The organism is Chitinophaga rhizophila (genome assembly GCF_019492185.1).
In the GTDB taxonomy this organism is placed as follows: Bacteria; Bacteroidota; Bacteroidia; order Chitinophagales; family Chitinophagaceae; genus Chitinophaga; species Chitinophaga rhizophila.
This window is the reverse complement of the sequence record NZ_JAICCF010000001.1, coordinates 2,191,153-2,246,633: the sequence shown is the minus strand read 5'-3', so window position 1 is coordinate 2,246,633 and position 55,481 is coordinate 2,191,153. Positions and strand designations below refer to the sequence as shown.

Below are 55,481 nucleotides of genomic sequence, written 5' to 3'. Positions count from 1 at the left end.
TGCAACGCCAAGCCTTTCTCTCATTCAGCAGGATACAGTAGCAGGTACTGTTGCTATAAATGATAAGCTGGTTAAAATCGCTTTCCCACTGAAAAAAGGTGGAGCACAATTGCGCCTGAGCGGTATTGCTGGTACAACAGAATGGAATGGAACCGGATTGGATACTGCCGGAAAATGGGTGAAATGGAATGCTGTATTTAATACTGCATATGCAAAGCAGGATACATCAAAACCTAAAGCAGTACCGCAACCAGGTAGGCTGTATTATCCGTTTAATGGCTATGGCTGGGAGACAATGCCTAAACAGCAGGACGTTCTGATTAAAAATGCCACCGTGTGGACAAATGAGCAGGAAGGCAAACTGGAAAATACAGATGTTCTTATCAGGAACGGTAAGATTGCTCAGATTGGTAAAAACCTCTCAGCAGGAAGTGCCCAGGTAATTGATGGCACAGGAAAACACCTAACAGCAGGTATCATTGACGAGCACTCACATATTGCTATCTCCAAAGGAGTAAATGAAGGAACACAGTCAGTTACTTCAGAAGTACGTATTGCAGACGTAGTAAATCCTGATGACGTGAACATATACAGGCAGCTGAGTGGTGGAGTAACAGCGTCTCATCTGCTACACGGTTCGGCTAATACAATAGGAGGACAAAGCCAGCTGATAAAACTACGTTGGGGCGCTGATGCAGAGGCCTTGAAGTTCGCCGGTTCAGATCCGTTCATCAAATTTGCATTGGGCGAAAACGTAAAGCAGGCTAACTGGGGTGAGCGTCAGCGTGAACGATTCCCACAAACGCGTATGGGGGTTGAACAGGTATTAAAAGATGCATTTACGCGTGCACGCGACTATGAGAAAGAAGGAGCAGGCAAACGCCGCGATCTTGAGCTGGATGCTTTAGTAGAAATCCTAAATAGTAAGCGTTTCATTACCTGCCACTCTTACGTACAGAGTGAGATCAATATGCTTATGCACGTAGCAGATACCTTCCGTTTCAAGGTAAATACCTTCACTCATATTCTGGAAGGCTATAAAGTAGCGGATAAGATGAAAGATCATGGCGCAGGCGCTGGTACTTTTGCAGACTGGTGGGCATATAAAATGGAAGTACAGGATGCTATACCCTACAATGCTACAATTATGCAACGCGTAGGTGTGAATGTGGCAATTAACTCAGATGATGCTGAAATGGCCCGCAGGCTAAACCAGGAAGCGGCAAAAAGCATAAAATATGGAGATATGACGGAAGAAGAAGCCCTCAAACTGGTGACGCTCAATCCGGCTAAATTGCTGCATGTAGCAGATCGTACCGGCAGTATAAAAACAGGTAAAGATGCCGACTTGGTACTATGGAGTGATAATCCATTAAGTATCTATGCAAAGGCTGAGAAAACACTTGTTGACGGTATTGTATACTTTGACAGAGCCAGAGATCTGGAGCTTCGTCAGCGTATCAGTAATGAGCGTAACCGCCTGGTGCTGAAAATGCTGGGTGAGAAGAAAAAAGGAACACCAACACAGAAAGCAGCAGCTTCCAGGGAGGAAATGTACCATTGTGAAGATCTGCAGGCTGGTCACCAGCAGCGCCTGACCGACGGAACGAATGAATTATAATCGTTGCACGCATCAATCAAACAACATGAAACGTAGTTTATTAACATACATCACAGCATTTTCCTGCTCAGCCGTAATGGCACAGGAAACTATATATCCTGCCCCGCCGCAGTCTAAGCCTGTATACCTGACCAACGCCACTATTCATGTGGGTAATGGACAGGTGATTGAGAAAGGTTCACTCTCGTTTGTCAATGGAAAGATCACCGCTGTAGGCAGTAATCTTCCTGCGCCGGCAGCAGACGTTAATGTGATTGACCTCCAGGGTAAACATGTTTATCCCGGAGTAATTGCTCCGCTGACCACCCTGGGTCTGACAGAGGTGGAAGCGGTCCGTTCTACTAACGACTTCAGTGAAGTGGGAGAAATTAATCCTTCCGTACGTTCACTGGTAGCTTATAATACGGATTCAAAAGTGATTAACACCCTGCGCTCAAATGGTATTCTTCTGGCACAGGTTACACCAGAAGGTGGGATGATCCCTGGTTCGTCTTCCGTAGTGCAGTTGGATGCCTGGAATTGGGAAGATGCCGCTTACAAAACAGATGGCGCTATCCACTTTTATATGCCAAGTTTATTGCCATCACCTGCTTCACCTGGCCGTTTCCCGGCAACAAAAGACAAAAGTGAAGAATTTGCAGAAAAGACCAATAAAGTGCGTGCATTTCTGCGTGAGGCAAAGGCATATTTTCAGGACAACAAACACAGTGCTGTAAATCTGAAGTTTGAAGCAGTACGGAACATCTTTGAAAAACAGCAGAAGTTGTTCATTCACTGTAATCTTGTGAAGGAAATGCTGGTGGCAGTTGACTTTGCAAAAGAGTTTGATATAGAAGTGGTAATAGCTGGCGGCGCTGACGCCTGGATGATTGCCGATGTACTGAAGCAGGCGAATATTGCAGTTGTATTGGCACAGCCTCATAGCCTGCCAGTTATGCAGGATGATGACATAGACCAGCCCTATAAGACAGCAGCTCAGCTGCAACAGGCAGGAGTACTCTTTTGTCTGAGTAATGAGGGCTTCTGGCAGCAGCGTAATCTGCCATTTGAAGCAGGAACAGCCAGTACTTACGGGCTTTCCAAAGAGGAGGCACTAGCGGCGGTAACATTGAATGCCGCTAAAATATTAGGTATCGATAAAACAACCGGGTCACTGGAAACTGGTAAAGATGCGAATATTACTATCAGTACCGGCGATCTGCTGGATATGCGTAGCAGTGTCGTAACACAGGCTTTTATTCAGGGAAGAGAAGTAAACCTGGATAATAAACACAAACAGTTATATGAGCGTTATAAATATAAGTACGGACTGAAATAGCCAAAACTTATATTCAATCAGAGGCCCGGTGTTGTACTAACAACCCCGGGCCTTTCTCATTTTTATCATGGCATGAATTTTTATTGTTTCATACAAACACATTAATAGATGGCAACAATCCTCAAAAGAGAAGAGGCTATTAAAAAGGTATCTGACCTAATTAACGATGTGCGGGTATGCATGTTTACAACGATAGACGAGCATGGCCACGTTATATCAAGGCCCATGGCCACAGTAGATGTAGATAAAGACGGGAACGTATGGTTTTTTTCCAATGAATATTCCGGTAAAGTGACCCAGATTTCGGAGAATAATGAGCTGAATCTTATCTATTCTCATCCAGGTCACAACACCTATCTTAATATTTTCGGTATTGGTTCGATCGTGCTCGACCGTGAAAAAATGAAACAGTTGTGGACGCCAGCTGTAGATGTCTGGTTCCCCGAAGGCATCGACGATCCCCGGATTTGTTTGTTAAAGGTAGATACCAAGCAAGCCTGGTTTTGGGATAATTCTTCCAGCAAAATGGTTATTTTCTTTAATATGCTGACGTCTATTATTAGGGGTACTCGCTATAAGGAAGGCGAGCATGGAGAATTGGATATAGAATAATGGCTATAATAATAACAAAAGAGGGCTGACGTATTGTATTTTACGACAGCCCTCTTTGTATTAGGTGCATTACTTGACGATAGCCAGGTAATAATTATTTTTACCTCTTTGTACCAGCAGATATTTGTCATTTAGCAACAGGCTTTTATCGAGAATAGCATCTATTCCACTGACTTTCACCTTATTAATACTGATACCATTATTCTGAATCATTTTACGGGCTTCTCCTTTACTAGGAAGGATATTCGTTTCTGCCAGGAAAGACAGTATATCTTTCCCCGCTTCCAGGTCAGCGGCCGCTACTTCTACCTGAGGAACCCCGTCCATGATCTCGAGCAGCTGGGACTCGGTCAATGACTGGAGTACATCAGCGGTATCGTTGCGGAACAGGAGGTCAGATGCTTTTAGCGCAAAGTCCAGTTCTTTCTGTCCGTGTACGAAACGGGTCAGCTCTTCGGCGAGCCTTTTCTGTAACTGCCGTTTTCCTGGGTCCTGCTCATGTGCAGCAATCAGTTCGTTGATCTCTTCCTGCCCCAGGAATGTGAATATTCTTATATAGTTCTTAGCGTCTTCGTCCGTAGTTTTCACCCAGAACTGGTAGAACAGGTAAGGGGAAGTTTTTTGAGGGTCCAGCCACACATTGCCTCGCTCCGATTTACCGAATTTGCTACCATCAGCCTTCTTAAGCAGTGGGCAGGTGAATGCAAATGCTTCACCACCTACCTTACGGCGTATTAGTTCTGTACCGGTTACGATGTTCCCCCACTGGTCAGAACCACCCATTTGAAGCTTGCAGTTCTTTTCTGTGTAAAGATGGAAGAAGTCATATCCCTGGATCAGCTGATAGGTAAATTCTGTAAAAGACATACCGCTATCGCCTTCCAGTCTTCTCTTTACAGAATCCTTCGACATCATATAGTTAACCGTGATGTGTTTACCGGTATCGCGAATGAAGTCAAGGAATGATATGTTTTTGAACCAGTCAAAGTTATTGACCATTTCAGCGGCATTGGGCTTAGCAGGGTCGAAGTCCAGGAACTTTTCCAGCTGTGCTTTGATACCCTGTTGGTTATGTGCAAGGGTTTCCAGGTCCAGCATCTTACGTTCTTCCGCTTTGAAAGAAGGATCGCCTACCATACCGGTAGCGCCGCCTACAAGGGCCAGTGGTTTGTGACCGGCTTTCTGTAAGTGTACCAGCAGCAGGATTGGTACCAGGCTGCCTATATGTAGAGAGTCTGCAGTAGGGTCAAATCCTACATATGCAGCAGTCATTTCTTTCAGTAATTGCTCCTCCGTGCCCGGCATTATATCCTGCACCATACCTCTCCAACGTAATTCCTCTATCAGGTTCATGATTAATTGGGATAATTTTTGCAAACGTAAGAAAAGAATTTTAAACGATATGGGAGAACGAGTGCATTGTATGGGAAATTCGTACATTCAACTGCGAATAAAACCGCTGTTCTCCGTAAAGTATACCATATGAAAAAAAGATTGTTTCTTATTGCTTCATTGCTGATAGCTGTGAAGCTGTTATTTGCCCAGAACTGTAGCAGCTACTACTATTTCCAGAATAATGCGGAAGTAGAGATGAGTGTGCTGGATGCTAAGGGCAAAGCGATGGTTAAGAATACTTATAAAGTATTGTCTGTCAAGAAAGAAGGTGCATCTACTGTATCAGACTTTTCTATTACCACTAAAAATGATAAAGGGGCTACCGTCTCTTCCGGCAAAGGGCAATGCAAGTGTAAAGGAGGGGAGCTGCTGATGGATATGAAGAAGTTCGTGCCGGATATGTTTCCTATAAAGGATATGAAGGTCGAATCTGATGGTAATTCCCTGCTCAGTTACCCGGCAAATATGAAAGAGGGTCAGAAACTGGCTGACGGCGCTCTACAAATGTCAGGTAGCGCTGAAGGCATGGAGATGAACCTGGAGTGCTTAGTAACTGACCGTAAAGTGGCCGGCCGTGAGAAAGTGACAACAGCCGGCGGCACCTGGGATTGTCTGAAAATTACCTGTAAGGTAAATCTCACGGTGAAAATGATGTCTATGAATGTACCGGTGCAGATGGATATGACGGAGTGGTTTGCGCCCGACTTTGGTGTTGTCAAAATCAATACAGATAAAGACGGTAAGTCTGCCGGTGTTATGGAAGTTACAAAAGTCAAGAAGTAACTGATATATAAAAGAGAAGGGCTGTCTCATAGGTGAGGCAGCCCTTCTCTTTTATACTAACATTATTATAATTGCTGTATACATACCTTAAGGCTCTCGCGCCAATGAGGTATCTGCATACCAAATGTATCTTTGATCTTCTGTTTATTCAGCACGCTGTAAGCAGGCCTTTTAGCAGGCGTAGGATACATATCGGAAGTGATAGGAGCCACTGTGCAGGATGCATTGGTTAGTTCACGGACTGCTAATGCAAAGTCATACCAGCTCGTAACTCCCTCATTGCTATAGTGATAAACGCCGCCATAGTTACCTGATACGTCCCAAATCTTGGTAAGGATGTCCAGAATTGCCTTTGCCAGGTCTACCGCATAGGTAGGAGTGCCTGCCTGGTCAAATACAACATTCAGGCTTTCCTTCTCCTGCATCAGTTCGCGCATACGCTTTACGAAGTTGACACCAAACTCGGAATAAAGCCAGGATGTACGTACAATAATGGTATCAGGATTTGTACCTATTGCCGCCCCTTCACCACGCAGTTTAGAGCTGCCATAGATACTGTTCGGACTTGCATCATCAGTTTCTACATAAGGCACATTCTGTTTGCCATTGAAGACATAGTCAGTAGAGAGATGGACCAGTTGCGTATTATACTCCTGACAGATGGTTGCCAGGTTTAACACAGCCTCAAAGTTCAGTTTGAAAGCCAGGTCTTCTTCACCCTCTGCTTTATCTACAGCGGTATAGGCCGCGCAGTTAACACATGCATGTATTTCCTGCTGCGCAAAGAAATTACGCACAGCATCTTCACTGGTAATATCCAGTTCATTGAAGTCGGTATATATAAAGGTAAACCCCGGATAATCCACAGCCACCTTTTTTATTGCTTGTCCCAGCTGTCCATTGGAGCCGGTTACCAGAATATTTTTCATTACTTATCTGAATTGAAAACAAAATTATGCGTACAATTTTCAAGTGTAGGCAGCACAATATCTTTTTCTGACACCAGTGCGTCGGCCAGGTCAATACCCCAGTCGATGTTAAGGGCCGGATCATTGTAAATGATACCGCCTTCACTGGCTTTGTGGTAAAAGTTATCGCATTTGTACATGACTTCTGCTGCTTCGCTTAATACGGAATACCCGTGGGCAAAACCTTTCGGTACCAGCAGTTGCTTCTTATTTTCGGCCGTGAGTTCTATAGTAAACACTTTCCCGTAGGTCGGAGAGCCTTTACGGATATCCACTGCTACGTCCAGTATCCGACCTTCGAGCACTCTTACCAGTTTAGTCTGTGCATAAGGTTCGAGTTGATAGTGCAATCCTCTCAATACTCCGTATGTAGACCTGGCCTGGTTATCCTGTACAAATGGAAGGTGCAGGCCTTGTTCCTGAAAAGTTTTCTCGCTGTAACTTTCAAAAAAATAGCCACGGTTATCGTTGAATACACGTGGTTCATATACTAACAGATCAGGTATCCCTGTTTCAGTAAAAGGCATATAGTTGATTATCTCTTTTGATACTGGTCACTGTAATATTCCTGGTACACCCCACTAGTGACATTTTCCAGCCATTCTTCGTTGGAAAGATACCAGTCAACTGTTTTTTCCAGACCTTCTTCAAACTGCAAAGACGGTTCCCAGCCCAGTTCCTTATTTAGCTTAGTCGCATCAATGGCATACCGGAGGTCATGTCCAGCACGGTCTTTTACGAAAGTGATCAGTTTTGCAGATGTTCCTGGCGGACGGCTTAGTTTCTTATCCATTACCATGCATAGCAGGTTAATGAGATCAATATTTTTCCATTCATTAAAGCCACCGATATTATAAGTTTCACCTACACGGCCTTTATGAAAAATGGTATCTATTGCCCGCGCATGGTCTTCTACAAACAGCCAGTCACGTATATTCTCGCCTTTACCATACACTGGTACCGGCTTGTTATTTTTGATATTGTGAATGGCCAGGGGAATCAGCTTTTCCGGAAAATGATGAGAGCCGTAGTTATTAGAGCAATTAGATATGATGGCAGGCAGATGATATGTGTGGTGGTAGGCCATCACAAAATGATCTGAACTGGCTTTTGATGCAGAATACGGAGACCGTGGATCATATGCTGTTTCCTCTGTGAAGAATCCTTCTTCTCCCAGGCTGCCATATACTTCATCTGTGGATACATGGTAGAACAGTTTTCCTTCATAATTGTCTTTCCAGTACTTTCTGGCAGCATTCAGAAGAATAGCAGTACCTAATACATTCGTTTTGATAAAAGCCAGCGGATCCATGATAGATCTATCTACATGGCTTTCAGCAGCCAGGTGTATTACACCGTCAAATGAATAGGTTGCGAACAGTTCATCAATAAATGCTTCATCGGTAATATCGCCCTTCACAAAGGTGTAGTTGGACTTCTCCTTGATATCTTTCAGATTTTCAAGATTACCGGCATAAGTGAGTGCATCCAGATTAACGATCTGGTAATGAGGGTAATTGTTCACAAATAATCTCACTACATGAGAACCTATAAAGCCAGCGCCACCTGTAATAAGTATGGTGTTGTGCATAATGATTATTTAATTCCGGAATGCAAATTACCAATTGCAGCCGAACCACTGCCTCAGTGGCAGTGGTTCGGCTGTTTGGGGATTATTTATTTAATGCTTCTTTGAAGTATTCATATGTGATCTTCAAACCTTCCTTCCTATCAACTTTCGGTGCCCATCCAAGCAGCTCCTGTGCTTTGGTAATGTCTGGTTTACGTTGTTTAGGATCGTCTTTCGGAAGTGGCTGATAGATAATCTGTTGCTTGCTGCCTGTAAGTGCCAGGATCTCCTCGGCGAACTCTTTCAGGGTGATCTCTGCCGGGTTACCAATGTTCACCGGCAGGTGATAATCGCTGAGCAGCAAACGGTAGATACCATCTACCAAATCAGATACATAACAGAAAGACCGGGTTTGAGAGCCATCGCCAAACACTGTCAGATCCTGACCTGTCAGCGCCTGACTCATAAATGCAGGCAATGCACGGCCATCATTGAGGCGCATGCGTGGTCCGTAGGTATTAAATATCCTTACAATCCTGGTTTCTACGTCATGGAAATTATGATAGGCCATGGTGATGGACTCCATAAAGCGCTTTGCTTCGTCATATACGCCACGTGGACCTACCGGGTTTACGTTGCCCCAGTATTCCTCCGGTTGCGGATGTATATTAGGATCGCCGTATACCTCGGACGTCGATGCTACCAGAATACGTGCTTTTTTCTCTTTTGCAAGTCCCAGCAGGTTGTGTGTGCCGAGTGACCCTACTTTCAATGTCTGAATTGGCATTTTCAGGTAGTCAATCGGACTTGCTGGAGAAGCGAAATGTAAAATGTAGTCCAGCTCTCCCGGTACGTGCACAAATTTGCTTACATCATGATGATAGTATTCAAATTCAGGTAAAGGGAACAGGTGTTCTATATTTTTTATGTTGCCGGTCAGGAGGTTATCCATACCCACCACACGATATCCTTCGGCAATGAAGCGGTCACAGAGGTGTGAACCCAGGAATCCGGCGGCGCCGGTAATCAGAACTCTTTTCATGTTAACTGCCATTGATGGTTGTGATAGTAATTAAATATTTGCAGCGGCGCGGCCTACGCTCTCATAGTGATAGCCTAGCTCTTCCATACGGGATACGTCAAACAGGTTTCTGCCATCGAAGATGAGTTTGTTCTTCAAAGAACTACCAATCTTGTCAAAGTCAGGCGTTCTGAATACGCTCCATTCGGTGGCAATCACCAGTGCGTCTGCATCGGCCAGACAGTCGTATTGGTTAGCTGCGTAAGTTACCTTGTTGCCAATTACACGTTCAACATTGGCCATAGCCTCAGGATCAAATACGGTAACAGTCGCTCCGGCTTCCACCAGTGCGTCAATCATATATAACGCAGGCGCTTCACGGATATCGTCTGTATTAGGTTTGAATGCCAGTCCCCAGAGTGCAAAGTGTTTTCCTTTCAGGTCATTCTTAAACCACGCACTGATCTTAGGCATAAGAAACAGTTTCTGTCTCTCATTCACATCCATCACGGCGTTTAATATTTTGAAGTCATAGCTGACATCTTCTGAAGATTTTACCAGCGCCTGAACATCTTTAGGAAAGCAGCTGCCGCCATAACCGATACCAGGGAACAGGAAACGCTTACCAATTCTATCATCACTTCCTACCCCTCTACGTACCATGTCCACATCAGCACCCAGTTTTTCGCACAGTATAGCTATCTCATTCATGAAGGAAATCTTGGTCGCCAGGAATGAATTGGCTGCATACTTAGTCAGTTCTGCAGATTTCTCATCCATGAACAGGATGGGGTTACCCTGACGTACAAATGGAGCAAAGAGCTCGCCCATTACTTTACGTGCTCTTTCAGAGCGTGTACCAATCACTACTCGGTCAGGTTTCATAAAGTCGTCTACAGCAACACCTTCACGCAGAAATTCAGGGTTAGAAACCACATCGAAAGGCTGGGAGCAATGTTTTGCGATCGCTGTTTGTACCAGTTCAGCGGTCCCTACTGGTACTGTACTTTTATCAACGATCACCTTATAATCTGTAATAATCTTACCCATGTCATCTGCTACGCGCAGAATGTAGGAAAGATCAGCAGAACCATCTTCTCCGGGAGGTGTAGGCAATGCCAGGAAAATCACTTCTCCGTGGTTTACTCCCTCAGCAAGGCTGGTAGTAAAGTGTAAACGTCCTTCCTTCAGGTTACGTTCGAACAGTTTTTCGAGCCCTGGCTCGTAAATGGTAATCTGTCCGTTGGATAACTTGTTAACTTTATTCACATCGATATCGACGCAAATAACGTCGTTGCCTGTTTCCGCGAAACAGGTGCCGGTCACTAGTCCTACGTAACCTGTGCCTACTACTGTAATTTTCATTTGGAGTCCTGATTTATGAATGATATAACTGAATCGATGATGTGCTGGAGTTGATCAGCATCCATCTCAGTATGAATTGGTAAGGAAATAACCTTAGAGGTGAGATCATCGGTAACCGGAAGGTTAAATGCTGCGCCACCGAAGTGCTCGAACATTTTCTGGCGGTGGGCCGGAACGGGGTAATAGATCATCGCAGGGACCTGTCTTTCCTGCAGGTATTGTTGTAAAGCATTACGGTCTGCACCATTCAGTTGCAGGGTATATTGATGGTATACATGGTAACTGTTAGAGGCTCTGTAAGGTACCGTGATCTGCGGTATACCGGCAAATGCGGCATCATATGCATCCGCCACTGCGCGGCGGGCCTTAATATATTCATCCAGCAGGGGCAACTTGATATTTAAAACCACTGCCTGTAAAGTATCCAGGCGGGAGTTAACACCCACTACATCATGATAATAACGCGCTGACTGACCATGGTTGGCAACCATTCTGATTTTTGCTGCAAGAGCGTCGTCATTGGTGAAAAGTGCGCCGCCGTCCCCATAACATCCCAGGTTTTTAGAAGGGAAGAAGGAAGTACAGCCGATCTGCCCAATTGCGCCCAGCATCTTTCTGGTTCCATCTGCAAAGGTATAGTGACCACCTATTGCCTGGGCATTATCTTCAATAACAGGGATATTATATTTCCTGGAAATAGCCATGATCGGTTCCATATCAGTAGCATGGCCGTACAGGTGAACAGGAACAATTGCTTTGGTTTTAGGCGTAATAGCCTTCTCTACCTGCTCTGGATCCAGACAGAATGTCTGTGGGTCCACATCTACAAATACTGGTTTCAGGTTCAATAAAGCAATTACTTCTGCTGTTGCAATAAATGTAAAGGAGGGCGTGATCACTTCGTCTCCGGGAGCCAGATCTAAAGCCATCATCGCGATTTGTAACGCGTCGGTACCATTGGCACAGGGAATCACATGCTTTACACCGAGGTACTCCTGCAGTGCAGTGGTGAATTGTTGTACTGGTGCGCCATTAATAAAAGCTGCATTTTCGAGCACATCTGTCATCGCAGCATCAACCTGCGGCTTTATTTTTAAGTATTGGCGTTTTAAATCCACCATTTGAATAGGAACCATGAGTGGGATAGATATTTTGTTTAAAGTGAGCAAATTTACAAATTTTGACATAGGAAGGGCAGTATCTTTGCGCCTGATCTAAAAAACAGTAAAAGTACGTTCAGGCATGCCGGCAAGCACTATATTATACGATCTGGGAATACGAGGTTACAGAACAGCCGTAACCCTGGCAGCAGCCACGGGTAACGCTAAAGCCCGCCGCTGGATAGCCGGACGCCAGGACTGGCGGCAATCATTGCAACAACACCTGCCGGCAGGCGGCCCCATCGTTTGGGTACATGCAGCCTCCCTTGGTGAGTTTGAGCAGGGGCGGCCCGTCCTGGAGGCGATCAGAAGGGAATATCCCAACTGCAGGATACTGCTTACCTTTTTCTCTCCCTCAGGGTACGAGGTAAGAAAGGACTATCCCGGTGCGGACCATGTTTGCTACTTACCGTTGGATACCCGGCAAAATGCCCTGGATTTTATCAAGATCGTACAGCCTGCGCTGGCCATCTTCATTAAATATGAGTTCTGGTATCATATGCTGACCGCTTTATATAAGTCAAGCATTCCCGTGCTGCTGGTGTCAGGTATTTTCAGGCCCGGACAACTCTTTTTCAAACCCTACGGCGGTATGTTCCGCCGTCTGCTGCAAAGGCTTACCGCCATCTTTGTACAGAACAGTGAATCACTCACCCTGCTGCAACGGGCGGGATTAAGCAATGCATCTCTTACCGGCGATACTCGGTTTGACCGGGTATGGGCGCTTCAGGAAGAAAATCGGGTAGTACCTGCAATTAGTGAGTTTGTTGGTAACCAGCAGGTTATAGTAGCCGGTAGTACCTGGAAAGAAGATGAAGCGTTATTGGCCGCCTGGTGGCACAAACAGCAGGACAACAATACCTGCCTGATCATTGCACCACATGAAGTGGAACCTGCACATATCAGTCAGTTAATGGAAATGTTTCCCGAGGCAGTACGGTACACCGAATGGGTACAACATCAAGGCCGGAAGGGAAGGGTACTGTTAATAGATAATGTCGGTATGCTATCAGCATTGTACCGTTATGCAACTATTACCTATGTCGGTGGAGGATTCGGAAAGGAAGGGATTCATAACATACTGGAACCTGCCACTTATGGCAAACCTGTGGTTTTCGGACCTATCTTCGATAAATTTCCGGAAGCGGCTGCATTAATAGAAACAGGGGGCGGCATCAGTGTGGAGGACCAGGCAGGCCTTGATACACAGTTGTCCATACTTCTGAACAATAAGGCTCAATGTATGAAGGCTGGCGCACAGGCCAGACAGTATGTTGTCGACAATAAAGGAGCAACGGAGAAAGTCTTAGGCTATATTCAGGAGAAGCGCTTTTTGACAAGGTTATAGAACTGCTTTACAGTACGGTTTTCATCATCCCATCCCTGACGGATCTTTAGTTCTCTTTCTATCCAGTATTCAGCTTCCTGCAATGACTGTAACTCATTGATGGTTCTTACTGAACGCTCATATGTATCTACATCACCGCGGAATAGCTCCTGGATAAACTGGAATTTATCATTGATACCAATTGCCTGGCGGAGGTCTTTTACCGGAATATCGCCTAATCTGTCACCTACTTCTTTATACCCCTGACGCCAGCGGTCGTTGAGGGAAGTAGTATTTTGGGCTACCAGCTGATTCAGCTCTTTCAATTCCTTACGTACACCATTCGTCTCTGTTTTCTTTTCGGTATTGTATAGCTGCTCTCCGTTGGTAACCGGAGGAGTTGAAGTTTGTAAAGAATCTTTATTGCCATATATAGTGATAAATGCCGGTTTCTTCTCTTCGGCTATCTCTACTGGCTGGGGAGTAGGCTCTGGATTAGGTACTGGCCTGGGCATGGTGGTATGATGGCGCGGCAATGTCAACACTGAAGACGCAGTAGGTGCAGCTACCGGAGCAGCCTCCTGACGTTCTTCCGGTATAACCGGTATAATAGGTTCTGTTGATTGCGTTACGGGTGCTTCCACCGTAATAGTGGCCGGACCAGCCGGTTTAGTAAGCGGAGCGGTAGGGAGAATCACTGCAATATGGCTATCCTGTTTCTGTTTGGCACGCTCCTGCTCTCTCTCCAGGTTCCTCGCATGAAGAATTTCTGCCTGCAGCAATTGTACATAGTAAGAAATGGACTGTAAACCAGCATTTGAATCTCTGAGTTCCTGTAACTTATCAATTAATGCACTTATTTTTTCCATAACAGTAAAAAAAATAAATTGAAAGCAAAATGCGTTCCATGCCTTAATTGTTAACGCGATATGGGGGAATTTATTTTATTTGCATAAAGTTAGAGCTTTTTAATTAACTGTAAATCAAAATAATAGAATATGTTCATTGAACCTTCTCTTGCGGGAGGGCGAAGGGGTTGGATAGAAGTGATCTGTGGCTCAATGTTTTCGGGAAAAACAGAGGAGTTGATCAGGAGATTGAAACGGGCCCGGATAGCCAATTTGAAAGTCGAGATTTATAAACCTGCTATAGACACACGGTACGACATACAACATATCGTATCTCATGATGAAAGTCGTATCATCAGTACACCACTGGAAAATTCTCAGCAAATATTACTGCTGGCGCAGGAGGTTGATGTAGTCGGGATTGATGAAGCGCAGTTTTTTGATGGTGGATTACCCGAAGTATGCGATCAGCTGGCCTTACGCGGTATCAGGGTGATAGTGGCCGGACTGGACATGGATTATCTTGGTAAACCGTTCGGACAAATGCCTTTTTTGCTTGCAAAAGCGGATTATATTACCAAACTGCACGCTATCTGTGTCCAGTGTGGTAATATCGCTAACTACTCTTATCGTAAAAGTAAAGACAATCATACTGTACTACTGGGTGAAACAGACCTGTATGAACCCAGGTGCAGGCATTGTTACTATAGTTAGAAAAAAGCGCCATCTGGGCGCTTTTTTCATTAATAATGTCTACTTGAAAACCAGCAATTCCAGTATCCGGTTTCAGTGATTCCAGCTATCATCAGCAGCATGAAATAACATATCATTTTATACCCGGCCGTGGCCAAAATCATAAATGTTGTAGTAATGCCTGATATAATCTAAATGACAGGTTGTGGTATACTTAAAGCCTAGTTGATGGTGTATCTGATTATTATTCCTACGATGAAATTCCGGACGCTGTATCCCTCATCAAGCTCCTGCCTTAACCTTGAAGGTGAATTTTTTTTGCGTCAGGTAACTGAAGCCTACTACAAATATGGTTGTCAATATTTTAGCAATGGTCGGATAGATATGGAAGTACTCCACAAACAGCTTCATAAAACCATAGTTCAGACAAATACAGATACCTACCAGCATGAAATAACGTACCAGCTGCACCCGTCCTTTCAGATTAGATTCAGAAAAGACAATGAACTTGCTTAGCAGAAATCCCGTGGGAAAAGTAACTATCATCGCCATAAACAGTGCAGCAATGTGTGCGCTGACTGTGAGGAACCCGATCTGTATCGGACTTTCATTTAAAATGAAGTGGTAACTGACGTAATACAATAGGATATCCATAGCCGTATTCCCGCTACCACAGGCCAGGTAGCGGAATGTTTGCAGCGGCATAAGTTTTGCAAACGGCTGGTAAAAAAAATCTAACACCAATAAAATGAACCTTTTCATAAAATAGTTGTACGACGACAAAACTAGTCAGTTTTACCGTTACTGTATTGCGCTTTTGATTTATCTTAACAATTTCCTGTTCTTCCAAAGTTTTGGTTGTCTGTTCAAAGGTTGTTGTCTGATCCGGCGTTGTTGCTCCTGCCATACCTGTACAGCAAGGATAGCTGCTGCTTTTGCAGCTTCCGGGTCTTTTTGGTCCAGCGACTGTGGTGTAAAATACTTACAAATAAAATTTGTGTCAAAAGCGCCATTAATAAATGCGGGCTGTTGTAGTGCCCAGCTTCCGAAAGGCAGTGTAGTGCGGATGCCTTTTACCTGATACTCGCTGATAGCGCGCAGTAGCCTTTCCCTGGCCTCTTCACGGTTAGCTCCCCAGGCTATCAGCTTGGCAATCATAGGGTCGTAATAGATAGGTATTTCCATTCCCTGCTCATAGCCATCATCTACGCGTACACCATAGCCTTGCGGACGTACATACGTTTCTAATGTGCCGGTATCAGGTAAGAAGTTATTAGCTGGATCTTCTGCACATATGCGCAGTTCGATCGCATGACCATTTATTTTTAAGTCTGCCTGGCTGAAAGACAGTTTTTCGCCCCTGGCTACCCGAATCTGCTCTTTTACAAGATCCAATCCGGTGATCATCTCTGTAACGGGATGTTCTACCTGCAGGCGGGTATTCATCTCCAGGAAATAGAACTGCAGGTTTTCGTCTACGAGGAACTCAACTGTTCCTGCTCCATGATATTTACAGGCGCGGGCAACGTCCAGGGCACATTTACCCATTGCCTCCCGGATGTCGGGCGTCAGGCAGGAGGAAGGTGCCTCTTCAATCAGTTTCTGGTGCCTGCGTTGTATAGAGCATTCACGTTCAAACAGATAGACATAGTTGCCATGCTGGTCGCCCAGCACCTGGATCTCTATATGCCGGGGAGAGCCCACGTATTTCTCAATAAATACCGCGTCATCACCAAATGCACTCATGGCTTCACTTTTAGCCAGTCTTATCTGTTCTTCCAGTTCTTCGGGTGCGTTTACCACACGCATACCTTTACCGCCACCGCCGGCAGAAGCTTTAATCAGAATCGGGAAGCCGGTCTTACTTACCACCTCCCGGGCTTCTTCCAGACTACGCAGCGGAGTCTCGGTTCCTGGTACCATAGGCACGCCAAATTGCTGAGCAGCCTGTTTGGCAGCCAGCTTACTACCCATCATTTCGATAGCAGCCGAGCTGGGACCAATGAATACAAGTCCGGCATCCTTTACTGCCTGAGCAAAACGGGCATTTTCACTGAGGAAACCGTAGCCAGGGTGAATGGCGTCAGCTCCTGTCTGCCTTGCAGCGCCAATGATCTTGTCAGTTAGCAGATATGACTGATTAGAGGGCGCGGGGCCAATACACACTGCCTCGTCCGCATACTGGACAAAAGGCATGGCGCGATCGGCCTCAGAATATACAGCTACTGTAGCGATCCCCATTTCCCGGGCAGATCGCATAATCCGTAGTGCTATTTCACCACGGTTGGCAACCAGCATTTTTTTCATGGAAGCGAATATAAGTGATTCTACTATCTTTGCCCCCACATGAAATCTAGTGCCTTCAGACAAACACTTACGCTGGTAAGAAAGGATATTTTGCTTGAATTGAGACAGAAATATGCCTTTTATGGCATCCTGTTATATATTATATCTACGGTGTTTGTAATAAATCTGATGATCGACAAACCGGAAGAGAAGATCTGGAATGCGCTTTTCTGGGTCGTACAGCTGTTTGTTGCGGTAAATGCTATTGCCAAAAGTTTCCTGCAGGAGAACAGGGGGCGGCTGTTATACTTCTATTCCCTGGTACATCCGCGCAGCTTTATTGCTGCCAAGCTGATATACAACATTATCCTGATGTCGGTAATGACATTGATTACCATGGTTTGCTGCATGACATTCCTCGGTAACCCTGTTACCAGCTTCTGGTATTTCCTGGGGGTGATACTACTGGGAGGCATCAGTCTTTCCCTGCTGTTCACCATGTTGGCGGCAATAGCGGCCCAGGCTAATCAGAATGCAGCCCTGATGGCTATTATGGGTTTTCCGATCATGCTGCCTTTGCTGATGCTGCTGTCTAATATTGCCAAATCCTCGTTTATAACCGTTTATCAGCCGGGACTGCCCAATATGTTCTTAATGATGGGCTGTATGGACATCCTGATCATTGCGTTATCTCTGGTATTATTCCCTTTTTTGTGGAAAGACTAATAAGCGTTGCACATATAATAGGAAACAGGTTACTGAATTTTGTGATTAGTGATAAAACGTGTAGGTTTGCCCCCAATATAGTTGGTAAAAAATGGAAAAGCATTGGTGGAAAGCTCTAGCAGTAATCATCCTGGTATACGTCATTATTGCAGGATTTACGATTGAGATACCGATTATCGGCACAAACGGGCAGTCTTCCCGGGGCCTTTTCTTTCACGTTCCTATGTGGATATGCATGTACACCATGTTCACTATCTCCGTAGTTAATTCGCTACTTTATCTTTCTAAATACGATCTGCGCAGAGACGCATATGCCAGCGCTGCTGCAAGTGTAGGCGTGTTTTATGGTGTGCTTGGTTTTGCAACAGGTACCTTATGGGCAACCTATACCTGGGGAGGTTCCTTTACCCGTGATCCCAAGCAGATGCTGACAGCTGTAGCACTGATGATTTACATGGCCTATCTCGTATTGCGTTTGTCCATTCCGGACATAGACAAACGGGCAAGGATCTCTGCCGTATTTAACATTTTCGCATTTGCTTTGTTGATCCCCTTAACGTATATCATTCCGCGTATGGTCGATTCCTTACATCCCGGAAGCGCTACCACACCCGGATTCGCCTCCAGCGACACCGACAATCATATGAAGTGGGTACTGTATCCGGCCTTCCTGGGCTGGACCCTCCTCAGTGTCTGGATATACACCCTGCTTGTTCGGTACAAAAAATTAGAGTTAAAAAATATTTTTAAATGATCAACAAAGCGTTTTCTTTCTGCTGTACCTGCATGCTGTTACTCATTTCCCTGTTTGCAAATGCACAGGAAAATCAAAATCAGAATACGGAGACAGGTCCTGTTAACGAGTTTTTCCGAAGCAATGGCAAGATCTATGTGATAGTAGGAGTACTGCTGATCATCTTTATCGGTATTGTTATATTTTTAATAGCACTGGACAGAAAGCTCAGCAAACTCGAACAACGGGAAAACAATTCACACGGTAAATAAAGTCCAACTACATATATATTACCAAAACAATTGTCTATGGCGCAAGAGCAACATTATGACTTCTTTCAGAGCGTAGAAAGAAGTTTTGACAAAGCCGCAAAATTCACGAAATGGGAAAAAGGCATTCTAGAACAGATCAAAGCCTGCAACGCTGTGTACCGTATGAAATTCCCGGTACGCGTAGGTGATACGATCGAAGTAATAGAGGCCTACCGCGTTCAGCACTCTCACCACAAACTGCCTTGTAAAGGTGGTATCCGCTTCAGCGATGCAGTTAACCAGGACGAAGTGATGGCCCTGGCAGCGCTGATGACCTATAAATGCGCTATCGTAAACGTACCTTTCGGAGGTGCCAAAGGAGGTATCAAAATCAATCCACGTAACTATTCCCCGTTCCAGTTGGAAAACATCACCCGCCGTTATACTGCGGAACTGGTTAAGAAAAACTTCATCGGTCCGGGCGTAGACGTTCCTGCTCCGGATTATGGAACCGGTGAAAGGGAAATGAGTTGGATATTAGATACTTACATGAGCCTTCGTCCCGGAGAAATCGACGGTTACGGTTGTGTAACAGGTAAACCGGTTTCCCAGGGTGGCGTACGCGGTCGTAAAGAAGCAACCGGTCTGGGCGTATTCTATGGTCTGCAGGAGCTTTGCAATATCAAAGAAGATATGCAACGCATCGGCCTGGAGCCAGGTATCATCGGTAAAAAAGTAATTGTACAGGGTATGGGTAACGTAGGTTACCATGCTGCTAAATACTTCCATGAAGCAGGCGCTGTTGTTGTCGGCCTGATCGAGTGGGATGGTGCACTGTACAGCGAAAAAGGTCTTGATCCTGACGCAGTGCTGAAACACAGAAACGAAACAGGCTCCATTATCAATTTCCCTGGTGCTACTACATTGAAAAACAATGCAGAAGGACTGGAAATGGAATGTGATATCCTGATTCCTGCGGCGTTGGAAAATGTCATTCACAAAGATAACGCGCCGCGCATCAAAGCAAAGATCATCGGTGAAGCAGCAAACGGCCCTATTACGCCTGAAGCTGACGAAATCCTGAATAAGAAAGGTGTGATCGTTGTTCCGGATATGTTCCTGAACGCTGGCGGTGTGACTGTCTCTTACTTTGAATGGCTGAAAAACCTCAGTCACGTACGTTATGGCCGTCTGGGCAAACGTTTCGATGAGAATATGAACATCCACATCCTGAGCGTAATTGAAGATCTGACCGGTAAATCTGTGTCAGAAAGAGAAAGGAAATTTATCGCTCACGGTGCTGATGAGGTGGATCTGGTATATTCCGGTCTGGAAGAAACCATGCACGCCGCACTGCATGAAGTACGTACTATCATGATGAATCACAAAGATATCCATGACATGCGTACGGCTGCATATGTTTGCGCTATCGATAAAGTTGGTGCTGCTTACGATCAGCTGGGTATCTTCCCTTGATTAGTGCATCAGCATAATATATTTAAAAAGGGAACACTGCTACTGGTGTTCCCTTTTACATGATAGCATATTCACCACCTCTTGACCCTATCAAGTCCACCTCAAGTCCACCTTATCTCCACACTTACGCCGTCCTGAACTCTTCCACAATACTGGGTTTTCAGGCGTTTCTCTCCCTCTTTTCAGGCTGTGTTTTATAATTAGTGAAAATAGTATCATAAATAAGCTGGTAACTGGCCAATAAACTGCCATTCCTGTGCCGGCTCACTATGCTCACAACAAAAGGTGTTGATGCCATTAGTAATTACCAGGAACGAGGTAGGTAATACCATATGATACCGTACAATCTGTTCCAGTACTGACTGGGTAAGTGGCACATCCATTTCCTTGCATTCTATAATCATCCATGGCAGCATAGTCCTGTTATACACCACAATGTCGCAGCGCTTCTTCAATTCCCCGAGATAAATCTCTTTTTCTATGCCTATTAGCGACGCGGGGTAGCTCATCGTTTTCACCAGGTAATTGAGGAAATTCTGACGCACCCATTCTTCAGGGGTTAGCACTACATATCGCTTACGAAACCTGTCAAAGACCAGCGTCTTGTCGTTCTCTTTTACAATCTTAAAGTCAGGGGTCGGAAATTCAATTGTGATCATAGCGCAAAGGTATTTATCCGCAGCGATTATCGTCTGGGTAAGTACCTTCCTGCACGATCATGTGAGGAGAGTAATAAAGATGTAATGCGTGGACACATATTGAATATCAATTATTTGTTGAATTTTTAGGATGGCTTTCTCCAGGTATTAAGTTTAGCAAGCTTATATCAGTTACGAGCTTCATGCAGATGATCTGATTTAGTCCAGTACACGAAAAAAATGGTAACTTTAGCTGAGTAAAATGTGCCTACTATGGAAATTAAGGTGAATATTGATGATAATTATATCAAGGATCTGCAAAGCAAGGTTGATAATGCTAAGCCTTCCCTGATTGCTTCGGACGCAATAGCACTGTACAACTGGGCTGTCAATGAAATCATCAGCGGGAGAAAAGTAGTCTCTCTTGATGAGTCTAAAAACAGTTACAGGGAGATTACCAGTCCTGTATTGAAGAAAGCTCATAGAGATAAGGCTGGTTGACGGGCAGTTATCTTCGATATTCCCGTTATTTTCTGATTCATCCGTATTACCATTAGTTTCATCCATTATGCTGTTAAAAGATGAAGGGCCTATTGAGTTACCCCCTCCTCCGCCCGGGAATAAGGAAAAGTTTACGTTGACCTCACTGACATTGTTAATCATTGGCTTCACAATAAGTTCTTTACTGCTCATTTTAGTCTTCCTTCCATTTGAAGGAACTCAAAACTTTGATGTCGTTCTGGATGCTATGAAAAACGATTCTATCCCATCTCCGAGAACAGACACCCTTATCCAAAGAAAGATCGAATTGGTGCGTTATATTCAGGAAGAGAAAAAGGACTATCGTGAGTTCTTTCTGAAGATATGTCAGATGATTTTGCTGAATTTATTACTACCTATTGTTACGGCTATACTTGGCTATAAAGTAGGTGCCAGTACAAATGAAGAATAGTGTAATATGGCGATCTGATTGAGCATATCAGCGATTTTTTCCGTATATTCGTTTGTCAAAAGGCTATGAAGACAAAAGAAGAAATTGTAGCTAACTGGCTTCCCCGTTACACTGGGGAGAAGCTGGAGAACTTTGGCTCCCACATTTTACTCACCAACTTTAGCAATTACCTTAATTATTTCGCTGAATGGCATAACACCAATATTATCGGTGAAGGCAAGCCAATGCAATGCGCTACCGCTGATGATATTACTATCATCAATTTCGGTATGGGTAGCCCGAGTGCTGCCACTGTAATGGATCTGCTCAGTGCTATTCATCCAAAGGCGGTGCTGTTTCTGGGAAAATGTGGTGGATTGAAGAAGAAGAACAACATTGGTGATCTGATATTGCCCATTGCCGCTATCCGCGGAGAGGGTACTTCTAATGATTATTTTCCTGCTGAAGTGCCTGCGCTGCCTTCCTTTGCTTTGCAGAAAGTGCTTTCTACCACCATCCGTGAGTATGGTTGTGATTACTGGACGGGTACCTGTTACAGCACCAACCGCAGGGTATGGGAACATGATGTGGAATTTAAACGTTACCTGGAACGCATCCGTGCTATGGCAATAGATATGGAGACCGCCACTATTTTCTCGGTAGGCTTTTACAACAAGATTCCTACAGGCGCGCTGCTGCTTGTATCTGACCAGCCGATGATACCCGAAGGCGTGAAAACGGAAGAGAGTGATCGCCGGGTAACGACCGAATATGTAGAAAGACATATCCGTATAGGAATCGATTCCCTGAAAAATCTGATTAACAGTCACCAGACCGTGAAACATCTGCGGTTTTAATAACCGTCTTCCATATGCAGCAACCTCTGTTATCGATACGTGATCTGATGGTTTCTTTTGGCAGCGTACCTGCCGTCAATGGTATCTCACTGAATATTATGCCCGGTGAGATTATTGGTATTGTAGGAGAGTCGGGATCAGGAAAATCTGTAACCGCCTTATCGCTAATGCGGTTACTACAACACCCTGGGAAGATAGCAGGCGGTCAGCTATTATATCAATTAGCCAGCAGTAAAGAGCAGGTGAAAGACATTGTTCGTTTGTCTGACCAGGAAATGCGTTCCTGGCGTGGTAATGAGATAGCCATGATCTTCCAGGAGCCAATGACCTCACTGAACCCGTTGCATACTTGTGGAAGCCAGGTAATGGAAGTGTTGTTACTGCATAAAAAGATGAGTCGTGAAGAGGCCCGGTTACAAACGCTGGCTTTGTTCCGGCAGGTAAGGTTGCCGGATCCGGAAGGGATGATGTGCCGGTATCCGCATCAGCTATCCGGCGGACAAAAGCAACGCGTCATGATAGCGATGGCTATCAGCTGTCAGCCTCGCCTGCTGATAGCAGATGAACCGACTACCGCCCTGGATGTTACGGTACAGAAGACTATCCTGGAATTACTGAAGGACTTGCAACGGCAAACAGGTATGAGTGTCATATTCATCACGCATGATCTGGGAGTGATCTCAGAGATTGCAGACAGGGTAGCGGTGATGTATAAAGGAAATATTGTAGAAGAAGGCACTGTTGGAAAGTTATTCACAGATCCACAGCATCCATATACGAAAGGTTTGCTGGCTTGCCGGCCTCCGTTGGATAAGCGGTTATTTCGCTTGCCGGTTACCCGGGATTTCATGGAGATTGATCAGCAGGGGCATATCGTGGAAAAAGCGCAGGATGTGAAAACGTTTGTGCGCGGACTTGAGGTGCCGCAGCACGTGATGGACGATAGAGCAGCGCAATTGGCGCAGCGTCCTTTATTATTAGAAGTAAAAGATCTGCATACCTGGTTTCCTGCCAGGAAGAATATATTTGGCAAAGTGTTGTCATGGACGAAGGCTGTAAATGGTGTTAGTTTTGATGTGCGGGAGGGGGAAACTATGGGACTGGTAGGGGAGTCTGGCTGTGGAAAAACGACCCTGGGCAGAACCTTGCTGCAACTGGTTACTCCGACGAGCGGCAGCATATATTACAAGGGCAGGGATATTACTACCTTGCCGGCAGCGGAATTGCGCGATCTGCGAAAGGATATTCAGATTATTTTCCAGGATCCTTATTCCTCTTTAAATCCGCGGTTGACCATTGGTCAGGCCATTGAGGAACCGATGAAAGTGCATGGACTGTATGGTAATGACAAGGGGAGGAGCGAAAAGGTGAGAGAGCTGCTGGAGAAGGTGCAGCTGTTGCCGGAGCATTATCAACGTTATCCGCATGAATTTTCTGGCGGGCAGCGGCAGCGCATTGTCATAGCGCGTGCACTGGCATTAAATCCGTCATTTATTATCTGTGATGAATCGGTGGCTGCGCTGGATGTGAGTATTCAGGCACAGGTTTTGAATCTGCTGATGCAGTTAAGGCAGGAATTTGGGTTTACGAGTATATTTATCTCTCATGATCTGTCAGTGGTACGATTTATCAGTGACCGTATGATGGTGATGAACAGGGGGCGGATAGAAGAAGCGGGCCTGGCAGCTGAGGTGTATGAAAGTCCGAAAAGTGAATATACGAGGCAGCTAATTAATTCCATACCTAAAAATATTTATGCGTAACTTTATACGTGTGAGTGTATCTATAATCATTTTTGACAAGTTGCATAATAATCAATACTTTTGCAGCCTTTAAATTTATTCATACCGTAATATGAAACTATCACAGTTTAGATTCGATCTTCCTTTAAATCTGATTGCGCAGCACCCTTCCAAAACAAGAGACGAAGCACGTTTGATGGTGGTTAATCGTGCCACCGGCAAAATTGAACACAAGGTTTTCCGTGATATCATCAACTACTTCAATGATAAGGATGTAATGGTGGTGAACAACACCAAGGTATTCCCTGCCCGTCTGTACGGTCGTAAGGAGAAGACTGGTGCAAAGATTGAAGTGTTCCTGCTCCGTGAGCTTAACAAGCAGAACCGTCTGTGGGATGTAATCGTAGATCCTGCCCGTAAGATCAGGGTGGGTAACAAATTATATTTTGGCGATGATGAATCGCTGGTAGCAGAAGTGATTGACAACACCACATCCCGTGGCCGTACGATCCGCTTCCTGTTTGAGGGTAACGATGAAGAATTTAAGCAGGTGTTGGACACCCTGGGTGAAACGCCACTGCCTAAGTACATCAAGCGTAAGCCTGAAGAAGAGGACAAAGAGCGTTATCAGACAGTATACGCGAAGTATGAAGGTGCCGTTGCAGCTCCGACTGCAGGTTTGCACTTCAGCCGCGAGCTGATCAAACGCCTGGAGATCAAGGGTGTTAAATTCGCAGAAGTTACCCTGCACACCGGTTTAGGTACGTTCCGTCCTATCGAGGTTGAAGACCTGAGCAAACACAAGATGGATGCTGAGTATTTCAACATTGACGAGTATGCGGTGAAGATTGTAAACAAGGCCAAAGAAGAGAGCCGTAAGGTATGTGCGATCGGTACTACTACTGTGAGAGCGGTAGAGTCTTCCGTAACAGCACAGAACCTGCTGAAAGCAGCAGAGGGTTGGACTAACACGTTTATCCATCCTCCATACGATTTTGCTATTCCGAATGCATTGGTTACAAACTTCCATCTGCCTAAAACCAGCCTTCTGATTATGGTCTGCGCATTTGCAGGTTATGACCTGGTAATGGAAGCTTACCAGCAGGCTATCAAGGAGAAATACCGTTTCTTCAGCTATGGTGATGCAATGCTGATCATCTGATTTAGCAAACAAAACTATTCGAACAAGTCCTGTTCCGTATCTGCGGAACAGGACTATTCATGTAAGGCCATATGGAACAACGTAAAAAGATTGCAATCATAGTAGCTGGTGGTTCGGGCACAAGAATGGGTAGCGCCGTACCAAAGCAATTCCTCGAACTGTCTGGTAAGCCGGTATTGTGGCATACGGTTAATGCATTTAAGCAGGCATATAATGATATGCAGATTGTGCTGGTATTGCCGGAAGTGCATTTTGATTACGTGAAGCCCTGGTTACATGAATTTAGTACAGGAGCTGGCGTTATGCTGGTAAAAGGAGGAGAAACCCGTTTTCATTCTGTCAAGAATGGCCTTCATGAAGTGAAGGAGCCGGCCGTGGTATTTGTACATGATGGCGTTCGTCCGCTGATAAGTACAACATTGATCCGCGCCTGTTATGAAGCAGCGTTATCCACAGGCAGTGCTATTCCGGTGATTGATATGAAAGATAGTATCCGTCAGGTGGAAGGGGAGGCGAATAAGGCCGTTGACCGTGAGCAATTCAAGATTATACAGACCCCACAAACGTTTTTGTCTGAGTGGTTGTTACCTGCATTTTCATTACCCTATGATCCGTTATTTACGGATGAGGCAACAGTAGTAGAGCGGCAGGGGCGCAGGGTGCATCTGATCCCTGGGGAAGAGGCTAATATAAAAATAACGCGTCCGCTGGATTTGACCATTGCGAGCGCGCTATTAAAAGAGAAAAAGTAATCTTAATATTTTATTGTGCTGTGTCGGGAGACAGGCTTTTCTGAATTTTCGCCAGTATCTGGTGGGCGACTTCCATTGCCTGCAGGCCGTCGATTGCATTTACCGGTACCGGTTTATTATGCAGGATGCTATCGCGGAACAGTTCCAGTTCCATACGGATGGCATTAGTTTGTTTTATTTCCGGATTGTCGATAGCAATTGTTTTCTTACCTGTATTTGTATCTATATCCAGTGTGAACAGGCCTTCGTCTTCAGGCGTTTTCAGCTTGATGATTTCCGTTTTCTTATCCAGGAAATCTATACCGATATAGGCATCTTTCTGGAAGAGGCGCATTTTGCGCATTTTCTTCAGGGAGATGCGGCTGGAGGTAAGATTGGCTACGCAGCCGTTATGAAATTCTATGCGCACGTTAGCGATATCCGGGGTATCGCTCATTACTGCTACGCCGCTGGCGGATATTCTGTTGACGGTGGATTGAACGATGCTCAGAACAATGTCGATATCGTGGATCATGAGATCGAGAATGACACTCACATCGGTACCGCGTGGATTAAATTCAGCCAGGCGGTGTACTTCGATGAACATTGGTTTAAGATCGTGCCCTTTCAGTGCGAGGAAGGCGGGATTGAAGCGTTCAACGTGACCTACCTGGAATTTTATGTTAGCTTCTTCCACCAGTTTTACCAGTGTTTTTGCTTCATCCATGGTGTTGGTCATCGGCTTTTCCACAAAAATGTGTTTGCCATTGCGGATGGCTTGTTCACATATTTTGAAGTGCTGGGTGGTAGGGGCGATGATGTCGATGGCATCAGACGCCAGTATCAGCTCTTCCGCTGACTCGAATCTGGGAATCTGGTATTGGGCTACGCTGTCGGCGTTGGCATTACTCGGATCGAAAAAACCAACTATTTCTACGTCTTTCATAGTGGCCCACTGGGAGAGGTGGATCTTGCCCAGGTGTCCCACTCCGAAGATTCCTATTTTGAGCATGTTACTATTTGATAATAAAATAATTGCGAATGTAAGGAAAAAGAGGTTATTAAATCCAAATGTTATATAAGGAAACCATCTTCTACCATACTGCAATAACCAGCTTCTGACACAATAATATGGTCGAGTATGCTGATATCAAATAGGCGGCCGGCAGCTTTTAACTTTTCGGTGACCTGGATGTCTGCGTTGCTTGGGCGCAGGTTACCAGAGGGGTGGTTGTGGCATAGAATGATTTGGGTAGCGCCTGTTTCGAGTGCTTCCCGGAAGATGACTTTAGGATCGACGATTGTACCTGTGATGCCACCGATGCTTACACAGCGGTGCTGTAACACGCGGCAGGCGTGATTGAGGAAGAGTACGTGGAAAGATTCAAGAGAAGCATCGCCGAGTAATGGTTTAAAATAGAGTGCTGCATCGCGGCCCTGGCGGATTGTTTTTCTTTCCAGCATATGGCCTGCCTGCCGGCGGCGAGCCAGTTCCATGGCGGCAATGATTTTAGCAGCTTTAGCTGTGCCGATGCCTTTGATGGTTTTAAGTTGCTGCAAGGTAAGTTTCCCCATCTCGCTTAGATTATGAGATGCGGTGCGTAGTACTTCCTGCGCAAGTGTAACTGCGGATTTTTGTTTGTGGCCTTCATTGAGCAGGATAGCTAATAACTCTGCATCACTGAGCGCCGTTGTGCCTTTACTGATTAGTTTTTCCCGTGGCTGGTCATCTTCTGCCCAGTCTTTAATGGCAATATGTGTGCATGCCGGGTTAACTGCTACTTCCATTTTGCTAATATTATTAGCAAATATACATCCGTGCAGCTGGTTTTTTTCTCTTGTCACAATTTATTTTAAATTAGTTGCTGTGATCTTTTAAATTCCGGAGTGTGCTGTTATAAATAACTGTAAATAATCACGTTATCTATTTGTTAAATCACCAAATCGTTTATTAGCGGGCACGTTACCTAAAAAAATACAGAATACGTACTTCAAAAAGCATAGTTTTGCAACCTCTTTTAATATCTCCATGCAACCATCAGTAAAAATTTTCACAGGGAACAGTAACACGGCTCTTGCGGAGAAAATCGCAAAGCGTTACGGTAACGGTCTGGGTAAACTGACCATACAGAAATTCAGTGATGGCGAGTTCCAGCCAATTTACATGGAAAGTATCCGTGGTGATTATGTTTTCCTGATACAGAGCACCAACGCGCCATCAGATAACCTGATGGAATTGTTGATGATGATAGATGCTGCAAAAAGGGCATCAGCAGGTTACATCACAGCGGTAATTCCGTACTTTGGTTTTGCCAGACAGGACAGGAAAGATAAGCCAAGGGTTGCCATAGCCTCTAAACTGGTAGCCAATCTGTTAACATCAGCAGGTGCTAACAGGGTGATAACCATGGATTTGCATGCTCCGCAGATACAGGGTTTCTTTGATATACCGGTAGATCACCTGGATAGCTCCGCAATTTTCATCCCGTACATTGAGAATTTGAAGCTGGAAAATCTTACCTTTGCGTCCCCTGACGTAGGTAGTACAAACAGGGTAAGGGAAGTAGCGTCCTATTTCAATGCTGAGATGGTGATTTGTGATAAGCACCGTAAGCGTGCGAATGAGATTGCTTCTATGGTAGTGATCGGTGATGTGAAGGACAGGGATATTGTTTTGATTGATGACATTTGCGATACAGCGGGTACATTGACCAAGGCGGCTAACCTGTTAAAGGAAAAAGGAGCGAGAAGTGTGCGTGCTTTCTGTACGCATCCTGTATTGAGTGGTAAGGCATTTGATAACATCAGTAATTCGGTATTGGAAGAGCTGGTAATTTGCGACACTATTCCTTTACAGCAACAAAGCCCAAAGATCAAGGTGATCAGCGTGGCAGACCTCTTTGCAGTAGCTATCCGCAATATGCACGAGAACAGATCAATTACAAATCTGTTTGTTCATAGCCACCGCAGAGGATAATAGCGAACATTATTTACAAAAACATAAATGTTTAATCAATGAAAACGATAACAATCGAAGGACAACTCAGGAGCGAATTTGGCAAAAAAGCCACCCGCCAGGTACGTTCTGAGGGACAAGTGCCTTGTGTTATTTACGGGGGTGCAGAAACCGTAAGTTTTTCAGCTCCGGCAGTAGCATTCAAAAATCTGGTTTACACTCCTGATTTCCAGGTAGCTGAAATCAAATTGGGTAGCAAGTCTTACAGATGCGTACTGAAAGACAAACAGTTTGATACTGTAACTGATGAGCTGTCTCACATTGACTTCCTGGAACTGGTAGAAGATAAACCAGTAGCAGTTACTCTGCCAATCAGAATTACTGGTCAGTCTGAAGGTGTTAAAGCCGGTGGTAAACTGGTAGTTAAGATCAAAGCGCTGAAAGTAAAGGCCCTGCCTAAAAACCTGCGTGAGAACATCGAAGTGAACATCGACAACCTGGAACTGAACGGTAACATCCGTGTAGAAGACGTGGTTGCTGAGAACATCGAGATCCTGAACTCTCCACGTATTCCTATCGCTTCAGTAGTAATGACGCGTCAGTTACGTCAGGAAGAAGCAGCTGAAGGTAAAAAGAAATAATTTCTTTCAGAATATTTTGCAAAAAGTCCCATTCTGGCTCGTCCGGGATGGGACTTTTTCTATTTTTGCCCTGCATTGCACTTTGCTTTCGTATATATGGAAGTCTAGTGTAGTCAGAAGAATGGCTATTAAAATATTAATCCGATGAAATACCTGATAGTAGGATTAGGTAATATAGGGAAGGAATACGAACAGACCCGGCATAACATAGGTTTTGACATTGCGGATGCTTTTGTCAGTAAACATGGAGGCACTTACAGGGAAGACCGTTTGGCGGATGTGGCTGAGGTAAAATGGAAAGGCCGCATTTTTGTAGTGATCAAACCCACTACTTATATGAACCTGAGTGGTAAGGCTGTTAAGTATTGGATGGACAAGGAGAAGGTGCCTCTGGAAAATATACTGGTATTAGTAGATGATCTGGCACTTCCATTGGAAGTAATTCGTCTTCGTCCTGGCGGCAGTGATGCTGGTCAGAATGGGCTGAAAAGCATTCAAGAATTGCTGGGAACCAATCAGTACCCGCGTTTACGCTTTGGTATAGGGAATAATTTCCCTCGTGGAAAACAAGTAGAATTTGTGTTGGGTAAATGGACAAATACAGAATGGGCTATTGTGATGGCAAAGTTGGGTAAATGTGTGGAAGTTATTGAGAGTTTTGCCTCAATTGGTCTGCCCCGAACCATGAATGTGTATAATACGCTGAGTTATCCGTATGATAAATAAATTGCGATAAACTGATATGCTCCGCTCTTTTAACCTTAAAACCAAGAAACACCTGTCATGAAAATTATTTGTGTTGGAAGAAATTATGCTGATCATGCAAAGGAACTGAAAAACGAGGTGCCAACCGAACCTGTGATTTTCATGAAGCCGAAGAACGCGCTTTTACAGAATAATCATCCGTTTTACTATCCGGAGTTTACAGATAACCTGCATTATGAATGTGAGCTGGTGCTGCGTATCAGCAAAAACGGTAAACATATACAGGAGAAATTCGCTGATAAATACTACGATCAGATTGGTATCGGGATAGATTTTACCGCCCGGGACCTGCAGGATAAGCAGAAGCAGAAAGGTCTGCCCTGGGAGATCGCCAAAGCGTTTGATAACTCCGCCGTAGTTGGCCAATTTATGCCTATTACCCCTGAACTGGACAAGAAGGATATCAATTTTTGCCTGTATAAGAACAAGGAAATAGTGCAGCAGGGTAATACTAAAGACCTGTTATTTTCTTTTGATTTCCTGGTGTCGTATATATCCAGGTATTTCACCTTGAATATTGGCGACCTGGTATTTACAGGAACGCCGGCAGGCGTAGGGCCAGTAGAAATAGGTGATTCTCTGGAGGCATTCATTGAGAATGACAGTATGTTAGAATTTATGATTAAATAAGGGTCTTAACCATAAGATAGTGTGCGCTTAATGCTTTACTGTATGCAGTAAGTATTAAGCGCATTTTTATTGTGGCTTATCGCTGTAGCTGGTCAGTAACGGGCATACAATTGCGTTTCGCAATCAGTGCGAAGATGCATAAACCAAATGACCCGGAAAACAGATGAGAAAGAGCTTTAAGCTGGCAGATCTTCTATAGTAATCAATGGCTTCAGAGGCGGCGTCTCATAGTCAGGAACGAGCTGGATGTGTTGAGTGCTGGCGGTCAGGGAATGTTATTATAGATCGCGTCCAATATTCTTGTCAGTTCAGTATAATCTTGTTCTGTTAACCCTGCCCAACCGGTTTTACGCATGTCGAGGACCAGTGGGCGTACTTCCTTGTATTTGTCAGTTCCCTTCTGGGTAAGCTGCAGAAATACCTTTCTTCTGTCCTGTGGCGATCCTTCCCTTACCACCAGTTCCTTCTTCACAAGCAGTTCGATAATACGGGATACGGTCGTGATATCCTTTGAAGTCATTCTGGCAAGCTCGTTGTGTGTAATTTTCTTGTGCTTGTACAGGTTTTCTATCAGGAGCCACTGGTCTACAGTGATGTCTTTTTTATGTGCGTCAAAGGTTTTTTGCCAATAGTTGCGAATCCGTTTTAATGTGGCATCCAGCTTAAAAAAAGACGGATTGCTTACAAAAGTATCAGTCATAATTGTTAATTTGCAGTAGCAATAGTTGCAGTAGCAACTAATATAAGTTTAACATCCAAAACAATCCTTACGTGTTTAAAGATAGTATAAGTGTTTCAACTTTTAAAGCTGCTGTTCCCGGTAAGGAGCGGTCTTCCGGCAAACAGGTGACCTTACTAAAAGCATATCGTTTCATGCAGCAGGCCGCAAACATGGCTGCCACTTATGAAGCGAATCGCAGTATCTGTAAGTACGTACATTCCACCTCCCGTGGTCATGAAGCCATACAGATTGCTGCCGGTATGCAGTTAAAACCGTGGGATTATGTAAGTCCATATTACCGGGATGACAGCATGTTACTGGCAATGGGCTTTACACCATACGAGTTAATGCTGCAACTATTGGCAAAAAGAGATGATCCGGCATCCGGCGGAAGGTCATATTATTCACATCCCAGCAGCCTGGATCCTGAGAAGCCGGTTATTCCCCACCAAAGCAGTGCCACGGGGATGCAGGTAATTCCGGCTACGGGCATGGCCCAAGGGATTAAGTACCTGGAGAAGACAGGATCATCCTTACTAAAAACAGGCCCGAAGGGTGAGCTGCCGGTAGTGGTTTGTTCACTGGGAGACGGTAGTGTAACAGAAGGAGAGGTTAGTGAGGCCTGGCAAAGCGCTATCTTATGGGAGCTGCCCATTATCTACCTTATACAAGACAATGAGTGGGGCATTTCTGCCAGTTCGCAGGAAACCCGTGTAATGGATGCTTACGAATACGCGGCAGGCTTTAAGGGGATGGAACGCATGCGGGTAGATGGTAGCGACTTTGAGGAATGTTACCATGCTATGAGTGCGGCAATCAGTTATGTACGCCAGGAGCGTAAGCCGATGGTAGTACATGCATGTGTACCGCTATTAGGGCACCATACGTCGGGTGTACGCAAGGAATGGTACAGGACTGAGGAAGACCTTGCTTTACACGCAGAAAAGGACCCTCTGCCTCATTTACGACAGCGTTTACTGGAAGCAGGCATATCGGAGAAAGACGTTCTATCAATTGAATCAGATACCCCTAAATATATTAACCTGGAATTTGACAGGGCAAAAGAGGCCTTCGAGCCAACTGCAGATACTATTAACGATCACATCTTTGCTCCGCCTGCAGTGACCACAGAGAAAGGTGACAGGGTGCCCATTAACGGTAACAAAGTGATGATGGTGGACGCTGCATTGCATGCAATAGAAGAGATCCTGCAGCAATTCCCTGAAGCAATATTTTTTGGTCAGGACGTGGGCCGTCGTCTAGGTGGTGTATTCCGCGAAGCAGCCACTCTTGCTGAGAAATTTGGCGATGACAGAGTTTATAATACTGCCATTCAGGAAGCCTACATTGTAGGTTCTACTGCCGGCCTTTCAGCTGTAGGTGTGAAACCTATAGTAGAGATCCAGTTTGCTGACTACATTTACCCAGGCTTTAATCAGCTGGTAACGGAAATTTCCAAATCCTGTTACCTGAGCAATGGCAAATTCCCAATACAAACACTGGTACGTGTACCCATCGGCGCTTACGGTGGTGGCGGACCATACCATTCCGGAAGTATAGAATCCACACTACTAACCATTAAGGGTATCAAAGTCGTTTATCCCTCTAACGCTGCCGATATGAAGGGTTTAATGAAAGCGGCCTTCCTTGATCCTAATCCGGTAGTAATGCTGGAACACAAAGGTTTATATTGGAGTAAAGTTCCGGGTACTCAGGGAGCCATCAATATTGAACCAGCCGCAGACTATGTATTACCATTAGGAAAGGGGAGGGTAGTACAGCAGGCGCATCCCCGGGATCTGAAAAAAGGCGATACTGTCTGTATCATCACCTATGGTATGGGCGTATATTGGGCGCAGGCTGCTGCTGCTCAATTCCCTGGTCAGGTAGAGATTATTGATCTGCGCAGCTTGTTTCCTTTAGATGAAGAGCTGATATTTGCCACTGTACAAAAACACGGTAAATGCCTGGTGCTAACGGAAGAACAGCTGAACAACTCTTTCGCAGAAGCACTGGCAGGACGTATCCAGCGGGCATGTTTCAAATCCCTGGACGCACCTGTTTTCACCCTGGGGGCTATGGATCTGCCGGCTGTTCCTATTAATACCATCCTGGAAAATGCAATGTTGCCGAATCCAGATAAAGTAGCTAAAGCACTTAAAGAATTATTGTCTTTTTAAATATTATAAAGATTTCTTTGGTTATTTGAAAATGTCCATTATCTTTGCACTCCCGTTTTGAGATAAAAGACGGGAAACGGCGAGGTAGCTCAGGCGGTTAGAGCGCAGGATTCATAACCCTGAGGTCAAGGGTTCAACTCCCTTTCTCGCTACGAATAGAAAAAAGGCTTTCAGGCAGACGCTTGGAAGCCTTTTTAGTTTATTTTTATAAGACTATGCTTACTAGGATCTATTGGTTGCATCAATTTGATAATGGTGCCCGCATAGGCATTATGCCACGGCCTCGCGGTGGTGATTGGCTGGAAGACGAAATAATCAATTTCCGAAAACAGAAAGTCACACATATAGCGTCTTTGCTGGAAAGAGAGGAAATAATAGAATTGGGACTTACACAAGAGAAAACGATTTGTGCTAAACATGAAATTGAATTTCTTCACTTTCCAATAAAAGATAGAGGTATTCCTTCACATCCAAATGAGTTTATAAAGCTGTTGTCAAAAAAGATCTGCGAAGGGGCAACTGTTGTTATTCACTGCCGGATGGGTATAGGTAGGTCTTCTATCATTGCAGGAAGTGTATTGCTAATGAATGGTTATATAGCAGACGAAGTTTTTGAATACATCAGCAGGGCTAGGGGATTAAAGGTTCCTGATACTGAAGATCAGATTAAATGGTTGAAAGCAAGAGAAGGGCTATAGGTGATGAATCGAACATTTCCCCGCCAAACAGACCGGAAATCTATTACATGTTTGGAATCACACAGTTTTGGGTAAAGTATCGCTTAAACAGATAACACCAGCAGAAAATGAAGAACTTTCTACCTGGACGAACAATAATAATGGTCTAGCGTTAAAAAAAACGCATACAAAAAAGCCTATACTGAACTACCTGCTACAAAAGAGATATTCTATCCAATTCCTGCTGTTAGCTTCCCTCTCGACTCAGTAACAAAACAACCTGAGAAAGTAGCGGTAGTGGTGAATAACTTTTGTGGTAGTTCAACTGAATATTTTATCTCTCTTACCAACCAATCCCAAAAGGTGATTACTTACGGATCACCTACTATTGGTATAATGGATTATGAAGGAATGTCTAATCCAACCATATTGCCATATGATAAATTTATCCTGACAATACCCATCACAAAATCCAGTTGGACTGACACTAAGCCTATTGATCAAACAGGTTTTGCCCCGGATGTGCTCCTCACCCTGCCTGAAAACAAATGGATAGACTTCGTCTTGGATGATTTGCTTAAAAAATAAAACACCATACACAAACTATTGAATTGCTTTTTATAGATATAGCCAATGACATTCATGCAAGCGCTATTCCTCAAATACCCCCTAATAAAAAGACAACTACCTCCAACGGCAACTTGTATCAGATAGGCAATTCTATTGGCGACAATAGCCAGGATATCCCATCTTCCCGCTGCTTGACATGCCAGATAGTAACCCCAACTGTAAAGGCCTCGGTTCGTTCACCTTGATACATAAAAGGTGGTATCCACATAAGTTCTATCCTACCGTCTCCATACCAACCTGCTTCCAGGAATATTTCCCGTGCTATTTTAACATACTCCTCCGCGTTTTCCAGGCATTCCTCAGGGCTTAAAGTGAAGTTTAGGTTATCTATCCACTCATATACCTGTACCCTGAAAGTTCGCAACGTCTCAGGTGGATAATTAATGATTGTAGTTTTGTCTCTATCAAAAGTCATAGGGTTTATTGGCGCTTTTATGTCTGATAATGAAAGTGAAATAATGTACGCTGAATAGCGTAAAGATAGTATTCTGATGTCAATCGGTTACTTCTTTCGCTTTCCAGGATATGTTCACTCTGGGCATTCTTCTAAATATTCTTTGTCATCCTGGCTGTTTACCCCTTCTGATAACATTTGATGTTTCATGTCATCCCTGCATCTAAAGCATATTATAAGGTCACCTCAATATCCCAAAGATATTTAAATGACCTCATAATGTACTTAAAGTGTTATGTCAATGTAAAAGCCATAGCACTATCATATGGTAACTTAGTGACAGTAACCTCAAAAATTGATTTTTATGGCTTTAGTAAAAGACAATACCATTTTACAGCTGATTCGAGGCTCTCTCGGCAGACAAGTCACTGTTTATGAACGGAATGGGCAGATTATCATGGCAAAGAAGCGCGGTCCATCTAATAGTAAACCTACTGCCAAACAGCTGGAAGCCAGGTATAAAATGACCCTCGCCGCAGGCCGTGCGCGAATGTTGCTGAACGATCCGGAGATAAAAGCCTACTATGCTTCGCTGGCCGGTCCTGGACAAAATGCCTACAATATGGCGGTGAAGGATGCCTATCATTCACCTGAGATTCAAAATCTCAGATTAGAAGACGCTGAAGTCATAGTGACCGCTAAAGATGAATTTCGGGTTGTGGAAGTAAAAGTGCAAGTGGCAGATGCTGCAGGCGCAATAATCGAAAGCGCTTCCGCTATTTTAGCCCGTAATGGCGTAGACTGGCATTATAAAATAACTGTCTTGCCGGCAGGAGGAAAAGTGATTGTATTAGCAGTGGATTTGCCGGGAAATAAAACGGTCAGAGAATTGCTACTTCGCTAAAGTGTGACAGAGGGTGATACACTTACATGGCGTCTTCCGTATATACTGAGTTCAGATAGTCGTTTAGTAACAACCTTTGCTGAAAGTTGTTGAGAATATATCTGCAACAGCGTGAAGCTCATTATCAGCTCATCACTGTTAATTAGGCTTCCTGTACGAATAAGCAATGCACACACCAGTAACACTTCCGGATTGCCTTACCTGCCAGTATGGTGCCAGGGATGAGTACCATATCACAAACTCATGCCCTGTATCAACACAACCTTACGTACAGAGGCATCTTTAAGATGCAGGAAACGCTCGCGTTCCTTATCTTGTTTAAAACCATCAAACGCTGCCTGTGAAGGAAAACTTACAAGATGAACTTCATAAGGCGACTCTAGTTCTCCGGCAATGACCTGTCCTTGGGAAGGCCGTATTCGCAGCAATAATTTACCCTGGTATTTATCTAATAGAGGCAGTGCAACGTCTTCAAACTGATGAAAGATATCTTGTTGTCCCTCATGGATATAGATGAGTTGTGTCAGATAGATCATAATGTGAAAGTATTAAGTGCGGTTATCATGAAAATAAGAAGAATAGTTATATAATCTGTCGATACATGTTGTGAAGTAATGAAATAGCTGTAGCCATTTTTAAATTGATTATAGTTGCTAGTTATTCTGTCAATCCCTGCGAATATCTGGAAGAGGAGCAACGCTTCTACCATTCATGTGTCTCCCTTTCATCAGCCTGATCTGTGATTGGCACTACTTCACACTCAAACCTGTCGCCAATGATGTAACTGCCTCCTATGAATAATACCTGCAGATTTACATACGCTGCACTTGGAGCAAGATCGCCGATGATAGAAGTGTTAACGCCATTCCTGTTGAGTATATGTGCATATGCCATTAACAATTTCTTAGATCCTTTTGCAAACAGTCCATAACCGTTTTGAAGGATAGATATAGCTGGATTAAAGGCGATGTATTGTCCGAAGAATCGCTGGTGTACTAATAGCAACTCAAAGACGATCTTTTCAAGATTCCCAGATGGCCCACCTGCGATGTATAATTCACAGCGGGTATCAGTGAATGGCCATAGTAGTGCGCATTCCGTTTCGAGACGTGGGTAAGTATCGTTTTGTGGATAATTAATATGGAGATCCTGGCAGTTGAAAACACGCATAGATACAGCAGTATTTCCGCTGTAGTTCTCAATATCCCGTATCAGTAAATCTATTTTAACAGGATTGGCAGATATGTCAGTTTTAAGAATTTCTATATCATATTCCACATAATCGATTGTATCGAGTATTTGCCTTAAACTTTCAGGAAGCATATGGTGCTCTTTAGTGTTTGCGAAAATATGTATTTCTATAGTGATGATAGTTCCTGGGCTATCTATCTGCGAAGCGGAACAAGTATTGAAATGTCTATCTGTTATTATTATATAATCCCAGGAAGCTATCAAACGTGTCTGCAACAACAGGTTTCCCTAGCGTGTCTATCATATCTTCGGGAAGGTGTTGTTCTACGGCAGCATCGATGATAATCATATGTATACCATCAGGCTCAAAGAATACAAAATTCCCCAGTTGCATTACCTGGTATAGGCATTCAGCCAGCTGACCACTACAGGGACGATTTACGACTAATCCATCATTGTATGGAGCATCAATATCCATATAAATTGTGCAGGTACTATCATCGTCGAATCTGAGATCAATATAACTGCTGTCTTTAGCTACTACATATATTTCAAAGATAGCTAAGATCTTTTCGGTAGCTATCATTTCGGATCCACTATGTAAATGGGCCTGTAAAAAGTAGTCGTATGACATGAAAATGTGTTTACTTGTAAGGAGATGTTCGTAACAGGAGATGATGTCTCCAATCATTTAATTACTAACTTGCACCTCAAACTAATCTATGCAGGATGACACAAATTGAGCTGGAAGATTATCAGGTGCATTCAAAAATCTTTTTTGGAAATAACTACCTATTCATTTTTCAGAACCAGTACGATATCAGTGAGCGCCGTGTACTTGAAATGAAGGATGTAGTTGGTTTTATTGAGAATGCAGATAGCCACCCTTTAATATCACTTCGTATTATCGAGGGAGGGACTTACCCATTTGATTTGTCTGCAAGATGTAACCGGCCGGAGGTTGTTAACTTTCCGGAAGTATTGATATCTACTGCGAATACCAAAGGCATGTTTTACTTTCGCGCCTGTGCTGCCAGCATCATATTCCGTGAATGGACGATTGCAGATGCATGGCTAAGGTAATAGGTTGTCAGGAAGTGTATTGATGAAATCTGGCCGGTTTTATCTTTTCAATAAACATCGTTAACCCAATACCCAATACATAACAAATCATATCTCCCCAGCTGAAGTAATTGCCGATGGCTATCCTTGCAAGGCGCGAATGATCCAATCCGAGAAGGGTCACCAGTTTAAAGTATTGCATAATTTCTATTGTACAGGAGAAGACCAGTACCCCAACCGCTACTGGTAATACAGGTGCCTGTAGAAAAGAGCGGACAAAGCAATATATCAGTATTACAACCAGTATATCACCGACATATGGACGGATGATATCATCATGTACGTACAGAGCGATTAGCACTTCAATGAGGAAAATGAAGACAGTAAGTGCGAAGTAGATCCAGTTAAATCGGAGTTTCATGGTAAATGGTAGATTGACAAATTGATATAGCGTAAATAGATAAATCCCCATTGTATGTCCTTAAACTGTTCCATAGGTAAGGAGGATATATCTTTGATCAGCAGTAAAGATAACCTGAATAAATAATTCCGGTTAGATAGCGTTCCTAATTTATCCTTTATCAGACAATATATTCCGGTATAATACTACGGAAAAATAGTTATCTTTCTGTTACTATGAAGTCCATGGATCTCTTCAAATTACTACTTGTCTTACTGCCGGCTATGTTGCTGATATATGTTTTTCTTATCAGGGGCTGGCTGGATAATACGCCGGGAATAGGAGGGGGTGGTTATGACCTTACAAATATGTATACGCTTGCTGGTACGGGAATGTATCTGGTGGTACTCAACCTGTTTTTTCTGATACAGGGTGCTATAGATAATAAGTATTACCTGTTGGCAGGTATTCTTTTACTGGTTATAGTTGTGGTAATAGCGGTGCGCACCTTCTAAGTGGCGTTTCATCCAGGAATAAAAGAGTAATACTTACCATCTGTCGTATATTCCGTTTTCAAAAGCCTCCTGATATCTTTGCAGGTTGAACCGATAGAGGTTAGGTGATTTATGTGCGCCTCCTTTTCGTTGTTCGTCCTGTTTTTCCAGTATATCCAACGCCATTATTTTCCTGTAGAAGTTCCCTCTGTTTAGTGGTTTTCCTAGAATAGATTCGTATAATTTCTGTAGTTCAGGTAATGTAAATTCTTCTGGTAGCAGGTCCAGGCCTATAGGTTGGTAATTTAATTGTGTTTGCAGGGTTTTAAGGGCCTTATTAATGATCTGGCGATGGTCCATGGCAAGTGGGGGCAAGTTATTGAGTGGCAGCCACTCACATTTATCGGAGAAGTCATCCGGCACAGGAATTACCTGGTTGAAGTCTACCATAGCGAAGTAGCCGATTGATATAAAACGTTGCGCATGCCATAGTTCAGGAGAGAGTTTGAAAAATGATTGTGAGCGGTTTATAGCACCGAAAGTGGCAAACTGTTGCAGGTACACTTTCTTTGTTCCCGATCTTGCTTCCAGGATGCGGATGGCTGCATCATCGGTGTTCTCATGTTTCTCTACGTATCCTCCTGGCAGCATCCAGTGGTCTTCACCTTTCATGCGAACAAGCAATACTTTAACGATACCGTTGTTAAAACCGAATACAACACAATCAATGGATATATGGGCAAGGAATCTATGGGGGGCTTCCTCACTTTGATCTTTTAGTAGTTCTTCAAGCGTCATGTATGTATCATTTTTTGCGGGTTGCTTTCTCTGCGGGTTGTCCTGGACAGGTAGCTTCCCCCGACCTGTAGTAGGGGCAAATTAAAAAACATTTGTCTGTTATTTGCATTTTAGCTATCATTGCTTTGAAATAAAGCAATGGTTCGCCAGAATAGTTATATGGACCTGTAGACAGGATAAGTTTGTTTTATTCCACATATAGTAACAGTTGACAATGAAAAAATTATGACTCCAATCAGGAAAGGCTTCCTCCGATAAGCCTCCTGTCTCCATGTGAGTGTGCTGACAATGATTAGTTAAGCAGATGAGAATTGCTAATACCAGATGATTTAAACAGTGAACAGAGCCTCTTATAGAGCTACTCATGGCATAGATAAACAGAAGGGACCTGACAGGCGCAACCTTTCTATTACAGCCTGCGGCTAACTGCTGTACTTAGACAAAAGTTCAGATACACGTCATAAAGATATTAACGGGGTCAAGACAATACCAGCACTTCCGGCCTGTCCAGAATTGAAGGTGTGAGTAGCGACATCGGAAGTAAAAGTACCATGCTGAATAAGCAGGGGTTGTTAATCATGTGGAATGTTTAGAGAAAAAACAATGTGCTGATGGAGGTCAGGACATGCAGGAGGTGCCTTTTCAGACACCTCCTTTTTTTATTATTAGTATTATAGCTGTACAATTCCGTGTTTCACAGCATAAAGGGCCATTGTTACACGTGTCTTGACATTTAGTTTCTGGAATAATGCTTCTCTGTAGCCATCAATGGTCTTCGGACTCAAATTCATCTTATCAGCAATCTGTTGATAAGTCATTTCTGTAGTGGCGAGTTTAAGAAATTCCCTTTCATTTTCTGACAGATACAGTGAAGAAGGATTTGTTTTTACATTTCCCATAAGGTTTTGATTCAGAACTTCAGTAGCAATTTCAGAGTAGTAAAATCCATTACTGGCAATAGCTTCCAGCGCACGATTCATATCTTCCACTTCGATATCTTTCGACAGATAGCCTTTAACGCCCAACCGCAGCATGCGCAGGATTGCATTTTCCGATTCCACCATTGATACAACCAGTACTTTTACGGTGGGATGGGTGCGCTGTAACCAATCGACTGCTTCATATCCGTCCATGTCCGGCATATCAATATCCATGAGGATGATATCCGGGAAAGGAGGTTGTTTCATCTTCTCCTGCAGGTCATGCCCGTTTTCGGCTTCAAAGAGTATCTGGTACCTATGTTGGGTATCGCCCATGTTAATGAGCTTGATGAGACCTTTCCTGAACAGATTATGGTCATCTACAATGGCAATATTTAACTTTTGGCTGGCATTTCTCATACAGCAAACGTTTTTAGAATTTGAGGGTGTGGAATGTTTATCGTTACCGTGGTACCGCTACCCGGATGACTGACGATGGCAAATTCAGCGTTGATAAGAGCGGCTCTTTTACGCATATTCAGTAATCCGGTGCTTTGTTTTTCTCCGCTTTGACTCACTGCCTGTTCTACGTCAAAGCCTTCTCCGTTATCAGCAATAGTAAGTATAAAGTTACCGGGGGTGAAAGAAAGGTTGGATATCACCCTGGATGCTTTGGCATATTTTACTACATTATTCAGTACCTCCTGGCAGAGGCGGAAGAGTATAATCTCATGTTCCGGCTGCATCCTGTATTCTTCGCCGGTTTTGGTGATACTAACATCATACCGGCCGGTTTTAGCCAGTCTGTTAAGCTCATTTTGCAGTGCTTGTACAAATCCTATATGAATAATGTGATCGGTATTGAGATTTGCACTCAGTGCTTTCAGTTCACTCATTAGCTGTTTTGCCAGCGACTTGGTTTCAAGAATGTTTTCCCGTTGTTCTACAGGGCTTTTAGGTAATATCTCAGACAGGTTGATGTTAATCAGGGATACCAGGTGACTGAAGTTGGCATGTAATTCCTTTGAGATATGGTTAAGTGTTTGTTCCTGGATTGCAAGTTTTGATTGAAGTAATACATGGTTAAATGCTTCACGCATTTCAATCAGCTCTTGTTGATGTCGGAATTTCTTCTTCTGATAAAGGAAGATGAAATAAATGATAGCCGCACTTAAACTCAGGACAAGTAAAGTCGATATGATAATTGTCAGAGCGGTTGCGAATGTTGAGGTTTGCATAAAAAGCTGATTAAATAACAGGTGCAGATTAAGAAATTGAAGATGTCATTGATGAACAGAAGCGATAGCGCCAGCGGAGAATGCTGCAGGTTCAGAAAGCCAAACATTATTAAAAATGGCAGCGATGCTGATTGGTATAGGAATGTTCCCAATGTCATCCACACCATGGGTTCTTTATGAAGGTCGATGATACCGGGAGCCTGCAGCAGCTGTTTGAAATAGCAAAGGCATAGTACAATAAGTGATACGTGACATGCTATCACGCTGAATGTATTATACTGGAATGGCCCCTGAATAACGAAATAGTCAGTAAGGCCAAATAGTAATAATACAATAGCTCCCATATAAATGATCTTTCTTATCCTGGAGTCGTTTAGTATCTGATAAAAAATGGTCGATAGCAACGCGAAACGCACCAGGAAGAAAAAGTTATAGATCCATAAATTGTTTCTCGAATAATTCCAGCCAGCTATGTTATGTAGCTTATGTATCCAGAGATTAGCCAGCACTTCTGTTAGGAATGACATGATGACCAGTACAGCAAATAGTTTATATGGCTTAGGCCATCTATGCCTGAACGTCTTCAGGCTTAGAATGGCGCTAAGCAACAGAGGTAACAAATACATATATTCGTAGCTGAAGAATCGCTGCATTCACTCAAATTACGTAATGTTATCCAGAATATTCTTCATCACAACGGGGTGGACAAGGGATACCCATATTGAAATCCCGGATGTCTTCCATTGGATCGTCCCCAGGGAACAGAATTACTTCCCTTTCCATTGATGACCGGTCGGCATAATTAGCTTCTTTCTCCAATATTACATTCGCATGCGTAATGGAATTGCCTATCTGCTTCTCTCTTGTCGTCACAAAAAGGAGGCAGGTCTGACCGGCAAATTGATGTCCATCTTCATAGGTACCGAAATAAACCCTGATACCATCGCCGCCTGCATACTCGATTTCGTCGAGCAGCTTTGCAAAGTGCTCTTTTGAATACCAGACAGACCTGGTATCAGGTCTACCCGCTGCCTGTGTTAATAGGGAATGTTTGTTCTTTTGGTAGCGGGTAATTCGTTCGGCGGTAGTTTTTTGTCCTACGTAGAAAAATGGTAGAGGTTTTACGGTAAGGTGTTGTTGCATAATGACAATTTTTAGGTGTAGTGAAAAATGGGGCGTAAACTGTTTACGATGCGAAACTATGCCTTCGGTAAACAAAAAAATCAGTGCTGGTCAAATACCGGAAAAATCCTCCTGCCTCCCGGGAATTACCCGGGACGGTTGTTAAAAAGGGGATTTTTCCCCCTTTGCACAGGTTTTTTCCGCCACGATACCGATTCATCTTTGTCCTGTCAACGTGAGACATCCCAACTAATCCCAATGAAAATACAATAGCATGAGAAAAGCACTTGTAGTCGGTATAGACGATTACCCAGGCAGCGCACGCCTCAGAGGTTGCGTAAACGATGCGAATGCAGTAGCCGAATTACTGGATAAAAACGCAGATGGCTCGCCCAATTTCCAGGTGAAACTGTTCACCACTGCAAAGACAAAAGATGAACTCAAATCTATCATTCTGGAAGCCTTTAATGGTCATGATGATGATGTCAACCTGTTTTATTTTTCCGGGCATGGTAATTTTAGCGGTACCGGCGGGTATATTGTTACGCCCGACTTCTCCCGCCATAATGTTGGTATCTCTATGGATGAGTTACTGAAAATTGTTGGCTTGTCCAGGGCAAGACATAAGATCGTAGTACTGGATTGCTGTCACGCCGGAGCAATGGGTACCCCGGCCATAATGGGCAATAGTGCCGCCTTCCTGGAACAAGGTGTGATTATTATGGCTTCCAGCCGTAGTGATGAGTCGGCGGTAGAGTCTAACGGACATGGCGTATTTACCAGTCTGTTAATAGATGCCCTCAAAGGTGGCGCTGCGGATGTGGGTGGAGAGATTACCGCCAGTAGCATATATAGTTATATAAACAGGGCCCTGGGTAGCTGGGACCAACGCCCTGTATTCAAAGCAAATATTATCCGGCCTGTCAGCCTGCGTAAAGTTAATCCCCCTGTATTGCTGTCTGAATTGAGAAAGTTAAAGGAATACTTCCCGGACGTAGAGAACGACTTCCAATTGGATCCCAGCTATGAATATACCACAGATACTCCCAATGAAGCCAATATTGCTACGTTTAAGATCCTGCGCAGAATGCAACTGATAGGTCTCATAGAGCCCGTAGGAGAGGAGTATATGTACTGGGCTGCCGTAAGAAGTAAAAGTTGCCGCCTGACCTCCCTTGGTAAATATTACTGGAAATTGATCAAGGACGGCAAAATATAGCCTCAATCATTACCAAATCCCCATACACGATGAATCGGCGTTTTAAATATGATATCGTTATATCTGTAGCTGAGGAGGACAAACAAGTCGCAGATCTTATTGCAGCAGAGCTAAAAAAGATCCGTGTTCGCTATTACTACTATGTAGAAGAAGGTATCTCGACATGGGGAGTAGACATTATGAGACTCACCATTGATAACTATAGTAAGCACGCAAGGTTTGTTTTGATGATCGTCAGTGAAACATTTGATAAGAAGTATTGGGCTAACATCGAGAGACTAGTAGCGATGGCCGAAAGGAGGTCCGGTGCGCCACATATTCTTCCCTTAAGGCTTGATAATACCCCAATAGATGGATTATCCAAACACATTGTTTATCAGGTCTGGAAGAATAACCCAGCGGAGATTGCTGCAATGTTGAAGGAGAAGATAAGGCGACAGATATGGGAAAAACAGCTGAAAACTATTATTACTACCAGTGCAATTTGTGGAGGTCTGGCATTTTCGCTAGGCGCGTATAACGTGTTTAGGCCTATTGTAGATCCTCCACCACCTCCTCCCGAAAAATATATGCAACAGCGATTGGTTTCCGCTCCTGGCATTGATTCGTTTTATATCAGCAACACGGAAGTTTCAGTAGCTCAATACCGGAAATATTGTGATAGTACAGGTAAACAATTCCCGCCGCAAACGCCGAATGTCAGCGATAACGCCCCTGTGAGTAATGTTACCTGGTATGAGGCAGTTGAGTTTTGTAAATCCCGCAACGGCCGCCTGCCTACAGAATCCGAATGGCAATATGCTGCAAGTGCTGGCCTCCCGGTAAAGTATAGCGGTGGTAGTGCTGCTAAAAGGGTAGCAGTGTACGGTGCAAAAAAGCAGGCCATTATTGGTACCAAAGCGCCGAATGAGTTTAAACTCTACGACATGACTGGTAATGTTGCTGAATGGTGCGCTGACTGGTCAGATACTACCAATACCTGTAAAATTGTAAAAGGAGGGGCGTATAATAGTCCGGTGACTGCACTTACCAACGACTCTCGCATGCTGGCAAACCCAGATGAAAGGCAACCTACTATCGGTTTCAGGGTAGCCTGGGACAAATAATCACAAAATTCCAATAACATGAAGAATCCCAAATTTGAACTTTTCTCCGGTATAGGAAAGAATGACTACTTCTTTAACCTCAAAGCCGGTAATGGGGAAAAAATACTGGGAAGTGAAAGCTATACCTCAAAACATGCCGCTGTACACAGCATCGCTTCCATCAAAAGAAACGCTCCCTATTATAAGCAATATGAACGCAGGTTCAATAGTGAAAAAGACAGTTATTCCTTCGTGCTCAAAGCAGAGAATGGCGAAATCATTGGTCGCAGTGAGACCTATCCCTCCGCCTATAGCCGTGACGAGGGTATTGAAGCCGTAAGGCGAAATGCCCCCGAGGCAACTACTGAGGATCTGACGTGATAATGTGAATGTCAGCATGCATACCGGCGAATCATGTCTGTATTTCAGTGTATGACTTGCCGGTCCTGTTTATCCCTCCCTATTGAAATATTAAGACTTCCCGATAAACGTTCCCCGCAACCAGTATTATCCCACTTATTAAACTATCTGAACCATGGGTCTTTTAAAGATCACTAAAGATTTGTTTGCCGTAAACGACACGCTGCCTGAACCCCCAGAAAACCAGGATACTGCAGTAACCAGGAGAAAAGAAATTACCTATCAGGAATATGGCTACCACCAGGCGTCTTTGCTGGCCGGTACAATTGCAGGCTTAAGAGTATGTCTGCAAAAAATATACTTCGACTTTAAGGAACAGGTTAAAAACGATCAGGAAAAACAAGAGGAGCTGAAGCGCCCCTTACGGGTGAAAGTTGAAGAATATAGAGGAGATATCGAACGATGGACGAACAGGATACGTAAAATCAGAGAAGAAGACCTTCCCGAAATGAGGCGTAGAACAGACATACTAAAGGAAGAAAAACGGCATTTGAGGCAACACCCGCAAGAGATAGTAGCGGATCTTACCGGTAAGCCAAGTTTCTATGTAGGATGTTTCATCCTTGCCTCGCTAACATTGTACCTGTTCGTATTTTATAGCTCCGCATCCTATTCTACCTTTTTTAAAGAGTTTACCCTGACCAATGTGGGAGTTGTGAAATCAATATTCGATGCTAAAGCCTTATCCCAATCGCTGAAAGACGGTGTAACCGAATTAATGTTGATTATCACTATTCCTTCGGTGTTTCTGGGTTTAGGATATCTCATCCATAAATTACAGGAAGAGCAGAATATGAGCAAATACTTCAAAATAGGCCTGCTCATTAGCGTGACATTCATCTTTGACGCCATCCTTGCCTATGAGATTACTGAGAAGATATATGAAATAGTCAGGAAAGGCAGTATTGACGATATGCCTGAATATTCCATTCTCTTAGCAATGCGCGCTATCAATTTCTGGCTGATCATCTTCGCTGGATTTGTGGTATACCTTATCTGGGGATTTGTATTTGACTTTGTACTGGCTGCTCACGCTAAAATGGATAAGGTCAGGGTAGCCTTAAAGGAAAAAGACAGGCAGATAGAAGATGTAAATAAACAGACAGTCGAAATGAATACAGAAATTGATAAGATGAATCACCATATTGATGATGCCAAAACACAAATAAAAAAGTTACAGGAGAGCCTGGCAGGTTTCATCATTCCCGGTGAGTTTGAAACCAGTCTGTATAGCTTTATGGCCGGATGGCTGTCCTGGATGAGCGGTGCCGGCAAGTCAGCTGATGAACTGCACACCGCAGAGACTGTCGTAGTTGAATATGTAAATACTATTTCTGCTAATACCCCTAAAATACAAGATCAATGAAAATTTATCTGACCTTATGCTTACTGTTATTGACCTCCTGTGTTTCTGAAACACCAACGCCGGCTCCCATAAATGGACCTGCATCTTCAAAAGGGCAGGACGCACCCCATTTAAAAAAACAGCTGAATCTGTCTATTCTCCTTGACTTATCTGACAGGATTGACCCCAATAGCAGTAAAGATATCCCGCAACATTTCGAGAGAGACAGCATTCTTATCAATTACCTCGCAAATTTCTTCAGAGCTCAGATATCCGCTCAGAGTTTGCATGCTGCACAAGGGAAGATGCGTATTATATTTTCCCCTAATCCACCCGATGCTGGTATCAGCAAAGCTGCAGAGCAATTAAGTGTGGACCTTTCCAGGTTGCAACCGGCTGAAAAGAAGGAGATCTTCCGTACGCTGGGCAATACCATTGCAGAGAATATCAGTTACATCTATCGTACAAGTATCAGGCAGGCTTCCTGGCCGGGGTCAGATATATGGAGGTTCTTTAAGAACGATGTGGATATCGCTATTGACCCCGACTCTTCTTATCGCAATATCCTGGTCATATTCACTGATGGATATCTCTATCACAAGGACTCAAAAGATACCAGCGGAAACAGGTATGCTTATCTCTTACCTGAGCTATTGTCCAAATATAAACTACGCAATACCTCTGACTGGGCCGCCAGGATTGATGCCCTCGACTTTGGACTGATCAGCAAACGTGCAGATCTGGATCAGCTGGAAGTGCTGGTACTTGAAATAACCCCATCTGCACAGCATAAAAATGATGAAGATGTCCTCCGGAAGGTACTGGATAAGTGGTTCGGAGAAATGAAAGTAAAAAGGTGGAAAATCCTGAATAGCGACCTCCCTCATGTCACGAAGACAAGGATTGACGCCTTTCTAAAGGGCTAACCTGATTCAATGATTGTATCACAGGTCTATATAGATCGTGATACAATCATTGCTGCCAGTCTTTCATCGGCAGGTGCTACAAACTGCTCTCCAATGAAGGCCTTTACCACAATAATGTCTCCTGATATATGCTGGTTGAACAGCTCCAGTTCTTCTGCCGGCACCCACAACTCATTGTGTGATCCGTCTCCTACATTCTGCACCTCATATCGTTCCAGAAACGTACTATCCACCTCAAACATGGTCACTATACCGCAATAGCCCGAACCTTCGTCCTGCGTATTCCATTCAAGCGCAATCTGTTCTGCATACTGCTGGTTCAATACTGGATAGAATATCGGCTGCCAGGATAATCTGGGCGGAAAATGCTTAAAATCAGTTGCTGCAATCAGTTCCAGTTCTTTAAGCCCTGTAGGTCTGTAAAGGGTTGTTGTCTTCATTTTAGCTAATGTAAATGTATCTTGGCCGGATAGTTGCACCTTCCTTTTAACGTAAACAAAATGCTTAATTTACTTCAGGAATGAGTAAATAGTATGTAAAATTAGTTGAAAATGAAAGAGAAAGTGTCAGTTACTGATACGGGGATACAATCTTCCGGACTTCCAAAAGACTATATGGAAGCTGTGGCAGAATATATCTGGAATGGATTTGATGCGACGGCTTCTGTCATAGACATACATTTTGAATCTAATGAAATAGATACTATCCATAGCTTATCGATTACAGATAACGGAACAGGTATTGATTATGACCTGCTTGCAGAGACTTTTGGTCATTTTAATGACTCAATCAAAAAAGCGTCTTTTCAAAAGTCATCCTCTTTCATAAAAGGAAACAAAGGTCGTGGCCGCTTCTCTTTCTCTGCTTTCAGCGGTCGTGCCGTATGGCACACTGTTTATAAAGATGACAAGTCCGGAGATATGATGGAATATGGCATCACAATAAGCCGGAACACGAAAGACTTTTATGAACCTGAAGGAAGGAAGAAAACAGCTAAAGCAAACACAGGTACTACAGTTACTTTTTATGACCTGTTTGAAGTATCCGGTTTTTCATTTGAATCAGATGAGTTTAAAAGCTTCCTGATTCGTGAATTTGGGTGGTTCCTGATGCTGAACAGGGAAAAGGAATACCAGATACGTATTAATGGTATACCTGTTGATTATGTTGCCGCTATTGCAGAAAATGATACGGAAGTACTCTCCCTCAAGGATGCCGAAGGTGCGGAGTACTATTTCAGAATCACCTTTGTAAGGTGGGCCGAAAGGATAGGGGATAAGTTCTTCTTCTATTTCCTCAATTCAGGACAGTCAGAAGTTTTTAAAGATCTCACCTCTTTCAATAATAACGCTATTGGTTTCTATCACAGCGTATACATAGAATCCAGATACTTTGATGCTTTCAATCCTGCTGATGCGGAACAGACGCTCAACATGTTTGAAAAGACAAAGCTTCATATTGTTTTCCGTGACCTGATGAAATACCTGCATAAACTGGTAAGCACCAGGCAGAAGTCTTTTCTGAAGGGAGAGGCTGCTGTAAAACTCATAGACATCTACGAAAAGAATGGTATACTCCCCGATACAGGTAATCGCAGAGAGCTGAAGAAGTTCCTTAAGGGCTTCTTCTCTACAGAACCAAGACTGTTCCAGGGACTCAATAAAGAGCAACAGCGGGTGTATATCGGGATGATAGATATACTACTGCAAACTGGTAAGAAAGACGAGTTACTTTCATTGGTCAGCGCTCATTACTCCACTTAAACTCATCTTTTTTAATCTTCCAGATGAACCCATCCAGTATATAATGGGTAATCTGCGGTAGTGCCAGTAGTGGCACAATAACACTCAGCAATTGCTGGTCTATATCAGGTGTGGACAGGTGGGCTGTTCCAAATACGGTTGCGTGCTCCTGCCATACGGTTACATCCCAGAGACCTTCTTCTATAAAGGCAAACAGGAAAATCAGCAGCAGGAAAACGACAACTCCGTACCTGCTGAATACCAGTCTCAGAAAAGAGCTGCTTCCCGCCGGATCTTTATGCTGCTTCTGGCCATAGATCCATATCAGGGCCATATAAGGAATACCATGACTCACCACGTTAAGTAAGGTGAAGGCCATATCTCCGTTGAAATACACAATGCCAAAATACCAGGATGCAAGTGTACCCGTAATAATTGCCGTCTTAGGGATATTAAACGTCCGGGTGGTGATGGCATTGTACACCTCTTTAGCTACATATATACCCACGATAATAAAGTATGCCACGCTAAGTATATCCCTGAGCAAGGTGAACTCAAAATATATAAAGTCATTTTCTACAAACCAGTTAAAATTGCGCGGTCCGCTCAGGTGCCAGTATGCCATCGGATATAGTGCGGCGGTGTATATTGTAATGTTGTCAATCTTTTTGCTGATGCTTCCTGTAGTTTCCTGGCGACTATATACTCTCATAAATCCATACTGTTGTCTCACAAAGTGGAAGACAGCGACATATGCCAGTATCCGCCAGAATAACAGGCTGCTAAATGCATAGATCAGGATGCCACCGATAAAACTGACTGCCGGTATGATCCATAAAAGGAATCGCTGTGTACTCAATGCCTGCGGGTCAAAGTAGGTTCTATACAATGTACTGTATACATGCGCTACGTCTATCAGTAATACCAATATTACCCAACTGGCATCCGGCATGCTCTTGTTGTTTTGAAAGAGGGTAGGGAAGAGCATGATGACCAGCAGGCTGAAAAACGGAGGTAACAGTATAAAAACACTGTCTGTCCAAGGCTTGCCTATCCATGGTTGCTTGTTCATATCTTACCGGATAATTGTGTAATGACTTTTTGAGCAGCTGATAATCCCTGGTAAAATGCCTCTTCAAACAGGCTGTTACCCGCCAGGTCAGTATGTGCAAAGTGCAAACGGTTATTAACTGAAGCGGCCAGTTCCTGCCTGATATTACCGTGGGCCATACCTGGCACTGGTTTGGACATTGCATGCCCCCAAATCATTATATTCACTTCTTCAATGGCTTCCGCAATGTTGGGGTGTACTTTGTCCAGGTCGTTTACTATCATCTTTACCCATTCTGTATGGGTACGTTCAATTGCTGCCTTTCTTTCTTCCGCCGGCTGACCGCCCGTTAACGGGAGGTAGTAAGTGAGGTTCCTGACAGCTTTTTCCTGTGTTACCTGCTGGTGAGTGGCTTTTACATACCCTAGCGACGGACTATTATAGATCACATTATCCCAGCTGGAAGGAAACCCGGTCCGCTCTTCCAGATCCCCGACACGAAGATTGGCGACCATCCAGGGGCTGTATTGAATGTGCTGATGTACTTTCCTGATACGGGCCTCATCCTGTAATATTCTGCCTGCTACAAACTGCGGTACTGCCAGGATACACTGTTGCGCCCTGATTCTTTTTAGACGGCTTTCCTTGACATCAAAGTAGTCGATAGATAACTTGCCGTCCTCCTCCTGTATCCTTGCTACCAGCGCTTCGTTATGAAAATAAGGTTGTAGTTCTTTTTTCAGATGACCTGCTAGCCAGCCATTGCCTTCCGGCCAGGTCAGTACATCCTGATGTTCTACATTAACGCCTTTCCCTTTCCTGCTGGCAAAATACTGTATACCTACCCAGGCGCTGATCTCGTCGTAGTTGGTGCCGTAGTCATCGCGGGTACAGTAGTTAACATACCATTGGAGATAGGGTGTTGTCCATCCCTGCTGGTGTAACCATTCTTTCATGGTGATGGTGTCCAAGGCTGTGAAAGCCGGATCTTTACTGGCATTGTCCATAGGTATGGTAAATGCGTCTTTTCCATCCTGGCCCTTAGCTTCCCGGAATACCTGCATCTGGTGCAGGAATGCCTGTACCTGTTTCCTTTCTGCGTCCGGCACACCATAATGCGGTACTAAGCCCTCCTGCCATTGCCCGTTGATATATAACCGCTCTTCGGGGTCAAAACAGATGTAATAGTCATGGTACGTCGGCAGCGGTGCATCCGTTGGACTGGTAACCACCCCACATTCCCGCATGAAATCTATGTATGCCGTAAGGTCGTTGTTAGGAATAGGCACATAGTGCGCTCCCCAGGGATAAGCAGAGATCTGGTTTTTTCCGCAGGCGGCATTACCGCCCATTTCCTTTTCAAGGTCCAGTATAACCATATCTGTAATGCCTTGCCGGTGTAGCTGCCGAGCTGCTGATAAGCCGCTGATACCGCCACCTACAACAACAACAGAATGTTCTGTTACAGTTACCGGCGCGGCAAAGTTCTTATCCCGTAAAAGGTGTCCTGTATGTGCGCTAGCGCCAATTATACTACCGCTGATGACCCGCTGTTGCTGGCAGGACGGCAGGAAGCTGCTCACTACAGTGAGTCCTGCTATGCATTGTATGAATGATCTTCTCCGCATATCTTATCGTTCAAGATATTTTCCCCACTCTTCTTCAAAGTATTTTACCAGTGCCTGGTTATTGAGTTTATTGATGTCCAGCAACTGATGCGCTTTCATATCCTCTGGGAACGTCAGCATCTGTTGCAGGGTAGTAGGATTAAGGTATTTTAATGGTGATGGCAGATGGCCGAACCATTCCTGTGGAGGTGTCGGTGTTGCCATGATATACCCCCATTCTCCGAAAGAAGGTACGTAGTTATGGTATGCTACTGTATGTAAACCTACGGCACGTAGTGTTGTATCCACACACCAGAAACTTTTAGGGGCTACAAAAGGTGATGTGCTCTGAATGACTGCAATTCCGTCAGGACGTAATGCATGTTTCAGTAGCTGATAGAAGGAGGTGCTGTATAATTTCCCAATGGAAAAGTTAGAAGGATCAGGAAAGTCAACAACGATCGCATCAAACCGGATCTTATTGTTACGTAGCCAGGTAAATGCATCCGCATTATAGACCCGTACCTTAGGATTGAGTAACGATGAATCATTTAGCTTGGCCAGCATACGTTGCCGCGAGAACAACTGTGTCATAGCCGGATCAAGATCTACCAGGATCACCTGCTGTACGGTAGGGTACTTCAGTATCTCCCTGACTGCCAGTCCGTCGCCACCACCCAGCACCAGCACCTGTTCAGGCTTACTAAGTGATGAAAAGGCAGGATGTACCAGCGCTTCATGATAACGGTATTCATCAGCTGTGCTGAATTGCAGATTCCCATTCAGAAATAGCCGCAGTTCATGTTTGTTTTTAGTGATAACAATACGCTGGTAAGGTGTAGAGGTAGAATACACAACATTATCATCGTAGGTCAAGGCTTCGCTGAAGCTCATGATCTTTTCAGAAAAGACGAAACAAACTACTTGTGCTGCAAGTAAAAGGATGGCTGTTACTTTCAGGAGGGCTCCCTGGCGTATGTCTTTCGAGAATCTATACGCCAGGTACCAGCCTACCCCGACGTTCATAATGCCAAAAAACAGGGAAGTACGGATCAGTCCAAGATGTGGTACCAGCAGGAGTGGAAAGATCAGGGAGGCCAGCAATGCGCCGATGTAGTCAAATGTGAATACACGGCTTACCAGTTCCTTAAATGCGACCTTGTTTTCAAGTATACGCATCAGCAAGGGTATTTCCAGACCAACCAGAACACCCGTAATCAATACAATGGCATACAGGATGATCCTGAAAGATGCTGCCATTGGAAATACAATAAATAGGAGTGCCGAACTAAAGCCTCCTACCATTCCTACCAGTAACTCTATCCTGATAAACCATGCCAGCAGGTTTGTATTGAAATATTTGGACAGGAAAGAACCTATTCCCATTGAAAACAGGTACACGCCAATAATAGTACTGAACTGTGTAATACTGTCACCCAGCAGGTAAGATGCCAGGGTGCCGGCTACCAGTTCATAAATTAATCCACAGGTGGCAATAACAAATACTGCCGTCAATAACAGCCACTGTGCGCCGCTTTCTTTTTTAGACATTGTTTCTTTTACTTAATGAATAGCAGATGCAATGATGATAGATATTGCCAGCATAAAGAAGCCAGCCAGTACCGCTAAGGCCATGTTCTGTTTTTCAAGGATCTCCTGACGAAGATTGTGTTTCGGTGTCAGGATTTCTGCCAGTACGAAAACAATTACCAGGATAGCAATACCGACAAAGGAATACAAGATAGAGTTGATAAAGGCGTTTGTCATATTAGGTTGTTTAATAGGTTATTTGTGATATGCCCGTGGGCCAGATGGATTCCATTGTTGCTGACCTGAGCCGGACAATAGTCTCATTCCCCTGTTGTCAGAGTATAGCAGCATGCCTCCCAGCAAGGTAACAATCAGCAGGAACCACCGGAAAGGATGTAGTGAAGATTCTGGTCTGAATGGATTGATCCTGTCCAGACCGGCTTTATACTTGTCCAGATTGATCCGGCTGTTATCCTGATCATTCGTTTCTCTGTCAGGATGTTCATCCCCCTTTTTAGTCAGGTCGATATTATTATGAGTCATAGTTAAATCTTGAATATGGACTATTAGACCAGCGTCTTTTTTCGCTGTAATAAGTTGTGATGTACTTGAATATCGG

62 protein-coding genes and 1 tRNA gene (2 of these 63 only partly in view) are annotated in these 55,481 nt (G+C 44.0%); 32 read left to right on the top strand and 31 right to left on the bottom strand.

The window, feature by feature from the left end:
- The 3 genes from K1Y79_RS08655 to K1Y79_RS08645 form a co-directional block, all read left to right on the top strand.
- Nucleotides 1-1,621 carry the 3' portion of an amidohydrolase family protein gene (locus K1Y79_RS08655; protein ID WP_220249578.1) on the top strand. The gene continues 1,397 nt to the left of window position 1, outside the view, so only the last 1,621 of its 3,018 coding nucleotides appear in the window; the start codon falls outside the window, past its left edge; it ends in the stop codon at nt 1,619-1,621.
- A 25-nt stretch (nt 1,622-1,646) separates the two neighbouring features.
- Nucleotides 1,647-2,939 (top strand): amidohydrolase family protein, encoded by a 1,293-nt coding sequence (locus tag K1Y79_RS08650; protein ID WP_220249577.1) that lies wholly within the window; start codon nt 1,647-1,649, stop codon nt 2,937-2,939.
- A 108-nt stretch (nt 2,940-3,047) separates the two neighbouring features.
- Nucleotides 3,048-3,551, top strand: a complete 504-nt coding sequence (locus K1Y79_RS08645; RefSeq protein WP_220249576.1) for a pyridoxamine 5'-phosphate oxidase family protein — start codon at nt 3,048-3,050, stop codon at nt 3,549-3,551.
- A 69-nt stretch (nt 3,552-3,620) separates the two neighbouring features.
- Here the strand turns inward: K1Y79_RS08645 and tyrS are convergent, their stop codons facing one another.
- On the bottom strand, nt 3,621-4,904 hold the full coding sequence (gene tyrS / locus K1Y79_RS08640) for a tyrosine--tRNA ligase (RefSeq protein WP_220249575.1): 1,284 nt from the start codon (nt 4,902-4,904) through the stop codon (nt 3,621-3,623).
- A 129-nt stretch (nt 4,905-5,033) separates the two neighbouring features.
- Between tyrS and K1Y79_RS08635 the strand changes: the two genes are divergently transcribed.
- The gene (locus K1Y79_RS08635) at nt 5,034-5,729 is read left to right on the top strand and encodes a DUF3108 domain-containing protein (protein WP_220249574.1); all 696 of its coding nucleotides are present in this window, start codon (nt 5,034-5,036) and stop codon (nt 5,727-5,729) included.
- A gap of 65 nt (nt 5,730-5,794) precedes the next feature.
- Here the strand turns inward: K1Y79_RS08635 and rfbD are convergent, their stop codons facing one another.
- From rfbD to K1Y79_RS08605, 6 genes are all read right to left on the bottom strand, one after another.
- Nucleotides 5,795-6,658: a dTDP-4-dehydrorhamnose reductase gene (gene rfbD, locus K1Y79_RS08630; RefSeq protein WP_220249573.1), complete on the bottom strand. Its 864-nt coding sequence runs from the start codon at nt 6,656-6,658 to the stop codon at nt 5,795-5,797.
- Complete coding sequence (gene rfbC / locus K1Y79_RS08625) at nt 6,658-7,224, bottom strand: dTDP-4-dehydrorhamnose 3,5-epimerase (protein ID WP_220249572.1); 567 nt, start codon at nt 7,222-7,224, stop codon at nt 6,658-6,660. The genes rfbD and rfbC overlap by 1 nt, the downstream gene beginning before the upstream one ends.
- An 8-nt stretch (nt 7,225-7,232) precedes the next feature.
- Nucleotides 7,233-8,288 (bottom strand): dTDP-glucose 4,6-dehydratase, encoded by a 1,056-nt coding sequence (rfbB, locus tag K1Y79_RS08620; protein ID WP_220249571.1) that lies wholly within the window; start codon nt 8,286-8,288, stop codon nt 7,233-7,235.
- A gap of 82 nt (nt 8,289-8,370) precedes the next feature.
- Entirely contained in the window at nt 8,371-9,309 is a 939-nt protein-coding gene (locus K1Y79_RS08615) for a UDP-glucuronic acid decarboxylase family protein (RefSeq protein WP_236059527.1), read from the bottom strand.
- A gap of 30 nt (nt 9,310-9,339) precedes the next feature.
- A complete protein-coding gene (locus tag K1Y79_RS08610) occupies nt 9,340-10,653 on the bottom strand; it encodes a UDP-glucose dehydrogenase family protein (protein WP_220249569.1) in 1,314 nt (437 codons plus the stop codon).
- A complete protein-coding gene (locus K1Y79_RS08605) occupies nt 10,650-11,789 on the bottom strand; it encodes a DegT/DnrJ/EryC1/StrS family aminotransferase (RefSeq protein ID WP_220249568.1) in 1,140 nt (379 codons plus the stop codon). The genes K1Y79_RS08610 and K1Y79_RS08605 overlap by 4 nt, the downstream gene beginning before the upstream one ends.
- A 106-nt stretch (nt 11,790-11,895) precedes the next feature.
- Between K1Y79_RS08605 and K1Y79_RS08600 the strand changes: the two genes are divergently transcribed.
- Entirely contained in the window at nt 11,896-13,161 is a 1,266-nt protein-coding gene (locus K1Y79_RS08600) for a 3-deoxy-D-manno-octulosonic acid transferase (protein WP_220249567.1), read from the top strand.
- Here the strand turns inward: K1Y79_RS08600 and K1Y79_RS08595 are convergent.
- On the bottom strand, nt 13,131-14,009 hold the full coding sequence (locus K1Y79_RS08595) for a hypothetical protein (RefSeq protein ID WP_220249566.1): 879 nt from the start codon (nt 14,007-14,009) through the stop codon (nt 13,131-13,133). The genes K1Y79_RS08600 and K1Y79_RS08595 overlap by 31 nt on opposite strands.
- A 129-nt stretch (nt 14,010-14,138) precedes the next feature.
- On the opposite strand from K1Y79_RS08595, the gene K1Y79_RS08590 reads away from it, so the two are divergent.
- Complete coding sequence (locus K1Y79_RS08590; RefSeq protein ID WP_220249565.1) at nt 14,139-14,702, top strand: thymidine kinase; 564 nt, start codon at nt 14,139-14,141, stop codon at nt 14,700-14,702.
- 261 nt (nt 14,703-14,963) lie between these two features.
- On the opposite strand, the gene K1Y79_RS08585 is transcribed toward K1Y79_RS08590, so the two are convergent.
- On the bottom strand, nt 14,964-15,386 hold the full coding sequence (locus K1Y79_RS08585; protein ID WP_236059526.1) for a GtrA family protein: 423 nt from the start codon (nt 15,384-15,386) through the stop codon (nt 14,964-14,966).
- Nucleotides 15,387-15,503: 117 nt separating this feature from the next.
- Entirely contained in the window at nt 15,504-16,988 is a 1,485-nt protein-coding gene (accC, locus tag K1Y79_RS08580; protein WP_220249563.1) for an acetyl-CoA carboxylase biotin carboxylase subunit, read from the bottom strand.
- Between the two features lie 39 nt (nt 16,989-17,027).
- On the opposite strand from accC, the gene K1Y79_RS08575 reads away from it, so the two are divergent.
- The 4 genes from K1Y79_RS08575 (at nt 17,028) to K1Y79_RS08560 (ending at nt 20,153) form a co-directional block, all read left to right on the top strand.
- On the top strand, nt 17,028-17,693 hold the full coding sequence (locus tag K1Y79_RS08575) for a heme exporter protein CcmB (protein ID WP_220249562.1): 666 nt from the start codon (nt 17,028-17,030) through the stop codon (nt 17,691-17,693).
- Between the two features lie 91 nt (nt 17,694-17,784).
- On the top strand, nt 17,785-18,447 hold the full coding sequence (ccsA, locus tag K1Y79_RS08570; protein ID WP_220249561.1) for a cytochrome c biogenesis protein: 663 nt from the start codon (nt 17,785-17,787) through the stop codon (nt 18,445-18,447).
- Complete coding sequence (locus tag K1Y79_RS08565; protein WP_220249560.1) at nt 18,444-18,698, top strand: CcmD family protein; 255 nt, start codon at nt 18,444-18,446, stop codon at nt 18,696-18,698. Before ccsA ends, K1Y79_RS08565 begins: the two co-directional genes overlap by 4 nt.
- A gap of 36 nt (nt 18,699-18,734) precedes the next feature.
- Nucleotides 18,735-20,153 (top strand): Glu/Leu/Phe/Val family dehydrogenase, encoded by a 1,419-nt coding sequence (locus K1Y79_RS08560; RefSeq protein ID WP_220249559.1) that lies wholly within the window; start codon nt 18,735-18,737, stop codon nt 20,151-20,153.
- Nucleotides 20,154-20,368: 215 nt separating this feature from the next.
- Here K1Y79_RS08560 and K1Y79_RS08555 read toward each other — a convergent pair whose 3' ends face one another.
- Nucleotides 20,369-20,812 (bottom strand): type I restriction enzyme HsdR N-terminal domain-containing protein, encoded by a 444-nt coding sequence (locus tag K1Y79_RS08555; protein WP_220249558.1) that lies wholly within the window; start codon nt 20,810-20,812, stop codon nt 20,369-20,371.
- Nucleotides 20,813-21,064: 252 nt separating this feature from the next.
- Here K1Y79_RS08555 and K1Y79_RS08550 point away from each other — a divergent pair, with 252 nt between their 5' ends.
- The 6 genes from K1Y79_RS08550 (at nt 21,065) to K1Y79_RS08525 (ending at nt 26,235) form a co-directional block, all read left to right on the top strand.
- Complete coding sequence (locus K1Y79_RS08550) at nt 21,065-21,292, top strand: hypothetical protein (RefSeq protein WP_220249557.1); 228 nt, start codon at nt 21,065-21,067, stop codon at nt 21,290-21,292.
- A gap of 247 nt (nt 21,293-21,539) precedes the next feature.
- The gene (locus K1Y79_RS08545; protein ID WP_220249556.1) at nt 21,540-21,743 is read left to right on the top strand and encodes a hypothetical protein; all 204 of its coding nucleotides are present in this window, start codon (nt 21,540-21,542) and stop codon (nt 21,741-21,743) included.
- 65 nt (nt 21,744-21,808) lie between these two features.
- Complete coding sequence (locus tag K1Y79_RS08540) at nt 21,809-22,579, top strand: AMP nucleosidase (RefSeq protein ID WP_220249555.1); 771 nt, start codon at nt 21,809-21,811, stop codon at nt 22,577-22,579.
- A 14-nt stretch (nt 22,580-22,593) separates the two neighbouring features.
- Nucleotides 22,594-24,342: an ABC transporter ATP-binding protein gene (locus tag K1Y79_RS08535; RefSeq protein ID WP_220249554.1), complete on the top strand. Its 1,749-nt coding sequence runs from the start codon at nt 22,594-22,596 to the stop codon at nt 24,340-24,342.
- 91 nt (nt 24,343-24,433) lie between these two features.
- The gene (queA, locus tag K1Y79_RS08530; RefSeq protein WP_220249553.1) at nt 24,434-25,483 is read left to right on the top strand and encodes a tRNA preQ1(34) S-adenosylmethionine ribosyltransferase-isomerase QueA; all 1,050 of its coding nucleotides are present in this window, start codon (nt 24,434-24,436) and stop codon (nt 25,481-25,483) included.
- A gap of 71 nt (nt 25,484-25,554) precedes the next feature.
- Complete coding sequence (locus tag K1Y79_RS08525; protein ID WP_220249552.1) at nt 25,555-26,235, top strand: 2-C-methyl-D-erythritol 4-phosphate cytidylyltransferase; 681 nt, start codon at nt 25,555-25,557, stop codon at nt 26,233-26,235.
- 10 nt (nt 26,236-26,245) lie between these two features.
- Here the strand turns inward: K1Y79_RS08525 and K1Y79_RS08520 are convergent, their stop codons facing one another.
- Complete coding sequence (locus K1Y79_RS08520; RefSeq protein WP_220249551.1) at nt 26,246-27,226, bottom strand: Gfo/Idh/MocA family protein; 981 nt, start codon at nt 27,224-27,226, stop codon at nt 26,246-26,248.
- Nucleotides 27,227-27,288: 62 nt separating this feature from the next.
- Nucleotides 27,289-28,002: a RadC family protein gene (gene radC / locus K1Y79_RS08515; protein WP_220249550.1), complete on the bottom strand. Its 714-nt coding sequence runs from the start codon at nt 28,000-28,002 to the stop codon at nt 27,289-27,291.
- Between the two features lie 241 nt (nt 28,003-28,243).
- Here radC and K1Y79_RS08510 point away from each other — a divergent pair, with 241 nt between their 5' ends.
- The 4 genes from K1Y79_RS08510 to K1Y79_RS08495 all read left to right on the top strand — a co-directional run bounded on the left by K1Y79_RS08510 (nt 28,244) and on the right by K1Y79_RS08495 (nt 31,206).
- Nucleotides 28,244-29,191: a ribose-phosphate pyrophosphokinase gene (locus K1Y79_RS08510; RefSeq protein ID WP_220249549.1), complete on the top strand. Its 948-nt coding sequence runs from the start codon at nt 28,244-28,246 to the stop codon at nt 29,189-29,191.
- Between the two features lie 38 nt (nt 29,192-29,229).
- Nucleotides 29,230-29,811 carry a 50S ribosomal protein L25 gene (locus K1Y79_RS08505; RefSeq protein ID WP_220249548.1) on the top strand — a complete coding sequence of 194 codons (582 nt, stop codon included), beginning with the start codon at nt 29,230-29,232 and terminating at the stop codon, nt 29,809-29,811.
- A gap of 144 nt (nt 29,812-29,955) precedes the next feature.
- The gene (gene pth / locus K1Y79_RS08500; RefSeq protein ID WP_220249547.1) at nt 29,956-30,537 is read left to right on the top strand and encodes an aminoacyl-tRNA hydrolase; all 582 of its coding nucleotides are present in this window, start codon (nt 29,956-29,958) and stop codon (nt 30,535-30,537) included.
- A gap of 57 nt (nt 30,538-30,594) precedes the next feature.
- Nucleotides 30,595-31,206, top strand: a complete 612-nt coding sequence (locus tag K1Y79_RS08495) for a fumarylacetoacetate hydrolase family protein (protein WP_220249546.1) — start codon at nt 30,595-30,597, stop codon at nt 31,204-31,206.
- 265 nt (nt 31,207-31,471) lie between these two features.
- On the opposite strand, the gene K1Y79_RS08490 is transcribed toward K1Y79_RS08495, so the two are convergent.
- The gene (locus K1Y79_RS08490; protein ID WP_220249545.1) at nt 31,472-31,906 is read right to left on the bottom strand and encodes a MarR family winged helix-turn-helix transcriptional regulator; all 435 of its coding nucleotides are present in this window, start codon (nt 31,904-31,906) and stop codon (nt 31,472-31,474) included.
- A 71-nt stretch (nt 31,907-31,977) separates the two neighbouring features.
- On the opposite strand from K1Y79_RS08490, the gene K1Y79_RS08485 reads away from it, so the two are divergent.
- From K1Y79_RS08485 to K1Y79_RS08475, 3 genes are all read left to right on the top strand, one after another.
- On the top strand, nt 31,978-34,107 hold the full coding sequence (locus K1Y79_RS08485; RefSeq protein ID WP_317197476.1) for an alpha-ketoacid dehydrogenase subunit alpha/beta: 2,130 nt from the start codon (nt 31,978-31,980) through the stop codon (nt 34,105-34,107).
- A gap of 78 nt (nt 34,108-34,185) precedes the next feature.
- Nucleotides 34,186-34,259, top strand: a tRNA-Met gene (locus K1Y79_RS08480).
- A gap of 30 nt (nt 34,260-34,289) precedes the next feature.
- Entirely contained in the window at nt 34,290-34,805 is a 516-nt protein-coding gene (locus K1Y79_RS08475; RefSeq protein WP_220249544.1) for a protein-tyrosine phosphatase family protein, read from the top strand.
- A gap of 685 nt (nt 34,806-35,490) precedes the next feature.
- Here K1Y79_RS08475 and K1Y79_RS08465 read toward each other — a convergent pair.
- Nucleotides 35,491-35,829, bottom strand: coding sequence for a hypothetical protein (locus K1Y79_RS08465; RefSeq protein ID WP_220249543.1), 339 nt, complete (start codon nt 35,827-35,829; stop codon nt 35,491-35,493).
- A gap of 343 nt (nt 35,830-36,172) precedes the next feature.
- On the opposite strand from K1Y79_RS08465, the gene K1Y79_RS08460 reads away from it, so the two are divergent.
- Nucleotides 36,173-36,712 (top strand): hypothetical protein, encoded by a 540-nt coding sequence (locus K1Y79_RS08460; protein WP_220249542.1) that lies wholly within the window; start codon nt 36,173-36,175, stop codon nt 36,710-36,712.
- Between the two features lie 233 nt (nt 36,713-36,945).
- Here K1Y79_RS08460 and K1Y79_RS08455 read toward each other — a convergent pair whose 3' ends face one another.
- The 3 genes from K1Y79_RS08455 to K1Y79_RS08445 form a co-directional block, all read right to left on the bottom strand.
- Nucleotides 36,946-37,248, bottom strand: a complete 303-nt coding sequence (locus tag K1Y79_RS08455; protein WP_220249541.1) for a DUF1330 domain-containing protein — start codon at nt 37,246-37,248, stop codon at nt 36,946-36,948.
- Nucleotides 37,249-37,414: 166 nt separating this feature from the next.
- On the bottom strand, nt 37,415-38,035 hold the full coding sequence (locus K1Y79_RS08450) for a hypothetical protein (RefSeq protein WP_220249540.1): 621 nt from the start codon (nt 38,033-38,035) through the stop codon (nt 37,415-37,417).
- Nucleotides 38,036-38,129: 94 nt separating this feature from the next.
- The gene (locus K1Y79_RS08445) at nt 38,130-38,537 is read right to left on the bottom strand and encodes a hypothetical protein (protein ID WP_220249539.1); all 408 of its coding nucleotides are present in this window, start codon (nt 38,535-38,537) and stop codon (nt 38,130-38,132) included.
- A gap of 95 nt (nt 38,538-38,632) precedes the next feature.
- On the opposite strand from K1Y79_RS08445, the gene K1Y79_RS08440 reads away from it, so the two are divergent.
- Nucleotides 38,633-38,986: a hypothetical protein gene (locus tag K1Y79_RS08440; RefSeq protein ID WP_220249538.1), complete on the top strand. Its 354-nt coding sequence runs from the start codon at nt 38,633-38,635 to the stop codon at nt 38,984-38,986.
- 7 nt (nt 38,987-38,993) lie between these two features.
- Here K1Y79_RS08440 and K1Y79_RS08435 read toward each other — a convergent pair whose 3' ends face one another.
- Nucleotides 38,994-39,386: a ribosomal maturation YjgA family protein gene (locus tag K1Y79_RS08435; protein WP_220249537.1), complete on the bottom strand. Its 393-nt coding sequence runs from the start codon at nt 39,384-39,386 to the stop codon at nt 38,994-38,996.
- 215 nt (nt 39,387-39,601) lie between these two features.
- Here K1Y79_RS08435 and K1Y79_RS08430 point away from each other — a divergent pair, with 215 nt between their 5' ends.
- Nucleotides 39,602-39,880, top strand: coding sequence for a hypothetical protein (locus K1Y79_RS08430; RefSeq protein ID WP_220249536.1), 279 nt, complete (start codon nt 39,602-39,604; stop codon nt 39,878-39,880).
- 33 nt (nt 39,881-39,913) lie between these two features.
- On the opposite strand, the gene K1Y79_RS08425 is transcribed toward K1Y79_RS08430, so the two are convergent.
- The 5 genes from K1Y79_RS08425 to K1Y79_RS08405 form a co-directional block, all read right to left on the bottom strand.
- Nucleotides 39,914-40,657 carry an NUDIX hydrolase gene (locus tag K1Y79_RS08425; protein WP_220249535.1) on the bottom strand — a complete coding sequence of 248 codons (744 nt, stop codon included), beginning with the start codon at nt 40,655-40,657 and terminating at the stop codon, nt 39,914-39,916.
- Between the two features lie 671 nt (nt 40,658-41,328).
- On the bottom strand, nt 41,329-41,997 hold the full coding sequence (locus K1Y79_RS08420) for a response regulator transcription factor (protein ID WP_220249534.1): 669 nt from the start codon (nt 41,995-41,997) through the stop codon (nt 41,329-41,331).
- A complete protein-coding gene (locus tag K1Y79_RS08415; protein WP_220249533.1) occupies nt 41,994-42,815 on the bottom strand; it encodes a sensor histidine kinase in 822 nt (273 codons plus the stop codon). The genes K1Y79_RS08420 and K1Y79_RS08415 overlap by 4 nt, the downstream gene beginning before the upstream one ends.
- Nucleotides 42,785-43,468, bottom strand: coding sequence for a hypothetical protein (locus K1Y79_RS08410; RefSeq protein WP_220249532.1), 684 nt, complete (start codon nt 43,466-43,468; stop codon nt 42,785-42,787). Before K1Y79_RS08410 ends, K1Y79_RS08415 begins: the two co-directional genes overlap by 31 nt.
- Before the next feature lie 19 nt (nt 43,469-43,487).
- A complete protein-coding gene (locus K1Y79_RS08405) occupies nt 43,488-43,958 on the bottom strand; it encodes a hypothetical protein (RefSeq protein ID WP_220249531.1) in 471 nt (156 codons plus the stop codon).
- A gap of 253 nt (nt 43,959-44,211) precedes the next feature.
- On the opposite strand from K1Y79_RS08405, the gene K1Y79_RS08400 reads away from it, so the two are divergent.
- From K1Y79_RS08400 to K1Y79_RS08380, 5 genes are all read left to right on the top strand, one after another.
- On the top strand, nt 44,212-45,156 hold the full coding sequence (locus K1Y79_RS08400; protein WP_220249530.1) for a caspase family protein: 945 nt from the start codon (nt 44,212-44,214) through the stop codon (nt 45,154-45,156).
- 29 nt (nt 45,157-45,185) lie between these two features.
- The gene (locus K1Y79_RS08395) at nt 45,186-46,262 is read left to right on the top strand and encodes an SUMF1/EgtB/PvdO family nonheme iron enzyme (protein ID WP_220249529.1); all 1,077 of its coding nucleotides are present in this window, start codon (nt 45,186-45,188) and stop codon (nt 46,260-46,262) included.
- Nucleotides 46,263-46,280: 18 nt separating this feature from the next.
- Nucleotides 46,281-46,622: a YegP family protein gene (locus tag K1Y79_RS08390; protein WP_220249528.1), complete on the top strand. Its 342-nt coding sequence runs from the start codon at nt 46,281-46,283 to the stop codon at nt 46,620-46,622.
- A 154-nt stretch (nt 46,623-46,776) separates the two neighbouring features.
- On the top strand, nt 46,777-48,027 hold the full coding sequence (locus K1Y79_RS08385) for a coiled-coil domain-containing protein (RefSeq protein ID WP_220249527.1): 1,251 nt from the start codon (nt 46,777-46,779) through the stop codon (nt 48,025-48,027).
- Nucleotides 48,024-48,932, top strand: a complete 909-nt coding sequence (locus K1Y79_RS08380) for a hypothetical protein (RefSeq protein ID WP_220249526.1) — start codon at nt 48,024-48,026, stop codon at nt 48,930-48,932. The genes K1Y79_RS08385 and K1Y79_RS08380 overlap by 4 nt, the downstream gene beginning before the upstream one ends.
- A 26-nt stretch (nt 48,933-48,958) precedes the next feature.
- Here the strand turns inward: K1Y79_RS08380 and K1Y79_RS08375 are convergent, their stop codons facing one another.
- A complete protein-coding gene (locus K1Y79_RS08375; RefSeq protein ID WP_220249525.1) occupies nt 48,959-49,372 on the bottom strand; it encodes an ADP-ribosylation/crystallin J1 in 414 nt (137 codons plus the stop codon).
- A 111-nt stretch (nt 49,373-49,483) separates the two neighbouring features.
- Here K1Y79_RS08375 and K1Y79_RS08370 point away from each other — a divergent pair, with 111 nt between their 5' ends.
- Complete coding sequence (locus tag K1Y79_RS08370; protein WP_220249524.1) at nt 49,484-50,695, top strand: ATP-binding protein; 1,212 nt, start codon at nt 49,484-49,486, stop codon at nt 50,693-50,695.
- Here the strand turns inward: K1Y79_RS08370 and K1Y79_RS08365 are convergent.
- The 6 genes in view from K1Y79_RS08365 to K1Y79_RS08340 are tightly spaced (at most 18 nt apart) and all read right to left on the bottom strand, a layout consistent with a single transcriptional unit that may run on beyond the window.
- Nucleotides 50,673-51,746, bottom strand: a complete 1,074-nt coding sequence (locus tag K1Y79_RS08365) for a hypothetical protein (RefSeq protein WP_220249523.1) — start codon at nt 51,744-51,746, stop codon at nt 50,673-50,675. The two genes, K1Y79_RS08370 and K1Y79_RS08365, sit on opposite strands and share 23 nt — an antisense overlap.
- Nucleotides 51,743-53,353, bottom strand: a complete 1,611-nt coding sequence (locus K1Y79_RS08360; RefSeq protein ID WP_220249522.1) for an NAD(P)-binding protein — start codon at nt 53,351-53,353, stop codon at nt 51,743-51,745. Before K1Y79_RS08360 ends, K1Y79_RS08365 begins: the two co-directional genes overlap by 4 nt.
- 3 nt (nt 53,354-53,356) lie before the next feature.
- Complete coding sequence (locus K1Y79_RS08355) at nt 53,357-54,883, bottom strand: polyamine aminopropyltransferase (RefSeq protein WP_220249521.1); 1,527 nt, start codon at nt 54,881-54,883, stop codon at nt 53,357-53,359.
- A gap of 12 nt (nt 54,884-54,895) precedes the next feature.
- Complete coding sequence (locus K1Y79_RS08350; protein ID WP_220249520.1) at nt 54,896-55,099, bottom strand: DUF350 domain-containing protein; 204 nt, start codon at nt 55,097-55,099, stop codon at nt 54,896-54,898.
- 18 nt (nt 55,100-55,117) lie between these two features.
- Nucleotides 55,118-55,405, bottom strand: a complete 288-nt coding sequence (locus K1Y79_RS08345) for a hypothetical protein (RefSeq protein WP_220249519.1) — start codon at nt 55,403-55,405, stop codon at nt 55,118-55,120.
- On the bottom strand, nt 55,395-55,481 hold the 3' portion of the coding sequence (locus K1Y79_RS08340; RefSeq protein ID WP_220249518.1) for a DUF4178 domain-containing protein. It continues 1,815 nt past the right edge of the window; 87 of the gene's 1,902 nt are visible here — the last part of the coding sequence; its start codon lies off the right edge, out of view — the gene reads right to left on this strand; its stop codon occupies nt 55,395-55,397. Before K1Y79_RS08340 ends, K1Y79_RS08345 begins: the two co-directional genes overlap by 11 nt.

What these genes read in the sequence shown, in the direction of transcription:
- K1Y79_RS08645 (WP_220249576.1), top strand. Translation starts at nt 3,048, where the DNA reads ATGGCAACAATCCTCAAAAGAGAAGAGGCTATTAAAAAGGTATCTGAC.
- K1Y79_RS08395 (WP_220249529.1), top strand. Translation starts at nt 45,186, where the DNA reads ATGAATCGGCGTTTTAAATATGATATCGTTATATCTGTAGCTGAGGAG.
- K1Y79_RS08410 (WP_220249532.1), bottom strand. Translation starts at nt 43,468, where the DNA reads ATGCAGCGATTCTTCAGCTACGAATATATGTATTTGTTACCTCTGTTG.
- K1Y79_RS08575 (WP_220249562.1), top strand. Translation starts at nt 17,028, where the DNA reads ATGAAATCTAGTGCCTTCAGACAAACACTTACGCTGGTAAGAAAGGAT.
- ccsA (WP_220249561.1), top strand. Translation starts at nt 17,785, where the DNA reads ATGGAAAAGCATTGGTGGAAAGCTCTAGCAGTAATCATCCTGGTATAC.
- K1Y79_RS08360 (WP_220249522.1), bottom strand. Translation starts at nt 53,353, where the DNA reads ATGCGGAGAAGATCATTCATACAATGCATAGCAGGACTCACTGTAGTG.
- K1Y79_RS08540 (WP_220249555.1), top strand. Translation starts at nt 21,809, where the DNA reads ATGAAGACAAAAGAAGAAATTGTAGCTAACTGGCTTCCCCGTTACACT.
- K1Y79_RS08365 (WP_220249523.1), bottom strand. Translation starts at nt 51,746, where the DNA reads ATGAACAAGCAACCATGGATAGGCAAGCCTTGGACAGACAGTGTTTTT.
- K1Y79_RS08390 (WP_220249528.1), top strand. Translation starts at nt 46,281, where the DNA reads ATGAAGAATCCCAAATTTGAACTTTTCTCCGGTATAGGAAAGAATGAC.
- K1Y79_RS08425 (WP_220249535.1), bottom strand. Translation starts at nt 40,657, where the DNA reads ATGACGCTTGAAGAACTACTAAAAGATCAAAGTGAGGAAGCCCCCCAT.
- rfbC (WP_220249572.1), bottom strand. Translation starts at nt 7,224, where the DNA reads ATGCCTTTTACTGAAACAGGGATACCTGATCTGTTAGTATATGAACCA.
- K1Y79_RS08610 (WP_220249569.1), bottom strand. Translation starts at nt 10,653, where the DNA reads ATGAAAATTACAGTAGTAGGCACAGGTTACGTAGGACTAGTGACCGGC.
- rfbD (WP_220249573.1), bottom strand. Translation starts at nt 6,658, where the DNA reads ATGAAAAATATTCTGGTAACCGGCTCCAATGGACAGCTGGGACAAGCA.
- K1Y79_RS08490 (WP_220249545.1), bottom strand. Translation starts at nt 31,906, where the DNA reads ATGACTGATACTTTTGTAAGCAATCCGTCTTTTTTTAAGCTGGATGCC.
- K1Y79_RS08560 (WP_220249559.1), top strand. Translation starts at nt 18,735, where the DNA reads ATGGCGCAAGAGCAACATTATGACTTCTTTCAGAGCGTAGAAAGAAGT.
- K1Y79_RS08615 (WP_236059527.1), bottom strand. Translation starts at nt 9,309, where the DNA reads ATGAAAAGAGTTCTGATTACCGGCGCCGCCGGATTCCTGGGTTCACAC.
- K1Y79_RS08595 (WP_220249566.1), bottom strand. Translation starts at nt 14,009, where the DNA reads ATGGAAAAAATAAGTGCATTAATTGATAAGTTACAGGAACTCAGAGAT.
- K1Y79_RS08415 (WP_220249533.1), bottom strand. Translation starts at nt 42,815, where the DNA reads ATGCAAACCTCAACATTCGCAACCGCTCTGACAATTATCATATCGACT.
- radC (WP_220249550.1), bottom strand. Translation starts at nt 28,002, where the DNA reads ATGGAAGTAGCAGTTAACCCGGCATGCACACATATTGCCATTAAAGAC.
- K1Y79_RS08635 (WP_220249574.1), top strand. Translation starts at nt 5,034, where the DNA reads ATGAAAAAAAGATTGTTTCTTATTGCTTCATTGCTGATAGCTGTGAAG.
- K1Y79_RS08525 (WP_220249552.1), top strand. Translation starts at nt 25,555, where the DNA reads ATGGAACAACGTAAAAAGATTGCAATCATAGTAGCTGGTGGTTCGGGC.
- queA (WP_220249553.1), top strand. Translation starts at nt 24,434, where the DNA reads ATGAAACTATCACAGTTTAGATTCGATCTTCCTTTAAATCTGATTGCG.
- K1Y79_RS08510 (WP_220249549.1), top strand. Translation starts at nt 28,244, where the DNA reads ATGCAACCATCAGTAAAAATTTTCACAGGGAACAGTAACACGGCTCTT.
- K1Y79_RS08345 (WP_220249519.1), bottom strand. Translation starts at nt 55,405, where the DNA reads ATGACTCATAATAATATCGACCTGACTAAAAAGGGGGATGAACATCCT.
- K1Y79_RS08605 (WP_220249568.1), bottom strand. Translation starts at nt 11,789, where the DNA reads ATGGTTCCTATTCAAATGGTGGATTTAAAACGCCAATACTTAAAAATA.
- K1Y79_RS08600 (WP_220249567.1), top strand. Translation starts at nt 11,896, where the DNA reads ATGCCGGCAAGCACTATATTATACGATCTGGGAATACGAGGTTACAGA.
- K1Y79_RS08435 (WP_220249537.1), bottom strand. Translation starts at nt 39,386, where the DNA reads ATGAAACTCCGATTTAACTGGATCTACTTCGCACTTACTGTCTTCATT.
- tyrS (WP_220249575.1), bottom strand. Translation starts at nt 4,904, where the DNA reads ATGAACCTGATAGAGGAATTACGTTGGAGAGGTATGGTGCAGGATATA.
- K1Y79_RS08550 (WP_220249557.1), top strand. Translation starts at nt 21,065, where the DNA reads ATGGAAATTAAGGTGAATATTGATGATAATTATATCAAGGATCTGCAA.
- K1Y79_RS08450 (WP_220249540.1), bottom strand. Translation starts at nt 38,035, where the DNA reads ATGCTTCCTGAAAGTTTAAGGCAAATACTCGATACAATCGATTATGTG.
- K1Y79_RS08505 (WP_220249548.1), top strand. Translation starts at nt 29,230, where the DNA reads ATGAAAACGATAACAATCGAAGGACAACTCAGGAGCGAATTTGGCAAA.
- K1Y79_RS08375 (WP_220249525.1), bottom strand. Translation starts at nt 49,372, where the DNA reads ATGAAGACAACAACCCTTTACAGACCTACAGGGCTTAAAGAACTGGAA.
- K1Y79_RS08440 (WP_220249538.1), top strand. Translation starts at nt 38,633, where the DNA reads ATGACACAAATTGAGCTGGAAGATTATCAGGTGCATTCAAAAATCTTT.
- K1Y79_RS08405 (WP_220249531.1), bottom strand. Translation starts at nt 43,958, where the DNA reads ATGCAACAACACCTTACCGTAAAACCTCTACCATTTTTCTACGTAGGA.
- K1Y79_RS08400 (WP_220249530.1), top strand. Translation starts at nt 44,212, where the DNA reads ATGAGAAAAGCACTTGTAGTCGGTATAGACGATTACCCAGGCAGCGCA.
- rfbB (WP_220249571.1), bottom strand. Translation starts at nt 8,288, where the DNA reads ATGCACAACACCATACTTATTACAGGTGGCGCTGGCTTTATAGGTTCT.
- K1Y79_RS08585 (WP_236059526.1), bottom strand. Translation starts at nt 15,386, where the DNA reads ATGCCGCTGCAAACATTCCGCTACCTGGCCTGTGGTAGCGGGAATACG.
- K1Y79_RS08355 (WP_220249521.1), bottom strand. Translation starts at nt 54,883, where the DNA reads ATGTCTAAAAAAGAAAGCGGCGCACAGTGGCTGTTATTGACGGCAGTA.
- K1Y79_RS08565 (WP_220249560.1), top strand. Translation starts at nt 18,444, where the DNA reads ATGATCAACAAAGCGTTTTCTTTCTGCTGTACCTGCATGCTGTTACTC.
- K1Y79_RS08545 (WP_220249556.1), top strand. Translation starts at nt 21,540, where the DNA reads ATGAAAAACGATTCTATCCCATCTCCGAGAACAGACACCCTTATCCAA.
- K1Y79_RS08495 (WP_220249546.1), top strand. Translation starts at nt 30,595, where the DNA reads ATGAAAATTATTTGTGTTGGAAGAAATTATGCTGATCATGCAAAGGAA.
- K1Y79_RS08370 (WP_220249524.1), top strand. Translation starts at nt 49,484, where the DNA reads ATGAAAGAGAAAGTGTCAGTTACTGATACGGGGATACAATCTTCCGGA.
- K1Y79_RS08590 (WP_220249565.1), top strand. Translation starts at nt 14,139, where the DNA reads ATGTTCATTGAACCTTCTCTTGCGGGAGGGCGAAGGGGTTGGATAGAA.
- K1Y79_RS08430 (WP_220249536.1), top strand. Translation starts at nt 39,602, where the DNA reads ATGAAGTCCATGGATCTCTTCAAATTACTACTTGTCTTACTGCCGGCT.
- accC (WP_220249563.1), bottom strand. Translation starts at nt 16,988, where the DNA reads ATGAAAAAAATGCTGGTTGCCAACCGTGGTGAAATAGCACTACGGATT.
- K1Y79_RS08460 (WP_220249542.1), top strand. Translation starts at nt 36,173, where the DNA reads ATGGCTTTAGTAAAAGACAATACCATTTTACAGCTGATTCGAGGCTCT.
- K1Y79_RS08420 (WP_220249534.1), bottom strand. Translation starts at nt 41,997, where the DNA reads ATGAGAAATGCCAGCCAAAAGTTAAATATTGCCATTGTAGATGACCAT.
- K1Y79_RS08380 (WP_220249526.1), top strand. Translation starts at nt 48,024, where the DNA reads ATGAAAATTTATCTGACCTTATGCTTACTGTTATTGACCTCCTGTGTT.
- K1Y79_RS08350 (WP_220249520.1), bottom strand. Translation starts at nt 55,099, where the DNA reads ATGACAAACGCCTTTATCAACTCTATCTTGTATTCCTTTGTCGGTATT.
- K1Y79_RS08535 (WP_220249554.1), top strand. Translation starts at nt 22,594, where the DNA reads ATGCAGCAACCTCTGTTATCGATACGTGATCTGATGGTTTCTTTTGGC.
- K1Y79_RS08555 (WP_220249558.1), bottom strand. Translation starts at nt 20,812, where the DNA reads ATGATCACAATTGAATTTCCGACCCCTGACTTTAAGATTGTAAAAGAG.
- pth (WP_220249547.1), top strand. Translation starts at nt 29,956, where the DNA reads ATGAAATACCTGATAGTAGGATTAGGTAATATAGGGAAGGAATACGAA.
- K1Y79_RS08385 (WP_220249527.1), top strand. Translation starts at nt 46,777, where the DNA reads ATGGGTCTTTTAAAGATCACTAAAGATTTGTTTGCCGTAAACGACACG.
- K1Y79_RS08650 (WP_220249577.1), top strand. Translation starts at nt 1,647, where the DNA reads ATGAAACGTAGTTTATTAACATACATCACAGCATTTTCCTGCTCAGCC.
- K1Y79_RS08520 (WP_220249551.1), bottom strand. Translation starts at nt 27,226, where the DNA reads ATGCTCAAAATAGGAATCTTCGGAGTGGGACACCTGGGCAAGATCCAC.
- K1Y79_RS08445 (WP_220249539.1), bottom strand. Translation starts at nt 38,537, where the DNA reads ATGTCATACGACTACTTTTTACAGGCCCATTTACATAGTGGATCCGAA.
- K1Y79_RS08455 (WP_220249541.1), bottom strand. Translation starts at nt 37,248, where the DNA reads ATGATCTATCTGACACAACTCATCTATATCCATGAGGGACAACAAGAT.
- K1Y79_RS08465 (WP_220249543.1), bottom strand. Translation starts at nt 35,829, where the DNA reads ATGACTTTTGATAGAGACAAAACTACAATCATTAATTATCCACCTGAG.